This window comes from Bartonella sp. AC535YNZD (assembly GCF_042196625.1).
Classification (GTDB): Bacteria; Pseudomonadota; Alphaproteobacteria; order Rhizobiales; family Rhizobiaceae; genus Bartonella.
Map to the genome: position 1 here is coordinate 1 of NZ_JBHIQP010000005.1, position 57,671 is coordinate 57,671.

Consider the following 57,671-nt stretch of genomic DNA (forward strand, 5'->3'; position numbering starts at 1 on the left):
GGAAGCAGCAATATGGATATCTTTTCCAGAGAGAACAGTGGTCTCTTTTCCAGAACTTAAATGAGAGCCATTGTGCAAGGCAACATGAGATGTTTCACTCCCATTCTGATTGTCCATACTGTTGCGTGTGGCATCAATCGAAACATTCTTCTCAGCTTGCAAGAGAAGTTTATCCGTTGTTTGAACATCAGAGCCTAAGATATTCAAATCTTTTCCAGATACATAAGTGGGATTGATATACTTTGAAAAATATTTCTTTAAAACAAATGTGTGAATACACAACAACAAATGTATTCCGTTGGGGCGTTCTGTTTTGCATGAGGAGTATAATCCCATAAAAAGAATGCAATAAACAAAAACGTAAGATAATGCGTCATCTTCATTTTCATTATTTAAAAGACATTACTCTAAATGCTTTTGAAAATCGTAAAGCTAAATTAAAAGAAGATGATAAAGTTGGAAACTAGTTTTTCTCTTTGTAACTTTATATTCTTCCCCAATGAGGCTGTATTCCCGTTTCAGAACTTACTCCAACAGATGTAGTACGCTCGTTCTAATCTGGTATATAAAAGTAGACTAAAGTTCGTCACTGGTTATGATCTTTTCCTATTTCTGAGATTAATTAAATACTTTCCACTTAGGCGTAAAATGATAGCCGTGATATAAAATTTTATGTAATCAGTAGCTATAAAATCCATATATACCACCAATTCGCCCTCTATAATATAAAACTTTCTTCTTTACAGTCTTATAGCACAAAATGATACAAATAAAAAATAGAAGATTAAGAGAGATTAAAATAGAGGGCTAATAAAATAAAAGCCCCGTTAAACGAGGCCTTCGTATTTTTTTGTGCTTATAATTTTATTTTTAGGAAATTAGAATTTGTAAGCGACGCCTACACGGAAATCATTGGTTTTGTAATTGAATTCACGTGTATCGTTGGCGAATTTCTTTTTACCAAAATCGGAGTAACGGTATTCTGCACGTAAAAGAACGTTGTCTGTCATTGCAAAATCAACTCCACCACCAATAGTAAAACCAACCATTGTCTTCGTTTCATCAGCCCAAGCACCACCCGTCAAATCTACGCTTTGCTTATTCTCTGCATTAACATTTTTATCCCCGCCAGCATTCTGCTCAACTTTAGCTCTCTCTCCTTTTCCTGCAACTGACTGAATGCCCTGTACCTGCGCATAGGCAATACCACCAGCAACATAAGGCATAATACGGTCAACAGCAGCAAAACCGATACGAACGCGTGTAGCACCAGACCATTTTTCTTTATAACTGTGCTTTTCCGTTACCTTGTCACCTATTTCAAACCGTTGCTGATCTTTTAATTCAACCTTAGCTTTTTCAAGGGCATTATTAAAAAATGCCACATCTTCTTTAGTAAGAGTCAATTCACGGGCTGTTTTTGATTCTTCACGGTCTGCCCAAACTGCATCGGTTTCAACACCGAGAATGAGACCATTTCCAAGATCTACGTTAGATCCGGCATAAATCCCACCCATGAAACCTGAAGGACTAGGTGTGTTATCTTTTTTGACAAGTTCTTTATCTTCTCCTGGAATAGTTACTTTAGTTTTACTCGAAAAGTTACCAACTTGACCACCAAGATAAAAGCCTGTCCAAGAAAACGAAGGGGCTGCTGCGATAACTGCTGGGGTTGTTTCACGAGGGATGATAACATCAGCAGCTTGTGCTGCAGAAGCTGAAATTAAAGCAGCAATAGAAGTTGCTATTAAAGATTTTGTATTCATAATTTTGCTCCTAAATTAACTATAAAACGACCTTACAAGATTATAAATAGAAAAGCTGTAGTAAAAATGTCACAATCATACAAATAAAAATCCCAGAAAACAGCGCTTTTGTAAAAGTCAATATCTTTTGGAAATTTAATTTTTTATTAATACTTTGTATTCATAATTGCACTTTTGATGAAATTAGAACTTGTAAGCGACACCTGCACGAAAGTCATTGGTTGTATAGCCTAGTTTATCCTTTGCAAATTGCTTCTTACGCAAGTCTGAGTAATGGTGCTCTGCACGCAACAGAACATTGTCTGTCATTGCAAAGTCAACACCTAAAGTGAAACTAACCAGTATCTTTGTCTTCATCATGCAAATTAGCAGAAGCGATCACTTGACCAGTATTATCAGCCAGCCTCTTTTTTCACTTCAATTGCGGAAATGCCCTACATTTGCGTATAAGCAATACCATCAGCAAAATAAGGTATTATACGATTAGCAACTACAAAACTAATACGGGCCCATGTTAAACTAGACCATTTTTCTTCTTCAGTAAAAATTATAAACCATTGTATCATCATCGTGAAGCTTTTCTGCATCAGCCAAAGTAACGCTAGCATTTATAAGATTTTGGCTAAGTTTTTATATCTCATACGCCTCAAGATCCTCTAAGTACGTTTTTGTGTTTCCACGGTCATGCCCAGACTGCATCTGTTACAACACCTAAGATGAAGACATTTCCAAGATCTACGTTGGAACTGAAATAAATACCACCCATGAAACTGGAAGGCTTAGGCAATCCATATTTGTATGGAGTTTTTTCTTTTATCTCTAAATAAAATAGATCAACTTGACTTGAAAAGTTGCCAACTTAACCACCGATAAAAACCCTGTTCAAAAAAGTAGGAGCAGCAATACCTGTTGGAGCTGCTTCACCAAGGATGATAGCATTAGCAGCTTGTGTAGCAAAGTTGTAGTTATAGTGATAACAGAAATTATGATTAAAGATTTTATATTCGTAAAATTTGTTCCTAACTTATTTAGGAACAAAGTATTATACAACTACAGAAAAACGCTGTAGTCAACATGATACAACCATAGGAAATGAAAGACTAACCCAAAATAAAATCATTCCATAACTTCACTTTTCGCAAGAAATTGACAAGTACGTATAAGTCATTGATTTAGCGCGTAATCATTGCATGTCGTTTATAAAAATCTTTTTAAGGAAATCTGAATAATATCTTTTACACCTCCAACAAATATAGGGTATGCAATAATATAACAACAGAAAATAATAGAGGCTCTGTCTTTGACAGAGCCTCTTGGAAGTTTATTTCGTTTTTTACGAAATTAGAATTTGTATGCAACGCCAACACGGAAATCATTGACTCTGTATTGGAGTTCAGCTGTGTCTTTAAAGTATTTCTTTTTACCGTAGTCTGAGTAACGGTATTCTGCACGTAACAGAACATTGTCTGTCATTGCGAAGTCAACACCAGCACCAAGGGTGAAACCAACAAGGGTCTTTGTTTCATCATATACGTTACCAGAAGCAATAACCTTATTAGCATCCTTACTAGCATGAGCATTTTTTTTCACTTCAATTGCGGAAATGCCCTGCATCTGCGTATAAGCAACACCACCAGCGATATAAGGCATGATACGATCAGCAGCAAAACCAATGCGAACGCGTGTAGCTCCAGACCACTTTTCTTTCATAGTAATACTTTCGATGTATTCATCCGCGCCTGCAACTTCTAGACCATCGTTCCTTTTGATCTTAGCATCATCGAGGAGTTTATTAATTTCCTCAACACTTTTTGCAAATCCAACAACCCTTGTAAGGGAGTTAATTGTGTCTTTTTTACCAATAAAAGAGACATCTGTATCCAAACCGAAGATCACACCATTGCCGAGATCAACATTGTAACCTGTGTATAGGCCACCGAGCATACCGGAAAGCTTAAGATCGTGCCAACCTAAAGTGCTAGAACCTTTGTCAGATTTCATTGAACGACCACCAATCTGAGCACCAAGATAAAAACCTGTCCAAGAATAGGCAGGGGCTGCTGTGATGACTGCTGGGGCTGTTTCACGAGGGATGACAACATCAGCAGCTTGTGCTGCAGAAGCAGCCGCCATAGCGATAATAGAAGTTGTTACTAAAGATCTTATATTCATAAACTTTGCTCCTAATTTATTTATGAGCACAGTGCTACAAGATTAGAGAAAGAAAAGCTGTAGTAAAAATGATACAGTCACAGAAAATTGAGGGCTCATCCAAGACTAAACGATCTCATAGCTTGGTTTTGCACAAGAAACCGTAAGCTGTATAATGTAATAACTTTTTGATTTTAAATGTAATTATTGTTTATTGTTTATGAAAAACTTTTTAAGAAAATCTGAAGAATATCTTTTCATATCCACAATAAATTATGTATTGTGTGATAATATAGCAACAAAAAATAACAGAGGCTCTGTCAAAGACGGAGCCTCTTCATTATTCAACTTACCATCTGTTAAAATTTGTAAGCAACACCTACACGAAAATCATTGGTTTTGTAAGAAGTCTCATATTTATCATTTGAGAATTTCTTTTTACCAAAATCTGAGTAACGATATTCCGCACGTACAATAATATTATTGGTCATTGCTAAATCAACACCAGCGCCAAAAGTGTAACCAACAAGCGTCTTTGTTTCATCAGACAGAGTACCAGAAGCGATTACTTTGTCTGAATCTTTATCTGTTATTGAAATCAACGCACTATCTTGAAGCTGTGTATAAGCTATACCACCAGCAACATAAGGCATAATGCGTTCAGCTGCAAAACCAATACGCACGCGCGTTGCACCAGCCCACTTTTCTTTAAAAGTGAAACTGTGGGTTCGTTTAGCACCAGGTTTAAGCGCATCTTTACCAATATTAATTGCAGCGTCTTTTAATACCTTGTTAATATAATTGATGTGTTCTGGGGCAATGACATATGTTTTTCCTGTCTTCGTGTCATCTTTATTAGACCACATGATATCTGTATCAACACCTAGAATAAGGCCATTACCAAGATCAACGTTGGAACCTGCGTAAAGACCACCCATGAAACCAGAGAGTTTAGGCAAAAGGTCATCAGGCACAGGAATCTTTTTTCCGTTACTGAGAATATCCATTTTCGTTTTACCCGAAAAACCACCAATCTGGCCCCCAACATAAAAACCTGTCCAAGAAAAAGTTGGAGCAACAATAACGGGAGCAACAGGTGTTGGACTTGGGGGAACAATAACATCTGCTGCTTGTGCTGCTGAAGCTGAAACAAAAGCGAAAGCAGAAGCTGTTATTAACCATTTCATATTCATATTTTCTCTCCATAGCTGAATATTTATTTGAACACACCATTTCATATAGAGCTCCATCTTCAGATATCTGTAGCAAAAATGATACACTTATAAAAAAAACAAAAAGCCAATCAAAGCACCCTTAATTGCTTGATCTGTAATAAATAAGAATTAAACTATGCCACTGCATAAATGATTTTCTCTTGTCACATTTGCTCTCCTTTATAAATTTTGCAAAAAACTGCGTCACAGAACCCTCCGTGTAAAGCATGTACTATGGCTATGAAAGATTGTCTTTTATAGCTCACCTGCACTATTGAAGATGCTCTCATTTATATTAAAATAACGAAAACCATTCCCCTGCACATCACAAAAGAGCAAAAGTGTGTGGATAAATAAAACTATTAAAGGCTAAAATGCCACCTATGAATACTCTCAATATCAAAAATAGCGAGAACTGTTAAAATATTGAGAACAGCCAAATGCAACCGTTCTATTTAAATTCATACAAACAACGTTTTTAGCTTCATCGTTCGCATAACAAAATGTGAATAGCTCTTTGATTGTTTTTTCATCATTGTAAAGAATGCTTGTATCGCACAAAACAAGATCTCCACTACCCTATGGACTGCAACAAAATTACATGCAATTTCATCACACATGCTCTTTGTTTTAATTAGGCATTTATTATTTTTTGAAATACTTACGCTTCTGCTTAACTTTCTAGAAAATCTTTTCCAGAGCTTCAGCATTATTTGTAGGCTATCATTTCATACTTCTTTACAAGACTAAATTGAAAAAAATGCCTAAAGACAGACAACCGGTATGATAAACATTAAAACTTATATAGAAATATCCTTAGAGCTGAAAAAATGAGAAATCTTTCTTAAAGTTTTCAAACCACACCTTGCTTTAAAAATCATGAATTTGGCAGAAAAAATATCTGATATTTTGAATCATAGACAAATGAATATTTTATATCTGTAGTCGAAGCATACCATAAAAGATCAAAAATTTAACATTTTTGTTTTTTCACTTGATTTTGATGAAGTATCCTCTCAAATCCTCTCTGCAAACAGCTTAGTTTCTTGTCGAAAGAATTTTTCTTAGCTCCTTCCCCATGTGATTCACTTAACTAAATGCTCCCTCTGAACAAGCCCTACTCTAAAAACACTCTTATCAAGGAGTTTGATATGCACTGTATAGTCACGCTTAAAATGACAGTATTTACAGCATAATAGCGCAACCCAAAATCCGGAGGCTATATTTATCCAAATCCATGAATTTTGTAACGAGCGATTGCCATTATATAGAGTATTCTTGCACCGAAATCCACTTCCCCATATCTTTTCAAAATAGTACTCTTCACCACCTCCGTAGACAGTTATAATACCCTTTGCGAACAACTGCTCCTCCACTTTTCAAATGATAAAAAATATCCCCTCCCTTCAATTCCCGATCATACGTTAGACCTCTTGATGTTGTTTTTTACTTTTTAATAACTCATTGGACCTCGTGCAAATAGGTTTGGTCGTCCTCTTTTCCCTGATCTTTTTTTAGGATAATGACTTCTTTCTTTACCAGAATGTAACACAGGGACTAACTGAGCTGCTGTTATGCATTCGCTGTTATTTCTGCAAGAAGGTTTTCTTTGAAAAACTTCTGATAAGATCTTTCTAGACCGTTCACTAGAAAAAAGATCTCTAGGAGGAACAATCGTAGATATGTCCTGTATTAACTTTTGAGAAAACAAGAAAGAAGCACCCTGAGCTACAGAGATTGAAGCAAACGTAGCAAAAGTTGTCATAAAATATTTTATGTTCATAAATTTAACCTCGTAGAAATATCCATAATGGATTTTACCTAGTGTCTTCATTGCAAATTTCCAGAAAAAATAGCATGTTTATAGATAAAAAGTGAGAATCCTCAAAAAACAAAGCTTTGAAACATTTTAATTTTAAAATAAATGCAAATTGCCCCACTTTACAAACATAGAAATCACTTGTTTGGCAATGCATAAAAGCACAAAATATCGTCTAGGGAGAATAAAATACACAAATGTCATATCAACATATTGATTTATAATTCCCCCCTATCGAATGAGCGCTCTCAGTATCATAAGATTATCTTATTTTAAATTCGCTCATGATACATTAAGCAAAATTATTCGCTTACATGTCATAAATGAGGTTGATATATGGATAAGACTCTTGAAAAAAGAAGTTTTATCTTATGAGGCCATTTAAACGCAAAAGTTATTATAACATTTTAATTTGGTAAAAGCATATTCCTTGCTAATTTGTTTCTAGGTGTCGTTCTTTGCATTGTTCAGTATAATCATGGTTGCCTTTATATATTAATCATATAACATATTTATTTATAATGATAATATATCGTTATCCAGATTAAATTAGAACTCCGAGTACCATAAAAACCCTTTCATTCCAAATCTTCCTCATGTTGAATCAACCAAAACCATTTGTTTGTACATTACAAGTGGGGAAGCCTATGTGGAGTGAAGCTGTACAATAAAGGACTAAAAATGCCTTTTATGAATCGTCTCTAGTGCCAAGGGTTATCGCAAAATTGGGTGTTGGCAAAATGTGTGATAGTAGCAGCTTGTTAACTCTATAAGCGTAAGATGGTAGTGTTCAATAGATTTTATATTGGTATTGGAGGCTTTATCGTTATACCATTCATAAGCGCCCCTGTAAAATGGACTTTGGTGCCGGTTTCTTTAAAAAAGCACATGAATTAGCAACACAAACATATTCCGTTTAGGGCGTTCTGTTTCACACGAAAAACGTAAATCCATTAAAAACATGAGAAACAAAAGCATGAGGCAATGCGTAATCTCTATTATTTAACAGACATTGCTTTAAATACTTTTGAAAGTCGTAAAGCAGAATTAAAAATGATGATAAAGATGAGAGGATAAAATGCCCATAATGTACAAGCATTTTGCCCTCTCACATCAATAATTAACTCCATTTAAAAGCCAATTTTAAAGTTAGCTATGCGCAAAAATATCAACTTCCGCCCATCCTAAAAGATCAAGCCTAGCTCTCATAGGCAAAAATTGAAAGCATGCCTTAGCAACATTTTCTCGCTCTTCACGTCTTAAACGTTCTTCAAATATAACCTTTAAACGATGCAAATATAACACATCCGACGCAGCATATTCAATTTGTGCCTGTGATAACGTTTCTGCTGCCCAATCGGAAGATTGTTGCTGTTTAGAAATATTCACATTCAGCAATTCACTACAAACTTCTTTTAAGCCATGACGATCCGTATAAGTACGCGTGAGTCTAGAAGCAATTTTTGTACAAAAAACAGCTTCTGGCATAACACCAAATGTATGCGCTAAAATAGCAAGATCAAAACGCCCAAAATGAAATATTTTGATAACCGCGTTATCTTCAAGAAGCTTGACCAAATTAGGTGCACTCTTTTGTCCTTTAGCAATTTGTATAATATCAGCAGTACCATCTCCGGAAGAAAGCTGCACAACACATAAACGATCACGATGCGGTTGTAAGCCTAAAGTTTCGGTATCAATCGCAATAGCATCAGTTTTATAATTGTCTAAGTTTGGTAAATCACCTTGATGAACACGAATCTCAGCCATTTACCCTCCTATTTGCTAAAGCTGCAAGAATACGCGCCCAAGACCGCTGCCCCTTATGAAACGATTTTAAATTATACTTTTCATTGGGAGAATGAATACGATCATTATATAATGCAAATCCAACCAGAACAGATTCCATATCAAGAATTGACTGAAAATCTCCCACAACCGGAATTGATCCCCCCATAGCGTCGAGTATAGCAGGATTGCTCCATTCTTGCGACAAAGCTTCTTTTGCGGCCTTGATAAAAGGTGAATCATAAGGAATTTGAATTGCAGAAGAACCACCATGCCCCTTAAATTCAACAGTACAATCAGCAGGAATAAGACCGCACACATAATGACGGAAAGCTTGGCGTATCTTCTCTGGATCTTGCTTATGCACTAAACGAAAAGATACTTTCGCATTCGCTTGAGAAGCAATAACTGTTTTTATTCCTTCTCCTTCATAACCACCACTAATCCCGTTAACTTCTGCTGTAGGACGCGCCCATACAAGTTCTAAAATGCTCCGTCCTTTTTCACCAGCAGGAATGGAAAGTCCTATAGGACCAAGAAAATTTTCAGCAGTACAATTCAGGACATTCCATGATTGCAAAATCTGTGAAGGTGTTTCTTCAACTCCATCATAAAAACCTGGAAGCGTTACACGACCATTGTCATCATGAAGTCCTGCTAAGATTTTTGTTAAAATATGAATAGGGTTAGCAGCTACCCCTCCATAAGCACCAGAGTGCAAATCACGATCGGCTGCTGTAATCGTAACCTCTTCTCCTAAAATACCCCGAAGAGCAATACAAACAGATGGTGTATCGGCATCCCACATTGCTGTATCACAAACCAATGCACAATCAGCCTTAAGTTCATCCCTATTTTCTTTTAAAAAAGGAACAAGAGAAGGAGAACCACTTTCTTCTTCTCCCTCAAATAAAACAGTAACCTTAATGGGAAGTTGCCCCGTTTCTTTCTTAAATGCACGACATGCCTCAACAAAGGTCATGAGCTGACCTTTGTCATCAGAAGCGCCACGAGCACAAATAACTTTTTCTCCATCTTTTTCCTTTAATGAAGGATTAAATGGATCATCTTCCCATAAATTTAATGGATCAACAGGTTGAACATCATAATGTCCATAAAATAACACATGCAGACAATCATCTGAAGGCCCTGGATGATGTCCAACAACCATTGGATGACCTGGTGTATCACGCCGTGAAGCCTCAAAACCTATTGTTTTTAAATCTTCTACCAACCAATCAGCTGCTTTACGACATTCATCCTTATAAGCCAAGTCTGTAGAAATCGATTGGAAACGTAAAAGAGAAAAAAGGCGTTCAAGGCTCTTTCCTATATTCTCATCAAGATGTGTTAATACTTTATTCAACATAAAAAAACCTCTCAAGCCTCGTATATTCGTATAATTGTAAGAACCTGACTTTAAGCCTCTTGTAGGATTTTGCAAGACACCTTATTCATTTTTGACACTGTGAGCAGTAAAAACTTGAACGCCCAGCCTGTAAAATACGTATAATAGGCGTTCCACATTCCAAACATTCCTTGCCTTCTCGTCCATAAACTGAAAAAGCGTGTTGAAAATAACCAAGTGAACCATCTATATGCATATAATCACGTAAAGAAGAGCCACCGGACAAAATGGCTTCAGAAATCACATTGCGTATATTTTGTGCTAAAGAATCTGCAAATTCACGTGCACGTGTCGTTTTTGATGCCAATGTAAATGCACTACGTTGTGGAGATAAACGACTCCGCCAAAGTGCTTCGCAAACATAAATATTCCCAAGACCCGAAACAATAGACTGATCAAGTAAAACGCCCTTGAGAGACATTTTTTTATTAACAAAAGCCTTTTGTAAATAACGACCAGAAAACGAATTACTCATAGGTTCAAGCCCTAGCTTATTTAAAAGCGGATGTTCATAAAGCTTGTCCGTATCGACTAAAAGCATAAACCCAAAGCGACGCACATCATTATAAATAAGGTGATAAAATTCACCATCCCTTGTCTGAATATCCATGATAAAATGGTCATGCTTAACCAATTTATTTCTCGTTGAAAAAGCTTTTCTCAAAATGTCATTCTCTATACGCCATGAACCAGACATTCCTAAATGGCTTAAAATTGTTTCATTATGAGAAAGATGAAATAATAAATATTTCGCACGTCGACCAAGTTCTATAATTTTTCTGCCGATAAGGCGCTCAGAAAACGCCTCAGGAAAAGGAAAACGCAAATCTCTACGATTAAGTTTGACAGATACTATCTTTGCATCAGTTACAACGGACTCAAGTCCACGACGAACTGTCTCTACTTCAGGAAGCTCAGGCATTACTCTTCTTTAATAATTATACACTTTCCAATCGTATGACTGATAAATTGGCTTCTTCCCCCCCTCCTTTAAAAACGAAGACTTCCTCTACATCTACTAAACAAATTCTTGATGAGTGGATTTTACTTGGCTTTCTACTCATGTGAGTCATTTAACTAAAGGCTTTATGGCCAAACCCTGCCTTGAATATATACCACACACTCTAAAATACTTAGCGTATCAATGAGACTTGCATACCACCCCACCTTAAATGACGAAGTTTTACAGCATAACAGAATTAAGTCCATTCACCCTTACGAAATACAGGAACTCTTACACCATCTTGGGTAATGCCATCTATGTCAATTTCACCAGAACCAATCATCCAGTCAATATGAATGACACTTTTATTTCCACCACGTGCTGCAATCTCTTCTGACGTCAATGATGCCCCATCTAAAAAGCATTTGGAATAACACTGCCCTAAAGCAATATGACATGCAGCATTTTCATCAAATAAGGTATTATAAAAAAGGAGGTCACTCTTAGAAATTGGTGAAGAATGGGGCACAAGAGCAACTTCACCTAAGCGACTAGCCCCTTCATCACTTTGCAAAACCTGTTGCAAAACTTCCTGACCTGTTGATGCACGAGCCTCAACAATACGCCCTGCTTCAAAACGCATCTCAATATTATCAATCAGTGCTCCTTGATAAGAAAGAGGCTTGGTCGAACGAACAAAACCCTCAACCTTATGAGCATGAGGCGTGGTGAAAACTTCTTCAGTCGGAATATTAGGATTGCAAACAACACCATTTTGAGCTGCAGATGCACCACCATGCCATTCATGATCATCTGCCAAACCAACTGTTAAATCGGTACCTGGTCCTGTAAAATGCAAAGCAGAGAAACGCTGCTCATTAAGCCAAGATGACCGTTGTTTCAAAGCTGCATTATGGACACTCCATGCATGCACTGGATCTTCTTCTGTAACACGTGAAGCAGAAAAAATTGCATCAGCTAATTTTTTAATCGCCTCATTAAGAGGTAAAGAAGGAAACATTGCCTCAGCCCATCCTGCTGTTGGATATGCAACAATCGACCAATTCATAGCAAAATTTGATATTTTCTTGAGTGCCGGCTGGTAAGCTATTGAAGTGGCTTTATTTAAACGTGAAACCTTATCAAAATCCTGATTGGAAAGGAGCAAAGGATTATCCCCAACAATCGCTAAACGCGCTGCCCCATTTTCAAAAGCCTTTGCCATTCCCTCATAGAGCCAAGAAGGAGCACAATCAAAACTAGCCGTATGAGCATTTTCAAAACGTGTAAGTGATAACATATCATCACTAAAAATTGGTGTAATGACACCAGCACCAATCTTATAAGCATGATATGCGATACGCCGAACAAAAGGGAGGGCTGAAACTGGAGCAGTTAAAACAAGATCCTGCCCCTCTTGTAAATTCAACCCCACTTTCACTGTAATTTCTGCAAGACGATTAAGCATTTCAGGCGAAATTGTCTCATGAATATCAAAGTACATTACCAATACCCTTCTTTAAATAGAATGCGTTCTTTATGTCGTCATATTATAAATTGTTATTCAATATCTTTTGAATTTACTTTCTCCACGTATAATTATGGATATCATGATCGCTAAAGAGTTCACTTAATTCATAAACTGCAATGGATTGTAAAAACACTTCCTTGGTCGTGCAAAAATTATCGGTTTGTGTACCGTTTTTCTAACATTGCAACAATTGCATTTAACTGATCTGATGAAGGTAACGCCATAATCGGTTTATTTTCTTCTTTCCTAGCTGGATGTTGAGGCGCATAGGCGGGAATGGGAACTTTATCAAGCTGTACCATCGCAAAAGACGTAGGATGGTCCGTCTTGGACTGTGCTACCTGTGTAGAAGAAGATATACTCTTTTCTGTTCTTATTCCTCTACTTTCTAAACTTTCATCCACAAAGCTTGGCGTATTACCAGAACGTTCTTGGGCAAACGCATAAGCAACATCATAAGGGCGATTATTTGTAGGAATTTGAAGTGATCCATCACGCGATCGTTTTTCATAAAAAGCATTTCCCCCTGCAACATGAACATAGTGCATGTTTTTATACGGAAAAGACAAACCAGCGGTATGAAAAAACTTAGCGTGTTTAACTTTCTTATCTCGTTCACCCCGTAAAACGGCATCAGCCGCTTCTCTTACACGAGCAACAGATGCTTTCTCCGTCATAGGACGTGTTAAAACACCAGGAGCAAACTGCTTATATTGACCAACAACACCACAAATCGTCTTAGGATAGGCGGTCGAATTAACACGATTCATAACAACCGTCCCAACGGCAATCATTCCTTCACGGCTTGTGCGATTTGATTCAAAATACATCGCTCGCATAAGGCATTGACGCTCTGTCAATGGATACGTAACCGTTTTTGTCTTATTATTTATTTTTCCAGTATCTAAATGATTTGAAGCACATCCCACAACAACTAACGGCGCTACACAACAGGTAACAAAAACATTCCAACGATTTTTTTTCATCTTATGCAACACATTCCTATAATCTCTAAGCTATTCAAATTTTGAAATGAGCTTTAAATGTATCTCTCAATAAAGTACATAGCTAATTGTTACCACTCAGTAAAACTTTAATACAAGAGGTAATCAAAAAGTATCTATGCAAAATAAAAAATAAAAAACTCTTAATTTACAGATCGATATTGTTATTCTTCACGATTCAATATAGGCCATAATAACCCAGACGTTTCAATTACAATAAAATAACACTATCCACTTCTTCTACATACGAAAAAAATAATACAGATATCCCCTTTGAATATAAAATTTTAACAAAATGATCTGAAAGGAAATTCCCCTAGAAAACTCCCCTCCAGCCACAGTGTGAATGATGGTATCATTCAATATACAAATATGTCAAATCAAGAGTTAGAAATCTGCCATGCTTCTCTGAAAAAACTCTTTGTTACTTCTTTGTGCTTTTCCATAAGATGGTTATCTTATTCTTTCTATAGCTGCACTCTAAGAAAATACTCATATATCTACAAACTTATTTTATACATATAAGAAAAATTTTAATCTATTTTCTTCTCACCTACCCCAACTTTATAAGTAAGATCATCGCGAGGACGATCAGAAGACATATGATAACCCGTTATGATATAATGCAACATTTCAGCAATATTGGTAACATGATCACCAATTCGTTCAATGTTTTTTAAACAAAACAGTAAGTGCGTACAAACCGTAATATTGCGCATATCTTCCATCATATACGTCAAAAGTTCACGAAAAAGAGAAGTATACAAAGCATCAATCTTCTCATCACGCTCCCGCACAGCGTCAACACGCTCTAATAGGCGACTCGTATAAGCATTTAACACTTCTTTTAATTGATTGAGCGCTAAAGCTGTAATTGTTTCAAGTCCATGATAAAAGGACGCAGATTGACGTATTTCTGAAAGTGCAACAGTCCTCTTAGCAATGTTTTTGGCCATATCCCCAATCCGCTCAAGATCAGAAGAAATACGAATGGCTCCAATAATTTCACGCAAATCAACAGCCATCGGTTGGCGTTTGCATATAATAGCAACGGCTTTTTCATCAATGTCACGTTCTGCTTTATCTAAAAACACATCATCGGCAATCACTGTCGTTGCAAGTTGAAGATCACTACACACAACCGATGCGACAGAACGTTCAATCATCCTTTCTGCATGGCTCCCCATTTCTGTAATCCTTACTCTTAAATATTTTAGTTCTGCATCATAAGAACGGACAGTATGTTTCATAGACATATCTTACACTCCTCAATTTACCTATCCAAAACGCCCCGTAATATAATCTTGCGTCCGTTGCTCTTTTGGTGAGGTAAAGATCATTTCAGTCGCACCAACTTCTACTAAATGCCCTAAATGAAACATAGCCGTATATTGAGAAACACGTGCGGCCTGTTGCATGGAATGTGTTACAATAACAATTGTATAATTTTGCCGTAACGCATCGATAAGCTCTTCAATCCGTGCTGTCGCAATGGGATCAAGAGCTGAACAAGGCTCATCCATCAAAATAACTTCAGGACTAACCGCAATAGCACGTGCAATACACAAACGCTGTTGTTGTCCCCCTGATAAACTTGTTCCAAGATCATGAAGACGGTCTTTTACTTCTTCAAACAAACCTGCCTGCCTCAAACTCTTTTCAACCACATCATGCAATTCAGAGCGTGTTTTAACCAAACCGTGAATGCGTGGACCATACGCAACATTCTCAAATATAGATTTTGGAAAAGGACTAGGCTTTTGAAAAACCATTCCAACACGAGCACGCAATTCTACAACATCAATCCTCTGATCATAAATATTCTCCCCATCTAAGGTAATAAGACCCGTTATTTTAGCACCTTCAATTGTATCATTCATACGGTTAAAACAACGCAAAAAAGTTGACTTCCCGCATCCTGATGGACCAATCAAAGCAGTCACTTGATGTTCAGGAATATCAAGTGTAATACCATGGAGTGCCTCTTTGTCTCCATAAGAAACCTTCACATCCTGACCACGCATTTTAATCTTCATTACAAAAACTCACCTTACAAAAATCTTATCGAAATTGTTATTTTATTAAAATTATTGGCGGCGTTCAAATCGTCGACGTAAAAAAACCGCAGAAATATTCATGATCGCAAGAAAAATCATTAATACAATAATAGCCCCTGACGTCTTTTCAACAAAAGCGCGCTCTGCTTCACCAGCCCACATAAAAATTTGAACAGGCAACGCTGTTGCTGGATCCATGGGAGTCGTAGGAATATTAACAACAAAAGCAACCATTCCAATCAAAAGCAAAGGCGCAGTTTCACCCAAAGCCTGAGCTACTCCAATAATTGTACCTGTCAAAATACCAGGCGCGGCTAAAGGAATAACATGATGAAAAATCATTTGTGTTTTTGATGCCCCCAACCCTAAAGCTGCTGCACGAATAGAGAGAGGAACAGCACGCAAAGCAGAACGTGTTGCAATAATAATCGTGGGGAGAGTCATGAGCGCTAAAACAAGCCCCCCAACAAAAGAAGCGGAACGTGGTAATCCCAAAAAATTAATAAAAACCGCGAGTCCTAAAAGACCAAAGACAATCGAAGGAACAGCTGCAAGATTATTGATATTAACTTCGATAAAATCTGTAAATTTATTTTTACGTGCATATTCTTCCAAATAAAGAGCCGTTGCTATGCCTATCGGAAGTGAAACCAATAAAACAATGCCTATCATATAAAGAGAACCAATAATCGCAACCCCTAACCCAGCAGTCTCAGGACGACTTGAAGCGCCAAGTGTAAAAAAACCAACATTAAATGTTTTATAAAGCGTACCATCATGCGCTAAACGCTTTATCCATTCTATTTGCCGATTAGAAACTTTACGGTTTTTTTCTGCTACATGCAGATCAATCTGCCCCTTATAAGCAGAATCGATATCCGCAGCTGCCAAAACTTTGATTTTTTGCATTGTGCCAATCAGTCTTGGATTCTTTGTCACCATTTCACGGAGTTGAACACGTACACCACTTGAAAACATACGGCTAACATCCCGCAGGGAGGCTCGATCATTTTGATCGATATCAAGTTTCTTGGCTAACGCATTGCGTACAAGAATTGGATAATTCGCCATTATGAGGACCTGTGGATTTGTTTTATGTTGACCACCTGGATCAATAATCTTTTCATCCAAATAAATCGATAATGTCATTTGACTCTGCAAAAAGGCTGTATAACCTTGACTAATGATAGACCATAAAAGCGCAAATAAAAAAAACAAACCAATAAAAATGGCAATCAAACCATAGGCACGAAAACGACGTTCAGCCCAATACCGACGTTTGAGGCTAATATTGCGACGAGGAAAAAGAATTTTTTCATTCATTCATATTGTTCCCGATATTTACGCACAATATAAAGAGCTAGAATATTCATCAAAAGTGTCATGACAAAGAGTGTCATTCCTAATGCAAAAGCCACCAAAGTTTGTGGAGAGTTAAACTCAAAATCACCAGTCAATTGATTAACAATCTTAACTGTCATCGTCGTCATTGCTTCGAAAGGATTGAGTGTTAAGTTTGCAGCAACACCCGCCGCCAAAACCACAATCATTGTTTCACCAATTGCACGCGATGCTGTCAACAAAATTGCTCCCATAATCCCTGGAAGCGCTGCCGGTATAACGACTTTCTTAATTGTTTCAGATTGTGTTGCTCCTAAACCATAAGAACCTTCACGTAAAATGCGTGGAACAGCTGTTATAACATCATCCGACAAAGAGGAAACAAAAGGAATCAACATAATTCCCATCACAACTCCAGCAGTCAAAACACTTTGCGCCATAATAAAACTAACCCCGTCTGAGAGAGAAGCAGAGAGATCTCGTAAAAATGGTCCTACAACCTTCAAAGCAAAAAAGCCATAAACAATCGTTGGAATGCCAGCAAGAACTTCTAACAATGGCTTCACAATTGCTCGCAATCGCGAAGAAGCATACTCGGCCATATAAAGAGCTGAAAATAATCCTATAGGTACAGCAAAAAGCATGGCAACAAATGCAATATAAAGCGTACCAGCAAGAAGTGGTATTAAACCAAATTGTCCTACTTCACCGCTTGAACCGCTCGCGGAAAAACGCGGATCCCAAACCGTTCCTAAAAAGAAATTTGAAAAAGATACAGACTGAAAAAAGCTTATTGTCTGAAAAAACATAGAAAGTGCAATGGCTATTGTCGTCAAGATAGCAACGATAGAAGCACAAACCAGTCCAATAATAATCAAAGATTCAACCTTATTACGCGCACGCTGATGAGGAGCAATTTGCATTATTCCACAGATAAAACCAAAGAATGCAATAGCAAAAAGGAAACCATAACCAATGAACTGAAGCTTTTCAGAAGAAAATACCCATGACTGTGCCATTGTGTACACATCATCCGATACTTCATCAGGTAAAATAAATCCCTTCGCGAATAATTGTGCCTGCACTGTCTTATAGGAAGCGGTAGAAAGATCCCCTTCAAAGTGATGAAGCATTTTGGCAAGACTTCGAAGAGTCTCCCAAAGTAAATCATGATTTACAGGCTCTGTTATATGCGCACTATATGCCTCAAGCTCTTGAGAGGCATTATATTCTAAATAAATTGTACTCCCAGAATCCCAAAAAATTAAAAAAATAAAAGCTGGAATAACAGTAATCAAAAATGTCCACCAGCCATAATAATACGCACGAGAATGCATTTTATGTCGTCTGTATTCAAGAAAGCGTGCACGCATATAAGAAATACAAAAGCCACAAAATCCAAGAATTAATAACAGCAAAATAATGAAGGAAATGCGCATTTTATCTTTCAGTTTTTATAAAAAAATAGCACCCAAATTTCCTATCCCAGAAATCCAACAAATTTTCCCTGCAAATTATTTCAATGTCATTACTCGACCAGCAGAAAAATCAAAACGCTGTGCTTGACGTTCCTTTTCAGGAGAAACAATCAAACCATATTCAGCCAAAGGACCCTCTGGACCAATCATTTGATCAGAAAGAAAAAAATCAACATACTCTCGCAAACCTGAAATAATACCTAAATGTGCTTTCTTAATATAGAAAAAAAGTGGACGAGAAACTGGATATTGTCCACTAGAAATCGTCTCAACTGTTGGCGCAAAACCGTTAATATCGGCAACCTTTAGCCTATCAGCATTATTTTGATAAAAAGACAAACCAAAAATACCAACCCCTGTTTTATTAGAAGTTAGACGCGCAAATGTTTCAGAATAATCACCATCAATATCAACCGCTTTTCCATCCTTACGTACCGCAATACAAGCAGTGTGTATCTCCTTATCATCCATTCCTAAAGACTTCATCACCTCAACTGCCCCACTCTCTTTACACCCCTCAATAAGTAATTTTTCCTCAAAAACTTCACGTGTCCCATGCTTCTCTCCAGGAATATACGCTGCTATCGTCCAATCAGGAAGAGCACTATTAACTGTACTCCATTTCAAAAAATTATTCGGTTGCAATTTTCCGTCTATAATAATTCGAGCAGCAAGGGCTTTATAAACATCTACTGGCTGTAATTTCCAATCAGGCCCCTTAATATCTGTTGCAAAAACAATGCCATCATACCCAATACGTATTTCCTCAACATCTTTTACACCAGCATCAAAACAAGACTGTAATTCACTCGGTTTCATTGCTCGCGAAGCATTAACAATATCAACAGTGTTCTCCCCAATACCACGGCAGAATTCCTTAATACCAGCTCCTGTTCCACCCGATTCGATAACAGGAACCTTAAAATGGGGATAAATTTCTCCAAATGTCTCAGCAATAATCTTTTGATAAGGTAAAACTGTAGATGAACCAGTAATCTGTATTTGATCGCGTGCATTGCCTCCATTTGCTGACAGCAGTAGCGCAAAAATCAATCCCACTCCAATTGATAATACTCTGCTCATCTATAAACTCCCTAAAAATTGAGGACAAAGCCTCTTAATTCATATCATACGGTCATTGTAGTTCACATTTGCACCATAACAAATATAAAAAACAATATGGATCATTTTTTTAAAACCATGTTTTTATCTTCTGTCAAATAAATTCATTTGAACGCTTGAACTCAATAACATCCCAAAACAAATGAGCAACATCTGTACCGCAGAAGCGTTTAATTTCACGAATTCCCGTAGGAGACGTCACATTGATTTCTGTTATATAATCTCCAATCACATCAATCCCCACAAAAAGAAGACCTCGTTCCTTTAAGGCTGGACCAATGCGTTCACAAATCTCATAATCACGTTTTGTTAACTCAACATTTTCCGCGCGACCTCCAACATGCATATTAGAGCGCACATCTGTTTCTGTCGGAATTCGATTAATAGCTCCAACAGGTGCACCATCAAGCAAAATAATCCTTTTATCTCCTTTTCGTACTACCTCTAAATAGCGCTGAACAATAAAAGGTTCGTGATAAATTTCTGCAAACATTTCCAACAATGATGCTAAATTGCGATCATCTTGTTTTAAATAAAAAACACCAGCGCCCCCATTCCCATAAAGTGGTTTAACAATAATATCGCCAAATGTCTTTCTAAAAGCTGTTATTTCTTCAATATCTTTGGTAATTAGTGTTTCTGGCATCAAATCGGAAAATTCAGTAACAAAAATTTTTTCTGGACTGTTGCGTACCCATGCCGGATCATTCACAACAAGTGTTTTAGGATGAATACGTTCTAACAAATGAGTCGTGGTGATATAATTGAGATCAAAAGGGGGATCTTGGCGTAAAAGAACCACATCCATATCTGTTAATTCTGTGCGAACAGGCTTTTCTAATTGATAGTGGCTTCCCTCTTTATCATGTACAATCAATGGCTCTAGTCGTGCAATCACACAACCATCGCACAGAGATAAACGATCTGGTGTATAATGGAAGAGAGAATGTCCACGTTCTTGTGCTGCTAAAGCGAGTGCAAATGTCGTATCTCCTTGAATCCGAACTGTTGAAATATGATCCATCTGAATGGCAATTTTCATAAATAAATCCTCCCTATCCTAAAAGCAGACTGGTCTATGCATCATAAACTTAGTAAACAATAAAAGAACTATGACAAGAGAAAATTTATGACACAAGAAACAGATACAAAATTAAGCAACGAAGAAATCGAACGCTATGCACGCCACATCATTTTGCCTGAGATTGGTGGTGCAGGGCAACAAAAACTAAAAAAAGCACGTGTCCTTGTTGTGGGCGCTGGTGGTCTCGGTGCTCCTGTCTTAACCTATTTGGCTGCCGCAGGTGTTGGAACCCTTGGAATTATCGATAATGACATTGTTTCACTTTCCAATTTACAACGCCAAGTTATTCATAAAACAAGTGCAATGAACAAAAGCAAAACAGACAGTGCTGAAACCACTATAAAAGCAATAAATCCCCATGTTGTAGTTGAAAAACACACCCTACGCTTAGATAACAGTAATGTGGATAAACTGCTCAATGCTTACCACATCATTGTTGATGGAAGTGATAATTTTACGACACGCTATCTTCTTGCTGATCACGCTGCCCAATGTAAAAAACCTTTAATAAGTGGTGCTGTAGAACGTTTTAATGGCTCATTAACCGTCCTTATGCCATATAAAGACAATAATCCTCACTATCGCGATTTATTTCCCACGCCTCCTGCTCCCGATACTATTCCAACATGCGCTGAAGCTGGAATTATCGGTGTTTTACCCGGTGTTATTGGGACCCTACAAGCAATGGAAGTTATTAAAATGATCACAAACATCGGAGAGCCATTAGTAGGAAAGATTCTTCTCTATAATGGATTATTAGCACAATTTAATATTATTACTTATAAACGCTCAAATTATAAAGAAAATGCCATAGTTATTAAGAAGCTTGGAGAATCTTGATGATGTTCTCTCTTCCACTAACTTTTAGCACTCTCGCAATATGTATTGAAATACTAATATTTTATCGTAAGTCATCGAAACATTGTAACCAATGAAACCTATTAAATTTATCACAAATATGGAAAACCTTTTGTGAAAAAATAATTCTCTATAATGGATTATCATCATAATTTCATGTCATCGTCTATAAATAGACAGAGACTCGTGCAAACTTAGCTCCCATCAGTATTCTTGTGTAAAAAATTTTCAACGTAGATAAAAATACAATCAACGGAACTCTATTCAACTATTTTACTAGTCACACATAAAAATTGTTTCACATGAAAGTGCTCACTTCAAACCATAACCTATAAATAATCTAAGTCATATTTTAGTGATCGGTACTATAAAAGGTCAATGATCTGTCCACACACTTCTAACCTTAAGAGAAAACGTCTATTCATCAAGCATCATAAAATGCAGCTTAGGATTATTGCACGTATAAGAACAATCAATTGTCTCAGTTCATAAGAAAAATACATGGGAATTGATGTGTATAGAAGGATTAAGATAAACCTCATGGAGAGCTTTAATTACATAATTATTACATTCAGAAGCAGAAAGCTGCGGCTCATGAATTGATAATCCTTCAGCAATAATTTCACAGACAAGTATATGTAGAAAAAGTGAAGCACACAAATCTTGAAAACCAATCCACAGACGACAGTGTAAAAAGTGCATTTTTATAAAAGATCTCTTTAAAATAAGCGAGTAAATATGCAATGTTAAATGTGTTCTGTTTTGCGTGAGGGGCGTTCGCCCTAACAAAACATCAATAAGAGCTCTTTTTATAAAACTGCGAAACTAAAATTACAAAAAAATCAGACTTCTTTCTAAAATTAACATCTATGGTATAAGTTAATTTGGCTCGTTCGCTTTATTATTATCCATTGGTAAAGGAACAGGATGATCGGATAAACTGCGTAAATAAAGCAAAAGATCAGCACGATCTTGGTCATTTTTAATTCCACGGAAAGACATAATGGTCCCAGGAAATGCTTCACGTGGAGAACGTAGATAACGATCTAACGTTACAAAATCCCATTTTTGATCAGAGTGCGCACGTAATACCCGTGAATATGCAAAACCTGCTGCTGATGCCAAAGGGCGGTCAACAATTTCCCAAAGAACTGGACCAACACGCCCTGCTTCATTGCGTCCAGAAGTATGGCATATGGCACATTGGCGAAAAATTTTACGGCCATTTTCAAAATCACCTTGTTGAAGGCGGCTATTGAGTGATAGAGAAACATCCATCGCTTTCTGTTTTTCTTTAAATATATCGTTCTTGGTAACTGTATGATAATATTGAACCGATGTAGGATGATCATAAACTATATTGCTGAGTGTGGAAATTCCCACAACAATGATCAACACACATAAACAAGCAAAAACAAAATAGATAACTCTCCAGCGATTCATAAAAATTCAAATGTTCATGGTTTCATTACTATTTTTAGTATAAGCTTTTTCTTTATAACACACAACATCCTAAATGCACCACAGACGACGTTTGGAATCTTGCAATGGCTCTTGAACCAATTATTCTTATTCCTGCCCGTATGGGCTCAACCCGCCTTCCTAAAAAAGCTCTCGCTGAAATCGCTGGAAAGCCGATGATTGTTCATGTCGCAGAACAAGCAAAAAAAGCCGCATTAGGTCGGACCATCGTTGCAACAGATCATCATGATATTGCTGAAGCCGTTACAGCTTATGGACATGAATACATCATGACATCTTGTGATCACAAGTCTGGATCTGATCGTATTTATGAAGCTTTAGTACGCATTGATCCTGAACAACGCTACAACGCCATTTTAAATATACAAGGTGACCTACCAACAATCATGCCTCGTGAAATCATTCGTGCACTACGCCCTTTAGAAAATAGCTTTACTGATATTGCAACCTTGGGTGCTCAAATCATTGAAGAAAATGAAACAAGAGATCCCAATGTTGTCAAGATCATTGGGACACCGCTTTCTCAAAATCGCCTTCGTGCTCTTTATTTTACTCGCGCCACAGCACCCTATGGAGATGGTCCTCTTTATCACCATATTGGAATATACGCCTATAGGCGCGAAGCACTTGAAAAATTTGTATCATTCAAACCCTCACCACTTGAGAAACGTGAAAAACTTGAACAATTACGTGCATTAGAAAACAATATGCGTATTGATGTGGAAATAGTCGATACAATTCCCTTAGGTGTAGACACACAACATGATCTCGATAGAGCTTGTGAGATTTTAGCATGAAAATACTTAAAAAAACCAATAAAATTTCTTTCCAAGGAGAATACGGCGCTAATTCCCATATTGCTTGCTCCAATATGTTCCCCAATATGGATGCTGTTCCCTCTGCTACTTTCGAAGACGCTCTTAATTTAGTGGAAAGCGGGAAAGCTGATCTTGCTATGATCCCTATTGAAAATACTCTTGCAGGGCGCGTTGCAGACATTCATCATCTTTTACCGCAGTCGTCTCTTTATATTATTGATGAATATTTTTTACCTATCCATTTTCAACTCATGGTTTTGCCCGGCGTTACATATGACGAAATTAAAACCGTCCACAGCCATACGCATGCCCTTGCACAATGCCGAAAAATCATACGAAACAACGGTTGGAAACCTGTTGTTTCTGCTGACACCGCTGGAGCTGCAAAATTTATTAAAAAAAATGCTAAACGTTCACAGGCTGCCTTAGCACCTTTAATCGCAGCAGAACTCTATGGACTTGATATTCTTGAAAGAAATGTTGAAGATAACCCTCATAATATTACCCGTTTTGTCATCCTTTCACGCTCCAAACGACATGTCCCCAAACCTCAAAATGGCGAAAAAATCATCACCAGTCTTCTTTTTCGAGTGCGCAATGTCCCCGCTGCTCTCTATAAAGCTATGGGAGGATTTGCAACGAATGGTATCAATATGACAAAATTAGAAAGCTATCAAATTGGTGGAAATTTCAATGCAACACAATTCTTTGTTGATATTGAAGGACATCCTGAAGACCCGATGATGAAACTTGCCTTAGAAGAATTATCTTTCTTTTCTGCAGAACTGCGTATTATCGGTACTTATCCAGCACAAAACGATCGAACATCGTATATATAAAAGCAATTAAGCTGCTATCATTTTTTGTTGATATCAAAAAGCATCGTAAAAATTTCATAATGCAACGCATCTTGAAAGGGCTTGTTTTTTTCTACTCAACACCCTTTATAAACACTGAAGAAGAAAAAACAGCTCGTAACAGAATATATAAATTATTTTCATAATATTTTCTCACAAATTATATCACGATAAACCGCAATTCAACTCGTATAAAAACCAGTGTAAAAAATACAGTAACCAAAAATAAAAACGCTTGTACCATCTATTTCCCTTTATATATTCAAAGAGAGACTCTTGAGAAAAGTCATTATCCTCTGACAATATTCCAATAAAGATAACGAACTTCTAAATTCGCTCTCAAAACAATTAAAATTATTATACATAATAGAGCATTCAAATCTCTTAGATTAATACTATTCTAAACATAGTTTGAAACTAGAAAATGCAACTTAGCCCTGATTTTAGCATTAAGTTTGAGCTTTTATCTTTATAAAAATTGATTTATGATTCACCTCACTTTAGAAAAAGGAGAGGATAATGAAAAAAGTCTTCACGCGAGGATTATTAGCTGCAAATATTCTCGCCTACTCTAGTGTTGCATTTGCTGGCTTTGGTGAAAAAAAATGGAATTTTGCGCGGGATGAAAGTGTTGTGATCACACCATCCTATACATTCCAGCAAGGAGTTGAATACTCTTGTAATATCTTTAAACCGAAGAAAGTATCCTTTACTTTATCATACTCTGCCCCTTCTGATTTAAACAAATTGAGAATTTTTGTTGATGATGAAAAGAAAATAACCCATGATAAAGAAAAGAAAATCTTTACCCTAAAAAATATAAAATCTCTTCATATAAGTTTTCCTTGGTCAGGACGTTATATTTTTAAAAATATTACGAACAAAAAAGTTGTTGGAACAGATTGTGACACAGGAGGTTATGATTAACAATATTTCTATAACATCTAAATTTGAGTAGAGTTATTCTTTTTTTTAGGTGTTTTTTTCAAAATACGGCATAATGAGCCATTAAAACTAATCGCTGAAAAGATTATTTTTATATTAATATGGCAAACCTTAAGATGCTTATAAGGTCAGATATTAAAGAACTTTTGCGAAAACTAGAAGACTAGACTTAAATTGTTCTGTATTTTCTACTATCAGAGCTATTTTTTTAATAAGAATATAACTTCTATCTTCGCAACTGCTTTATTTTAAGTACTATAAAGCACATCGTACCCAAATCACTTAGATAAACAGAAAGTAAAATTTGCATCTGCAGACGCATTCCTCACTGCACTTTAAGTCATACTCATTCAGCTTTTTATAAAAATTTATCTCGCTTTTCTCTTTTCGTTAAAAAATCTAATTATTTAAAGCTATAAAATGTCGTGTATATAAAATACCATTTTTACAGTTATAAAATCATAAATCTGTGCCAGCCACCATTATTATTTTATAGCTTTTAAATTGCATCGTCTCTTGTATGAGTACAGTCCTTAAAAGATATGTGAAATCTTTTCTCCAATAATGGGAACACATATATTGATTTATCTAGTGATGAGCCCAACGTCTTTAATGAAGAAAATCAGCACTCAAGAAAAAAGAGCGATAACATCTACTCAAGATTTACATTCATAGATGTTAAAAGAAAAAATATTACGTATTTGATATTCTCGTTCACAATAGAAATGATGGAGTGGTATTATAAGATAAAACATTAACTCACTATAATTAAGTCTTTGATATTCATACTGAATCAATTAAAATCGTTTTCTTGAAAGTTACAAAGAGGAGTGGTGTGTGAGTAAAATTGATTGAAAAAAGGAATAAAAATGTTCCTTATGAAACCTCTCAAATGCAAAGGATTGCAACATTGGGGAGATGTTAAATAATATAAGGGTTCTGGCTTGTACTTTTATTAAACATAAAGATGGTAGTGCACAATGGACTTATACCTCAGCGGCAGTATGTATACACTTTACAAGTGATGTGATGAAATAGAGTTAAAAATATTTCGTGTAAAAGCATGTAAATGTAAAACTTAAGTGTATTGTGTTTAGAGTGTTCTGTTTTGTATGAAGGGGGAGACGTCATTGAATCAATATTTTATAATTATTCATAAACAATATTCTTCCTCTAAATTTCTCATTATAATTCATTGCACGATCTATATGCTTTATTTTCCTTTTTTGCCGTTGCAAATTTTAATGATTCAACTTCGTAATTTTAGAACAGACGGAGCTATCCTAAAATTCTTACAGGCAAGTTTGAACGAATGATTATAATTATACATTCAGATTATCTTAAACGAAGAAAATATTTTCATCCCCAATAAATATGAAAAACTCCTGCTATGAAAACTGATAAATCCTCAATCTCTTTGTTGTTTATATGTCAATAAATTAAACGCAAAGGAAAATTCTTTGTCGTTCTTAGGATATTTTTCGTTTCCGAGCTTGATTTTTCATTCCAAATCGACAATATGAACTCGGGAGGTTGGTGGTGGACGAACTACTCGCCAACTGGGTCAGGTCTGGAAAGAAGCAGCCCCAACGAGTTCTGGTACGGGTCATTGTTCCAACCTCCTATTTTGCTGAAGAAATTATTTTTTATGCTGTCTTTTAGCGAGGTATTTTTAATCTTCAGAGCGGCATTTGTATGCAGCAAATAAAGGGATTTTGTTGTTTTTAAACAAATTGTCCCATAAATAATTTGATTAAGAAAAAATCCTTTTATATGAGACTACAGTATTGATCTATGCTTTTGTATTATCAAAATGTACGCATAAAGAACTTCGAAGTTGGAAATATTCATGGAAAATTTACCGGTAGAAACAGCCTATCGTGTTCTTGCTCGTAAATATCGACCCCAAAACTTCTCTGACCTCATTGGTCAGGAAGCTATGGTGCGTACTCTCACCAACGCCTTTGAAAAAGGTCGTATTGCACAAGCGTGGATGTTAACAGGGATTCGTGGCGTAGGTAAAACCACAACAGCACGTATTTTGGCACGTGCGCTTAATTATAAAACAAAAGATATTGACCAACCAACAACTGTATTGGACTCTCTTGGTGAACATTGCACACAAATTATCGAAGGACGCCATATTGATGTTATAGAAATGGATGCCGCTTCTCATACGGGCATTGATGATATTCGTGAAATTATTGAACAAATACGCTATCGTCCTGTTTCTGCACGCTATAAGGTTTATATTATAGATGAAGTACATATGCTCTCAACACAAGCCTTTAATGGTTTATTGAAAACCCTTGAAGAACCACCGTCGCATGTAAAATTTATTTTTGCCACAACAGAAATTCGCAAAGTTCCTATTACAATTCTTTCGCGTTGCCAACGTTTTGATTTGCGACGTATTGAATCAAAAGCTTTGAGTGCACATTTGCGCCAAATTGCGAAATATGAAAAGGTAGAAGTAGAAGATCAAGCACTCTCTATTATTGCCCGTGCTGCAGAAGGATCTGCACGTGATGCATTATCCATTTTTGATCAAGCGATTGCCCATAGCAATGGCAATGTTAATGCTATTGCGGTGCGTACAATGTTAGGATTAGCTGATCAAGCACGTATTATTGATCTTTTTGAATTTATCATGAAGGGCGATGTTGTCAATGCGTTACATGAATTACGCAGTCAATATGAAGCAGGTGCTGATCCTCTTACTATATTGACAGAACTAGCCGATTTTAATCATCTGGTCACACGTTTACGTTTTACACCAGAAATAGTGGAAGATTTCTCACTAACTGAAGAACAACGTTTAAAAAGTTTAGACTTTTCAAAAAAACTTTCCGTTCCTGTTTTATCCCGAAACTGGCAAATGTTACTCAAAGGATTACAGGAAGTTAATCAAACTGCACGTCCACTTCAAGCCGCTGAAATGCTTTTAATTCGTCTTGCTCACACAGCTGACCTACCAACTCTTGATGAAGCTTTAAAAAAGCTTACGCAAGAAAAAACACCTCTCACACTCGTTACAAATTCTTCTCATCAAGAATCTACGAATGCAAATAATATAGCAAAAGAAACAACGGTCGATGCCCATACTTTCTCAAGCGTTACCAATACATTATCAGATCTATCAGATTTAAAAACATCTTTGAAAAGCCAATTAGATAATTCCTTACAACCGGAAAATTTAGTTAAAAATCAAACTTCTGAAAAAACCAACGCCCACGAAGTAACAAAAACTCTTGAAACTTTTCAATCTACTGATCTTTCTGAAAAGATTGAAAATTTATCGCATTGTGTCACACAAATAACAGAAGAGATTACTGAACCTAAAACTCTCGTAATTAATTCTTTGCACGATATTGTTCAATTAGCCGAACAGCATAATGACACTCCTTTCAAACTCCTTATTAAAGAATTTGTTCATCCTGTTTCTTTTGAAGCTGGGCATATTACCTTAAGACTTTCTGAAAATACCCCACAATTTCTTGCTCATGATATAGAAAAAAAGATATCTCAATGGACAGAAAAACGCTGGACAATAACTTTTGTTAATGAAGGAGGTGGCCCAACCTTACAGGAGGAAAGTATAGCGATTCAAAAGACTCTTTTTTCCAATGCAGAAACAGATCCTGATATCGCAAAAATCCTCAATCATTTCCCAGAAGCAAAAATTGTCGATATTCGACTCAATAAAGAAGAAAATGATCTTGATTTACTCCCCAATACCTTTAAAAATGCTGATATTTTTAAAAATAAAAATGATATCAATGATGAATAAGGATACCTCTTCCTATGCGTGAAATGATGAGCATGATGAAAAAAGCCAAAGAAATGCAAGAAAAAATGCAGAAGATTCAAGAAGAAATAGCTAATCTGCAAGCTGTGGGCACTGCAGGAGGTGGTCTCGTCAATATCACTTTAAATGGAAAAAATATTATAACAGCAATTCAAATTGATCCTTCATTACTCAAACCTGAGGAAGCTGAAATTCTTGAAGATCTCATTATGGCGGCTTATAATGAAGCAAGAACAAAAATCGAAGTCGCAATAGAAGAAAAAACCAAAAGTATGACCGCAGGGCTACCACTCCCATCAGGTTTCAAGCTTCCATTTTAATGAAACGGATTTTTTCCGTGGGACAAAAATATGTCTAAATACATTGCAGGACCTGAGATTGAACGTCTCATTCAGATTTTATCACGGTTACCAGGTCTTGGTCCACGTTCAGCACGTCGTGCTGCGCTTCATCTTATCAAAAAAAAAGAGACATTGCTGGAGCCTTTGGGAGCGGCTATACAAGCAGCTATAGAAAAAGTCGGCATTTGTTCTGTTTGTGGAAATGTCGATACCATTGATCCTTGTTCAATTTGCACAGATTTACGCCGCGATGATACAACAATCATTGTTGTTGAGGATATTGCTGATCTGTGGGCTCTTGAGCGCGCAAAAACTTTAGCCGCACGTTACCATGTGTTGGGTGGACGACTCTCTCCCTTAGATGGAATAGGCCCTGATGAACTCAATATTGCCACCTTAATACAACGTGTTGTACAAAACCCTATTACGGAGATTATTCTTGCTGTCAATGCGACTGTCGAAGGTCAAACAACTGCTCACTATATCACCGATCAGCTTTCCAATTTTCCAGTTAAAATTACGCGACTTGCTCATGGTGTCCCTGTAGGAGGCGAGCTTGATTATCTTGATGACGGAACTTTAGCAGCAGCTGTACAAGCAAGAACAAATCTTTAAAACTTTTTCTTCTTAACCTTTAGCTTTTTAATGACGGGGGAATATTCAAGTGATCAAGAAAAAACTCTCACTTTTAAACGACTTTGGTCCTGGTATTTTAGTATGTTTACTCATATCAGCCTTAGCTTATGGTTTAGAAGTTGTAGAAAAACAGCTTTTTGCAGAAGCGTGGCTTGAAAGCCTTGTTTTGGCAATTCTTTTAGGCTCTATTACCCGTAGTTGTTTTACTTTGCCAACATATTTTCAAAAAGGTATCACCTTTTGTGCAAAAACACTTCTCGAAATTGCTATTGTTCTTCTAGGTGCAAGCATTAGTATTAATGCAGTCCTTTCAGCTGGTTGGAATTTACTTGCTAGCATCGTATTCGTTATATTCATAACAATTATCCTTAGCTTTGTCATTGGTCGACTTTTCGGGCTTTCTACACATTTAGCAATGTTAGTTGCTTGCGGGAATGCTATTTGTGGCAATTCAGCTATTGTCGCTGTTGCACCTGTCATAAAAGCAAAACATGACGATGTAGCCGCGTCAATTGCCTTCACTGCTCTTTTAGGAATTCTTATTATTTTATTTTTACCCTTTTTACATCCATCTCTGAATTTGTCATTTAGCCAATATGGTGTGCTTGCTGGCATGGTTGTTTATGCTGTACCACAGGTTTTAGCAGCAACAGCATCTGTCTCTTTTCTGAGTGTTCAAATTGCAACAATTGTTAAATTGGTACGCGTTCTCATGTTAGGTCCTGTTATTTTTATTCTATCAATTATCTATCATCGCTCAGCACAAACACGTTTTCGTCTACATACTCTTGTGCCATGGTTTATAATCGGCTTTATTATCATGATGCTTATCCGCTCAAGCGGACTTATTCCTGAAACGGCTATAAATCCGATCAAACTTACTGCTCAGGTGTTCACTATCATTTCAATGGCAGCATTAGGTTTAGGTGTTGATATACGATCATTAAAAAAAGCAGGATGGCGCGTTATTTTAGCTTCAACCTGCTCCATAATTATTCTCGGTATTTGTAGCCTTATCATGATACAATTGAATGATTTAAATCATATAATACTTTGAAATATGCATTAATTGTTTCTTTTTTTAAGGGAGTATGCAATCAACCCAAAGTCCTCATTATTATTGAAATCAGTTCTTTCATAAACCAGAAAAAGTTCTAAAATACTGCTCATTATTCTATACAAAAAATTGAAAATGCTACGATATGAAGTGAAAACTATCGAATTTGCTTTTTCAATAAGCTTTTCAGTCTATAGTGATTTGCAACGGTATAGTATTCAATATGGAACGCATACAAAATAATGCTCTTTATTTCAGATCTGATTAAGTTAATTTTTTTTATAGAAGACAGAATATATTTATGTTGCTCATTCACGTACTTGTAAAAAAATACCTCTCAAGGCACATGAACTCCCTTTCAAGGCTGTGCCTGTGAATAATATAATTAAAATCCCCATGAAGTGTCCAAAATACATTGTTCATCCCCCTCTTCGCTTTATGAAGTAACAAGCCCTAGCATCATACTATTATTAACTCCCAATGTTGCAATAGCTCTTGCATTTAAATGGTTTATGAGAGAAATTTTACTCTTTTCTTCAATAGTTTTATCCACACGCCAACTCTCTTTCATGCCGTGTAAGAAAAAGATTTTAATTTATGAGTTTGAAATGAAAAAATCTTACAATATCCAAGGATATTATTGAACATGGCAATAATAAACTATTATTATAAAATCAATTCATTGATAACAAAAACCAATAAGAATCACATCAACATCTCGTTCTATCCCATAAAAAGATATTGTTGCTTATTGGCACTAGTAACTTTCTTACAAATGAAATATACGATAATGAAAAGATTAAAAATGCAGCAGGACTTTTATTTATCGTTTTATTCAACTAAAATATTTTTATGCTTATCCTTGCTATAGATACTGCTTCGATTTATTGTGCTGTTGCGCTTATTCGTCATAAATCTGTTATTGCGCGTATCAATGAGCGCATGAACAAAGGACATGCTGAAAAACTTATTGAGCAGATTACACAAATAATGACACAAGCCAATATGACGCTTGATCAAGTTGAGCGTATTGCTGTCAATATTGGACCTGGGTCATTTACTGGTGTACGTGTCGGTGTTGCAACAGCACGCGCTTTGGCATTAGCACTTGAAATACAAGCTGTTGGAGTGAGTGCTCTTGAAGCGTTAGCAGCACAAGTCATAAACAATAAAAGTACAGCATCGGCAATTACTGTTGTCATTGAAGCAGGGAGAGGGATGTTCTATCATCAAAATTTTCATAATAATCTCACACCTTTGGGAGAACCGGGATTAAAAACAATGGAAAATATCCTCGAAGATTTGCCAAAAAAAACCCGACTGACTGGCCCAGCTGCTGATGTCGTTGTGGAGCATGTTAAAAACCATAAAATATACGAAAAAATTGTCCTAGAAAAAATCCCCTGCGAAGCGGCTGATATTGTAAACTATGCTTATCTTGCTGCAAACAAACAACCACAAAATTCACCTCGCCCACTCTATCTACGCAGTGCTGATGCAAAACAACAAACCGATTTTGCTTTACCACGAAAAAAATAATGTCCAAATTTTCATTGACAAAAAAGAATTTTGGAATTGCTCCGCTACAAGTTCATGATAGTGCTGCTCTTCATCAAATTCATCAGCATTGTTTTACCCCTTCTTGGGAAAAACAAGCTTTTGATAATTTCTTAACAGATCACTCTATCTTCGGATACAAAGTTTTTCTCATTGATCGCTCTGATCAAATTTTAGGCTTTTGCCTATGCCGTCTCATCCTTGATGAAGCAGAAATCATCACAATTGCTGTTCATCCTCATTATCGTCAAAAAGGAATTGGTACCTTTCTTATCGAAAGCACAGTTCACTATCTTCACGACAAGGGCGCCATAAAATTATTCTTGGAAGTAGAAGCCATAAATCTTTCTGCTTTGAACCTTTATCAACGCTTTGAATTTCAAAAAATTTCTGAACGTCTTGCCTATTACGCGTCAAAAAATGGTCGTGGTGATGCAATTATCATGCAAAAAACTTTTAAGCAAATAGATTGAGATTTGTGTAAAAAACATTTAGACAAGCACTATGAATAAAGTAAATCCTAAAAATACATCTCCTGTTGCTCCTAAAAAGGTTTTTATCAAAACTTATGGATGTCAAATGAATGTTTATGATAGCCAACGGATGACTGATAGTCTCAGTTCGCAAGGCTATGTGACAACACAAATTCCCAATGATGCCGATCTTATTCTTGTTAATACCTGTCATATTCGCGAAAAAGCAGCAGAAAAACTTTATTCTGATCTCGGTCGTTTGCGCGTTATGCGTCAAGAGCGCACACCTGATAAACCCCTTATGGTTGGTGTAACAGGTTGTGTTGCACAAGCTGAGGGAAGTGAAATCTTGCGCCGTGCTCCAACAGTGGATCTTGTTATTGGTCCACAAATGTATCATCGCCTGCCAGAATTGTTAGAAAAAGCCAAACAAGGGAAAAAAATTATCGAAACAGACTATGCTGTTGAAGATAAATTTGCTCATTTGCCGCCCCATAATAAACATGCAGTAAGAAAACGAGGTGTGAGCGCATTTTTAACAGTACAAGAAGGGTGCGACAAATTTTGCACTTTTTGTGTTGTTCCGTACACACGCGGTGCTGAAATATCACGGTCTGTCGAGCAAATTACTGAAGAAGCCCGCCAGCTTATTGAAGCAGGTGTTAAAGAGATTACGCTGCTTGGACAAAATGTCAATGGTTGGCATGGACAAAGTGCTGATGGCAAAACTTGGCGTCTTGGCGATCTTCTTTATCATCTTGCAAAACTCGATGGTTTAAAGCGTTTGCGTTACACAACCAGCCACCCGCGTGATATGGATGATAGCCTTATTGCCGCACATCGAGATCTTGATATGTTAATGCCTTACCTCCATCTGCCTGTTCAATCAGGTTCAGATCGCATCTTAAAAGCCATGAATCGCCAACACAAAAGTTCTCATTATCTTCATCTTATTGAAAAAATTCGGACTGCACGACCCGATATTGCCTTTTCAGGTGATTTTATTGTAGGATTTCCAGGCGAAACAGATGAAGATTTTGAAGAAACCATTAAACTTATTCAACAAGTGCAATACAGTTCAGCTTATTCTTTTAAATATTCCCCCCGTCCTGGAACAGTGGGAGCCACAATGAAAAATCATGTTGATGAATCTGTAAAAGATGCCCGACTTCAACATTTACAAATCCTTCTCCTTGAGCAACAAAATGCGTTTTTGCGTTCTAAAATTGGTCAAAAAACGAACGTTCTCATCGAAAAACCTGGACGTCACTCAGGGCAAATGGTAGGACGTTCCCCTTGGCTTTTACCTGTTGTCGTCGATACAGAAGCCTCTACAGGTAGCGTGATAGAAATTCATATTAAAAATGCAAGCTCAAACAGTTTTGTTGGTGAAGTGACAAATAGATAAACATGCCTCTAACACCTTGTTCACAATAAATATTTTGGAAAACTCTTTTATTTTAAAAGAAAACGATTACATCTAAAGCGTGCACTTTTTGTAAAAAATTGTCTTTATAAAGTTTACTTAACAAAATGTGCAATATTTATGTAGATATGGAGAATAGACTGAAAACTTCAACCGAAAAAATAAAGCGTATTAAAGAAAAAGTAAATACGTCCCTTGAAAAGGCTGATACCTTGAAACAAACAAGCGCTTCAGATCTGAGCCAAGTTGTTTTGATTTTCGAAAATAATAAATATGCAAAAGCAGTTTTTGGTAAATTTGACGAAAATCTCGCTTATATCGAAAAAAAACTCGAACTTAGTATTCATCCGCGTGGTAATGAAGTCTTAATCCGTGGAAATATTTCTGTTATAAAACGTGCGCAATATGTATTGCAGCAGCTTTATGAACGAGCCAAAACACATCAAGAGCTCACTTTATCAGATATAAAAGGAGCGATTTCTATGGCAAATATACCAAAGAAGCAGAAAGAAGACACAATAGCACACAAATCTGCAACGAAACGTATACCAGCAAGGTTGAGTACCCATAAAAAAATAATTCATGCAAGAACTCCAACACAAGACGCTTACATAAGCGCTATGGAGCATACTGAACTTGTGTTTGGTATAGGACCAGCAGGAACAGGAAAAACGTATCTTGCTGTTGCTCATGCTGCAATGCTTCTAGAACGCGGTATCATTGAGCGAATTATTCTCTCACGTCCGGCTGTTGAAGCTGGAGAACATCTTGGTTTTCTTCCCGGTGATCTCAAAGAAAAAGTCGACCCATATTTACGACCACTTTATGATGCTCTTTATGATATGATGCCCGCTGAAAAAATAGAACGCATTTTAGCCTCTGGTGTCATAGAAATTGCTCCTCTCGCCTTTATGCGCGGACGAACACTTGCCCATGCCGCTGTTATTCTTGATGAGGCACAAAATACTACACCCATGCAAATGAAGATGTTTCTCACACGTCTTGGAGAAGGAACGCGTATGATTGTTACCGGTGACGTAAGCCAAATTGATTTGCCTATAGGGCAAAAATCAGGTCTCATTGAAGCAATTCGCATTCTTTCAAATGTAGAAAGTATCGCAATTGTGCATTTTGATGAAAAAGATGTTGTACGCCATCCACTTGTTGCTGCTATCGTTGGTGCTTATGATCGTGATTCAGAAATACAAAATAAAAAAAATCATTCGCATGCGATGCATTAAAAAATGAATTTGATTCATCATGATTATTATTGATATAATGATTAAAAGCGCAGGGTGGAATGATGAGAAAATGCTCTATAATATCACTGAAAAAGCATTAATGACAACTATGCATCATGTTTCATTGGCAAATGTTGTAAGCGAGATTAGCTTGCTTTTTACGAATGATGAACATATGGCACAAATCAATGCACAATGGCGCAACAAAAACAAATCTACTAATGTATTATCCTTTCCTGCTTTTCCACTTAAGGCTGGAAATCGACCTGGTCCCATGCTCGGTGATATTATTATTGCCCGAGAAACTGTTGTTTTCGAAGCAGAGAAAGAAGGAAAAACATTTCAAGACCATTTAACACATATGATTGTTCATGGTATCTTGCATCTGCTTGGTTATGATCATGAAACTGATGATGAAGCATATAAAATGGAAAAGCTCGAAAGAGAAATTCTTCAAAAGCTTTCCATAAGAGATCCTTACGCATAATTGTCTATCAATGATAAAATTTAACTTTTAAAATTAATATTACAAGCATACCATTTAAAGCCTCTTATTTATCTATTATAAGAAAGAAAGTTTAGAAGATTTCAAAACCATGGACAACAAAATAAATACACAAAATAATAGTCAAACATCTTCTAACAATGAAAAAAAATCTTCTCAACAGACGAATCATACAGAAAAATATTCTCTGATGAATCATTTATTTTCATTCTTACGTGGTCGTAATTGTGCACCTACGTCACTGCGCGATGATCTTACCGTTGCCCTCACGACTAACAATGAAAAAGATACCGCCCCCTTCTCGCCTGAAGAACGTACTATGCTGCATAACATTTTACGTTTACGTGAAGCACGCGTGGATGATGTTATGATACCTCGTTCTGAAATCGAAGCATTAGAAATAAACACTTCACTTGGAGAAACCCTTAAATGTTTTGCAAAAATTGGTCATTCTCGCATACCCGTTTATGCTGAAACTTTAGATGATCCGCGCGGCATGATCCATATCCGCGATATTCTTAACTATATGATTCGCTTTATTATCAATCCAACAAAAACCGAACAAAAATCCGATTTTCTTCAATTAAACCATACAGACTTACATACTCCAATCGGTGAATTGGACTTGATCCGAACAGTTCTCTTTGTTCCCAGTTCTATGCTTGCAAGCAAATTATTAACACGGATGCAAACTACACGAACTCAAATGGCTTTAGTTATTGATGAACATGGAGGAACAGATGGTCTCGTTTCAATGGAAGATATTGTTGAGTTAGTCGTTGGGGATATCGAAGATGAACATGATAATGTCGACAATGCTATCGTACGTGAACCCAATAATAAATGGCTCGTTGATGCAAGAACTGAACTAGAAGATGTGGAGAAAGCTCTTGGTCCTGATTTTATCGTAGGGGAATATGGTGATGAAGTTGATACTATTGGTGGTTTGATCGTCTCCATTCTTGATCGCATTCCTGCCAAAGGTGAAATTGTTGAAGCTGTACCTGGCTATAGATTTCGTATTTTAGAAGCTGATAAACGCCGGATTAAACGGTTGCGCATTTTTCGCATTCCAAAAAATGAGAATCTTGAAAACAATGCCATCCCTAAAGAATAGTTCAGCGTTTTTACACAATTTCATTGTTTTTTTATTCTCTGTTACAGGCTGGAAACGCCAAGCATGGATATTTCTGTGTGGTGCTCTTACTTCTTTTGCACTTCCACCCTTTTATTTAACACCTCTTTGCTTTTTAACTTTCCCTCTCTTTATTGTTTTACTGGACTCAATACAAGCCACCAAAAATAATAAAAAACATTTTTTTACTTACGCTCTAAGCTGTGGAACCTTTGGTTTTAGTTATTTTATTTGCGGCCTTTGGTGGCTATGCAATGCTTTGTTAACAGATCCAGATTCTTTTGGTTGGGCCGTCCCATTAGCCATTTTAGTCCCTCCACTCTACCTTTCTCTTTATTGGTTTTTTTCTGGTTTCATTGTCGGTTTATTATGGACAAAAGGAATAGCACGCTTTTTTGTTTTAGCCTTTGCATTAGGATTGTCCGAGTGGTTGCGTGCGTTTTTATTCACAGGATTTCCATGGAACTCTCTTGGCTATACAGCCATGCCAACCCCAATGTTCATGCAATCTGATGCAATCGTGGGACTTTACGGAATGAATATTCTTGCTGTCTTAGCCTACAGTTTGCCAACTGTTTTACTCACAGATGAAAAAAAGAAAGTGGCACTTTCTCTTTGCTTATCACTTATCTTCATTCACTGTGGTTTTGGGTTTTATCGTCTTCATACTATAGAAGACACAGCTGAAGATCAAAAAAGTGCTTATTGGGTGCGCATTGTTCAACCGTCCATCCAACAAAATATAAAATTGCGTGATAATACACGAGAAGCTATGTTGGAAGCGCATATGAAGCTAAGTGCAACACCAACAACCGATCAAAATTCAGAACCCGATTTTATCGTATGGCCTGAAGCTTCCGTTCCTTACCTTCTCTATGATCAATCATCTATCACAATGCACATCGCCTCTCTTTTAAAACCTAAACAATGGGCTATTGTTGGAGCAATACGCGCCAGCAATGATCTACCTTATTCCCAAACACAATATTTTAATACAATTGCAGTCATTAATGCTCAAGGTAATATTTTAAATACTTCCGATAAACTTCATTTGGTTCCTTTTGGTGAGTATCTTCCTTATCAGAATTTATTGAAAAAAATTGGATTGCGCACCCTTGCCGATAATATTGGTGGATATAGTGCTGCAAGTGTGCGCAAAATTGTTACAATGCCAAACGGATTTTCTTATCTACCCTTGATTTGTTATGAAGCAATATTTCCCCATGAAATGACTTTCAAAGGCTCCCCGCCTCAAGCAATTATTAATATTACAAATGATGCATGGTTTGGTGTAACACCTGGACCCTATCAACATCTTCAACAAGCACAGCTTCGTGCCGTTGAACTGGGAATTCCCCTCATACGGGCAGCCAATAATGGCATATCAGCTGTTATTGATTCTTATGGACGAATCGTTGTAGCTCTTCGACAAAATGCTGTGGGCATTATTGATTCACGAATTCCATCATCCATTACCCCTATAGGAAGCAATGAATACAGAACTTTCTCTACTTTTACCTTATTCATCCTTATGCTATTGTGTCGTATTGGTTTTGGTTTTACAAAACAGCTTAAATGATTCAAGTGCCCTTTGTACGGTATTATGTTGCGTGTACCAGTAATATTGGGAAAAAATATTACATATTGTTTTAATTATATGATAAATCAACTGCGCATAAATATGATGTTGGTTTAGAAGAAAAATGCTGGAAATAAAGAGTTGCATTATGACCGAAACTAGAAAAAAACCTGACCCTATAGATATCTATGTTGGAACTCGTATCCGTTTACGTCGTAATATTTTAGGACTCACTCAAGAGAAACTAGGTGAAAAATTAGGAATTACTTTTCAGCAAATCCAAAAATATGAAAAAGGAACAAACCGTATTGGTGCCAGCCGTCTTCAAGCGATAGCGGAAATTATGGATGTTCCTGTTTCTTACTTTTTTGATAAAGGACTTACCTCCCAACAAGTAGAAGGTTTTGCTGAAAGTGAACACAATTTTATAGACTTTTGTTCTAGCAGCGAAGGGATTCAGCTCATGCGCGCTTTTACAAATATATCTGATGCTAAAGTGCGTCGAAAAATTATTGACTTGGCAAAAGCACTTTCTGAGGAAGATTTGACAAATAAGTTATAAATTAAAATTATATCTTTTCTCTTTTATTCATATACATTTGCATTGACTATTTGCTGTAGAATTAGCAAATGGTGACGACTTTAGTAAGCAATTGATTAAATCGTTGGTTTTTTTTTGAAGGAGTTCCTATGCCGCATCAAGATTATCTTTTTACGAGCGAATCGGTATCGGAAGGACATCCTGATAAAATTTGTGATCGTATTTCCGATGAAATCGTTGATATGATCTATAAAGAAGCTGAAAAGACTGGTACTGATCCATGGTTAGTACGCGTTGCATGTGAAACTCTCGTCAGTGTCAACCGTGTTGTTATCGCTGGTGAAGTGCGTGTTCCCGATACGCTATTAAAAAAAGATAAAAATAAAGAATTCATCTATGATAAGACTGGCTTTCCACTCATTAATCCTACACGTTTTCGTACAGCAGCGCGCCGTGCTATTCGTACCATTGGCTATGAACAAGCAGGATTCCATTGGAAAACTGTTAAAATTGATGTTCTTTTGCGCCCACAATCAGCTGATATAGCAAGAGGGGTTGATAATGCTACGGATCGGCATGGTGAAGAAGGAGCAGGTGATCAAGGCATCATGTTTGGATATGCTTGCCGTGAAACACCTGATCTCATGCCTGCGCCAATTTATTATGCGCATAAAATTCTCAAACTTCTTGCCGCAGCCCGTCATAAAGGAGAGGGAGAAACTGGAAAATTAGGACCAGATGCTAAAAGCCAAATAACCATACGTTATAAAAATGGAAAACCGATAGAGGTCACATCCATTGTTCTTTCAACGCAGCACCTTGATGAAAGTTGGGATTCCAATAAAGTGCGTACAGTGGTTGAACCTTACATTCGCCAAGCTTTACATGACATTCCCATTTCAGCTCAATGTAGTTGGTATATAAACCCAACAGGAAAATTTGTCATTGGTGGTCCTCAAAGTGATGCCGGATTAACGGGACGCAAAATTATTGTGGATACTTACGGAGGTGCAGCACCCCATGGAGGCGGTGCTTTTTCAGGAAAAGATACAACAAAAGTTGATCGTTCTGCTGCCTATGCGGCACGCTATCTGGCTAAAAATATTGTTGCTGCTCATTTAGCAGAAAGATGCACCATTCAACTCTCCTATGCAATTGGTATTGCACAACCTTTATCTATTTATCTTAATCTTCATGGAACAGGAAAAGTCGATGAAAAGGTTATTGAAGAAGCCATCCGCAAAATAATGGACCTTTCACCTACCGGCATTCGAAAACATCTTGACCTCAATAAACCTATTTATGCAAAAACAGCTGCCTATGGTCACTTTGGTCGTAAACCAAAACACGATGGTTCGTTTTCATGGGAAAAAACTGATCTCGTGAAAACGCTTCAAACAATGATCCAAATCCCATGATTAAACATAATATACGTAAGAGTGAAGCATTTTTTGGACGCCGACAAGGAAAACAACTTCGAAACAGTCAGCTTACACGTATACAAATGCTTCTCCCCAGTTTGAATATTGATTTAAATGTCCCTCCTCCCTTAAACCTTACATCTTTATTTTCAAGCAAAGTAAGAGAAATTCGACTTGAAATCGGTTTTGGTGGAGGTGAACATTTACTTCATGAAATGGCATATTTTCCAACAACCGGTTTTATCGGTGTCGAGCCCTTTATCAATGGCATGGCAAAAATATTGTCGTCTCTTGAACAGCATCAAAACCATCAAAATCGTCTTCGCCTCTATAATGATGATGCTACACGCCTTCTGGATTGGCTCCCTGATAACTCGCTTGATGGAATAGACCTCTTCTATCCTGATCCTTGGCCGAAAAAGAAACACTGGAAACGACGCTTCATCAATATAAAAAATCTTAACCGTTTTTCTCGTGTTCTTAAAATAGGGAAATTTTTTCGCTTTGCTAGCGATATAGACAGTTATGTAAACTGGACTTTGTACCATTGTGCACAACATGATCACTTTGAATGGAAAGCAGAAAGCCCTCAAGACTGGAAACTCCCTTATCCACTATGGAGCGAAACCCGCTATGAAGCAAAAGCTCTCCGCGAAGGACGAACGCCTGCCTATCTTACCTTTATCAAGAAATAAATGATCAAGCGCTTTTCTCATAAACAACTTGAAAAATTTTGAATTTAAGAGTATCAATAGTTAAATTCTTGGTCTTATGATGAAGAGTGGGCCGTTGGACCCGCTCTTTTTTAATATCATAAAACTGATGAAACCAACTTGGATAAAATTTATGAATGAAGTTGAAAAAATAAGCAATCTTGACGAACCGCGCCTGTTTGAAGAAGATGGTATCGAAGCACAGGTTGCTGCTCTTGTCATACCACTACTTAAACCTTTAGGTTTTCGTTTGGTTCGCGTGAAACTTCTTGGTCAAAATGGTTTAACACTTCAAATTATGGTTGAACGTGCCGATGGTTCTATGACCATAGAAGATTGTGAAACGGTTAGTCGAACTGTTTCTCCCCTCCTTGATGTACAAAATGTTATTGAACGCAAATATCATTTAGAAATCTCATCCCCTGGAATTGATCGTCCATTGGTAAGAAAATCTGATTTTTTTCATTGGCAAGGGCATCTTGCAAAAATTGAAACCAAAATAACAATTGATGGGCGCCGAAAATTTCGCGGGACACTTACAAATATCACGCAAGATGGATTTATTTTAAACACTGATAAAGCTGCTTATGGAGAAGCCATGTATACCCCTATTTCCTTTTGTGATATTATAAATGCGCATTTAGTGCTTACCGATGAGCTTATTCGCGATGCATTGAAACAAAATAAAGATTTAAGTCAACAATTCATTGCCGAAGAGAACGCTAACGACTCTATACAGACGCTCAATTTCAAAAAATAATATCACTGGGAAATACCCATCGTGTGGCACAAAGAAGGAGAAAATTGATGGCTACAAGCGCTAACAGGCTTGAGATTCTGCAAATTGCAGATGCTGTTGCACGTGAAAAGTCAATCGACCGTGAAATTGTCATTTCTGCGATGGCTGATGCTATTCAAAAAGCAGCACGTTCTCGTTATGGTCAAGAAACCAATATTCGTGCTGAAATCAATTCTAAAACAGGTGAAATTAAATTACAGCGCCTGCTTAAAATCGTTGATGTCGTTGAAGACTATACAACGGAAATTACTTTGTCTGATGCTCTCAAACGTCAAGCAGAAGCAAAAATTGGTGATTTTTTTGCTGATCTTTTACCTCCTATGGATTTTGGACGTATCGCAGCACAATCTGCTAAACAGGTTATTGTACAAAAAGTACGCGATGCAGAGCGTGATCAGCAATATGAAGAATTCAAAAATAAAGTTGGTGAAATTATTTCTGGTACAGTTAAGCGTGTGGAATATGGTAACGTCATCGTTGATCTAGGGCGCGGTGAAGCTATTGTGCGCCGTGATGAATTAATTCCTCGTGAATCATTCCGCTATGGAGATCGCATTCGTGCTTTTGTCAATGATGTACACCGTGAAACGCGTGGGCCGCAAATTTTCCTTTCACGCACCCATCCCCAATTTATGGTAAAACTTTTCACTATGGAAGTACCTGAAATTTATGATGGTATTATAGAAATCAAATCTGTTGCTCGTGATCCAGGCTCACGGGCTAAAATCGCCGTTGTTTCACGCGATGGTTCCATTGATCCTGTTGGAGCATGCGTTGGAATGCGAGGAAGTCGTGTACAAGCTGTTGTTGCTGAATTACAAGGCGAAAAAATTGATATTATTCCTTGGTCGCCTGATGCGGCAACATTTGTCGTTAATGCACTGCAACCTGCTGAAGTTTCTAAAATCATCCTTGATGAAGATGCTGAACGGATTGAAGTTATTGTGCCAGATGATCAACTTAGCCTTGCTATTGGACGACGTGGGCAAAATGTTCGCTTGGCTTCGCAACTAACAGGATGGAACATTGATATTTTAACGGAAAAAGAAGAATCTGAGAATCGTCAAAAAGAATTTACTGAACGGAGTAAATTGTTTATGGAGGCCTTAGAGGTTGACGAAATGATCGGACAGGTTATGGCATCAGAGGGTTTCTCTTCTATTGAAGAAATCGCCTATATTGATCTTGAAGAAATTGCTTCTATTGATGGTTTTGACCATGAAACTGCTAATGAAATCCAAAGTCGTGCCCGCGAATATCTTGATCGGCAAGAAAAAGAGCTCGACGAAAAACGTAAAAAACTCGGAGTTTCTGACGAATTGCGAACACTTCCTGGAATGACAAGTGCTATGTTGGTTGCTGTAGGTGAGGATGGTGTAAAAACGATAGAAGACTTTGCTGGCTATGCCGTTGATGATTTAGCTGGTTGGAGAGAACGTAAAGAAGGTCAAACACAGAATTTTTCTGGTATTTTAACCCCTTTTGACATTACACGCGCAGATGCAGAAGCTATGGTTTTAGCCGCACGTGTACAAGCAGGCTGGATAGACCAAGCTGATCTTGTTACAGAAAGTCCTGTAGAAGATGAAAATTCTGCAGAAAATGAAAAAACAGATGATTTGGATGTGGATACACTTTAAATGAATGAACGGACTTGCATTGTAACCAGAAAAAATGCTTCAGTACAAACACTGATCCGTTTTGTTATTGGTCCCAATAACCAAATTGTTCCTGATCTTAAAGCGAATTTACCAGGGCGTGGCGTTTGGATTTCTGCCCATCACGCTGTTATTGAGAAAGCAATCAAACAAAAAGCTTTTCATAGAAATTTTAAAACAGATGTTGAAGTTGCACCAAATCTTGTGCATGTTGTTGATACGCTTTTACTAAAAGCCGCTCTTTCAAGCCTTTCCATGGCGCGAAAAGCGGGAGCAATTGTTATGGGAGCAACAAAGGTTGACGCTGCTATCCGCTCTGGTAAAGTTATTCTTGTACTTCATGCTAAAGAAACAACAGAAGATGGGAAACGAAAAATTGCACAGGCCATCCATTCAATACAACAACAAACAAATCGGACTATAAAAACCATATCTTTATTTACAAGTGATGAAATGCGAGTGGCTTTTGGCTCTAATCCTGTAATGCACGCGGCCTTACTGGACACAAAAGCTGCTGGAGGATTTCTCAAAACAACATGTAAATTGATCAGCTATCGTGACGACAAGCATAGTAAGTCTAGTGAGATGACGGCACAAGCCGTGAAGGAAGTACAATGAGTGAAAATAACAACGACAAAACAACCGTCAAGAAGACACTAACTCTCAAGAGGTCTGTCTTGGAAACGAGTACGGTTAAACAAAATTTTAGTCATGGCCGTACGAAGGCTGTCGTTGTCGAAACCAAGCGGCGTAAAATTACGCGACCTGATGAAAAATCTGAAACCCTACAGCCCATTACAAAGCCGCATGTGGCTTCTCAGCGCTCTAAACCACGTTTTGAGGAAAAAAAGCCTCAAGAATCTGTAGCCAAAAGCAATCTTTCATCGGCTGAAATGGAAGCAAGACTTCGCGCATTAGAAGAAGCACATATCCAAGAAAGAATAACGCGAGAACAAGCCGAAGAAGAAGCAAGGCGCGCTAAAGAGCGTGAAGAAATTTTACAGCAAGAAATTAAAGAAAAAGAAATACATCTCCAACAAGAAGAAGAAATATCGCCAGTACAGATTCCACCTGTTCCCCCTCTCATTGAACAGACAGATATTCCTATTGCGCCTAAACATACAACCGTGGTTGAAAAACGCAAAATAGATGACAATAAAGAGGAAGAACGGCATAGTCGACGTGCTAATCCTGCTAAGTCAGACATACGTATACCCAAAGTTGTCAAAGGAGCTGATGAGCGGAGACGCGGAAAGCTAACTCTGAATAGTGCACTGGATGAAGAAGGAAGCGCACGTGGGCGCTCAATGGCTGCAATGCGGCGTAGACAGGAAAAGTTTAAGCGTGCACAAAATCAAGAACCAAGAGAAAAAATTTCTCGCGAAGTTGTTCTTCCTGAAACGATTACCATTCAAGAGCTCGCACAACGTATGACTGAGCGTTCTGTTGATGTGATTAAATTCTTGATGAAACAAGGACAAATGATGAAACCGGGCGATGTTATTGATGCAGATGTTGCCGAACTCATCGCTGTTGAATTTGGCCATACTGTTAAACGTGTTTTAGAATCTGACGTAGAAGAAGGTATCTTTAATATAACAGATAATCCTCAAAACATGCAGCAACGCCCCCCTGTTGTAACCATTATGGGCCATGTTGACCACGGAAAAACTTCTCTTTTGGATGCTATTCGTAAAGCAAATGTTGTTTCTGGCGAAGCAGGAGGTATTACGCAGCATATTGGTGCCTATCAAGTAGAACAAAACGGTCAAAAAATTACCTTTATTGATACACCAGGGCATGCTGCATTTACGGCTATGCGTGCACGCGGAGCGCGTGTTACTGATATTGCTGTTCTCGTTGTAGCCGCTGATGATAGTGTTATGCCTCAAACGATTGAATCAATCAATCATGCGAAAGCTGCTGGTGTCCCTATCATTGTTGCTATCAACAAAATTGATAAACCAGCTGCGAATGCACAAAAAGTGCGTACAGAACTTCTACAACATGAAGTGTTTGTTGAAACTATGGGTGGAGAAACTTTGGACGTTGAAGTTTCTGCTAAAACTGGTCAAAATCTTGATAAACTTCTCGAAGCTATCCTTCTTCAGGCTGAAATGCTTGATCTGAAAGCAGATCCTCAACGAACTGCAGAGGGCGTTATCATTGAAGCCAAATTGGATCGCGGACGTGGGTCTGTTGCAACAGTTCTTGTTCAAAAAGGTACATTACACCCTTCTGATATTATCGTTGCCGGAAATGAATGGGGTCGTGTGCGTGCTTTGATTGACGACCATGGCCGCCATGTCAAAGAAGCCGTTCCTTCTACACCAATTGAAATTTTAGGCATGCAAGGAACACCACAAGCCGGAGACCGTTTTGCTGTTGTCACACATGAAGCAAAAGCACGTGAAATTTCTGAATATCGTCAACGATTAGCACGTGATAAAGCTGTTGCGCGGCAAACTGGTTCACGTGGTTCTCTTGAACAAATGATGACAAAATTGCAAACGACTGGTGTTAAGGAATTTTCTCTTATTATAAAAGGGGATGTGCAAGGATCAATTGAAGCAATCGCTTCAGCATTGGAAAAACTCGGAAATGACGAAGTTCGTGCGCGTATTGTACATTCTGGTGCTGGAGGAATTACCGAAAGTGATATTTCTCTTGCGGAAGCTTCTAACTCTGCTGTAATTGGCTTTAATGTTCGAGCCAATAAGCAAGCACGTGATTTTGCTAAAACACAAGGAATTGAAATTCGTTATTATAACATCATTTACGATCTTGTTGATGATATCAAGGCTGCTATGTCTGGATTACTCTCACCAGAACAGCGTGAAACATTCCTTGGTAATGCTGAAATTCTAGAAGTCTTTAACATTACAAAAATTGGAAAAGTTGCAGGCTGTCGCGTTACAGAAGGTAAAATAGAACGAGGAGCCGGTGTTCGCCTTATCCGCGATAATATCGTTATTCACGAAGGAAAGCTGAAAACACTCAAACGCTTTAAGGATGAAGTCAATGAAGTGCAAAGTGGTCAAGAATGTGGAATAGCCTTTGAAAATTATGAAGACATGCGTGCAGGAGACATCATTGAGACCTTCCGTATCGAACATATTAATCGCACATTATAAAATAATCCAATAACTTTACTCTGTTGTGAAATGAGAAAAGTTATTAGGTTTTATACGCAATATCTCTTTTTCCTTATCTAAATGGTCAAAAAAGAGATCTTGTAGCAAGGATAAAACTTTGATGAAAAATGCAGGGCCATCACAACGGCAACTTAGAGTAGCAGAGCAAGTACGTCATGCAATAGCGCATATATTACAGCGTGATATTTTGCTTGATGATATCTTAAAAGATATTGTTATTTCTGTCTCTGAAGTACGCATGTCACCAGATTTAAAAATTGCTACTTGCTTTGTATCACCTCTCAGCACTCTTAAAAATGCTTCTCATACCGATGTTGTTGATACCCTCAATAAACGTAGTCGTTTTCTCCGTGGAGAAATCAGTCATGCGTTGCGACAAATGAAATATATGCCAGAACTGCGTTTCCGACTTGATAATAGTTTTGATAATTTTTCAAAAATTGATGCCCTCCTTCGCTCGCCTGAGGTTGCACGCGATCTTCACCATAGTGATACAGATGAGGATTAAAGATATGGCGCGGCAACATAAGAAAAAAGGGCGTCCTGTTTCTGGCTGGGTCATATTTGATAAACCAAAAGGAATGAAATCAACAGAAGCTGTTTCACAAATCAAATGGCTCTTCCATGCTCAAAAGGCAGGACATGCGGGTACACTTGATCCTCTTGCTTCTGGTCTCCTTCCCATTGCATTGGGCGAAGCAACCAAAACCGTCCCTTACGTGATGCAAGGCAAAAAAACTTACCGTTTTCATATTGCTTGGGGGCAAGAGCGCTCAACAGATGATCTAGAAGGAGAAATAACCAAAACATCTCTCAAACGTCCAACTCGAGAAGAAATACTTGCTCTTCTTCCTCAATATACAGGTATTATTTTGCAAACACCTCCACAGTTTTCAGCAATCAAAATTGCCGGAAATCGTGCCTATGATTTAGCGCGTGAAGGGGAAGTTGTTGAAATTCCGCCCCGTGAAGTGGAAATAGAAACTTTCAAGTTATTAGAAATGCCTACCAAAGAGCATTCTGCCTTTGAAATAACCTGCGGAAAAGGAACTTATGTGCGCTCTTTAGCACGCGATATGGGACGTGATCTCGGTTGCTATGGGCATATTGCTGATTTAAGACGTATTGCCGTCGCACCTTTTGATGAAGAAGATCTCATTACATGGGAGGAACTAAAAGCAGCCATTCCGCCAAATAAAAACACTACAGAGGAAAATAATCGTTCTTTTGAAAAAAAATTCACAACACTTGATGGGCTCTTAATTGAAACGAGCGCTGCATTGGATTGCCTCTTTCATTATACCCTTAATGAAACCCAAGCACAAAGAGTTATGAAGGGGCATTCTATACCCTTGTGTCATCACAAAGTACCTCTTGATGAAGATGAAATTTGTGTCCTCTATAAGGAACAACTTCTTGCTATCGGCACCCTCGACAAAGGTCTATTTAAAGCAAAGCGGATTTTTACAATTTAATCGATTCTTTCCCCCTTTTGCGGAAAAATCATTTTTCTCTCTCAAATAAAGAAAATGTTTTGCTTTTCATTGTCTCCATTTTTCTTATTCACATCAAAAATTAAGTTAACGATACAAGCCAACACCATCATACACTTTGTCCCCCCTAATGTCACAACAGTCCTTGCATTTAAAAAGATTCATAAGCGGCATGTTATATCCCTTTTTCAATCTCTTTTTACTTACACATTAACCTCCGTTTGTAATGAATCAGCGAATGATTTGGATGGATTCAACCTAAACACATTTAAAATGAAATAATCCTAAGATATCTAGACTTTTACATTCAATATAAAAAACAGTTATTTATTCTTATAATCAATGTGTTGGAATCATATGCATTGCATCCAACCTTAAAAACTCAAGAATCTATATCATGTTAAATCACTCATTTGATCATTACAGTACACACCTACATAATCTCTTTTTGGCGAAAAGAATTGTTTCGAATAGAAAAACTCAAACCTTAGGATTTAAACACATTGTAAGGATAATCCCTTCCAACTATCTATCCAATAAAAATTGATCGTTGACCACCTAAAAATGACATCATTATGCTTACAATCGATTATTCTAATCATAACGAAAGCACGCAAAGGTTTTGTAAAAATATCTGTAAAGAATAAGAAATTGTCAAGCTAGGGACTAGCTTATCGTTGTTTTTTGTATCGAATAAAAAGCTGGTATATCTCTTCATTCCATGGTTGGTATATTTTTTATTTCATGACTTTATTTATCTGATAATACTATATTTCTTCTCTTGCTTATAAAGCAATATTCAACCCTAATACTGTAACATTTTTGAAAGAAAGATTAAAATGGTTGGTATTTTGTAAACAGTTTCAACCTTCTATTCCAGATATGAGTAAAGATATATCTGGTTGAGTAATATTTAAAAGGATAAAATAGCTTCATTTTGAAAAAATATGCAAGCAAAAACAAGCTATTTTTCATCTTACTATTATCCCTTTCATTCGACTCTAATTTTTAAATAATAGGGATTACGCTTTGTCTTACGTTTTTATTTTTCTCGCTCTTTTAATATGATTATTTCTCACTCAAAATAGGACGCCTAAAATAAAAATTGTTGTGCTGCTTATTCACATGCTTTTTTAAGAAACATTTCTCAATGCATTCGAACCTATTTCACAACAACGCTCGTAAAATATATAAAATTCATTGCGCATGGCCCCATCTTTACGCTTAATAAAAATATAAGCCGGTATTATCATTCTATTTTCTAATTTAAAGTGTCGTAATAAACCTTGGTACTCGAAATAGTTTATTAGAAATCCTCCTTTTTCTATCATACCCACTCTTACTTGTGACGTACAAGAAAATGGTTTTGATTGATGCAATATAAAGTGAGATAAACAGATTTGAAATGAGAAAAACTTAAATTTTTCAAGACTATTATTTACCATAAAAAATGATAATTAGTCATTTATTAAGTCAATATATTAACTATTGTAATACCCGTTTTTTTGTTGTTGCACTTATGCAAAAAAATTGATCAAAATAATATTAACATAATTTAATATTTTACAAAAAAACTGTTTTAACCCTAAGGGAGATGATCAGAGGAGACTTTTAAAAGCATCTCATTGGCTTGGGGTATTGTTTGGCGTTCAATCATGCGGTGCACTCTTATACCGTTAGGAGCACAATTTAAATGACGCAGACGCTTATTGACTTCGGCATCCGCTTTTGTGCGACGATGATTATGGCGTAAATAATCTACCCATGTTGGCATATGATAAGCCTCTGTCCAATATTCAGGTCTTTCCAGATCTCGTAAAAGGACCCATTGACGCGCACCATCGCGTAACCGAATATGGCGTCGACGCGTCATCACTTTAAGAAACTCTTCGAGATCATTTTCATGAATTTGATAATCAATCATTATCATGATCGGGCCACTTCTTGCTTTGAGGTCGAGTAATAATTCCGGCTCTCTAAAATGATCAAGAGGATTTAAATCTATCTGAGGAATTTCTTGAATTCTAAACTTTACCCCCGCAAGAGCACCTAAAATCAAGAATAGAGAACAAATGCTCAAAGCAATTGTTGGAGAATAACCATCAGCCAAAACTCCCCAGATTGCACTTCCAATAGCCATCCCCCCATAAGATGCCGTTTGATAAAGTGCTAAAGAACGAGCTACAACCCAGCGTGGTGTGGAGAGTTGTACAGATGTATTAAACAACGATAATGCCAAAACCCAACATAAACCTGCAGGAAATAAAGCAATATGGCTTATAATCAGTGAACGGCTTATTCCCAATAAAAAGCAAGAAAAGGCAAAACCAATAAATGCACTTGCAATAATTGTTTCTGAACGAAAATGATGCCGTACAAATTCATTAATAATACCTGCTGTCATGGCTCCTAACCCAAAACAACCCAGCAACGTACCATAAAGAAGGGCATTTCCTCCGAGAACTTTATGCGCAACAATTGGCAAAAGTGCTAAAATCGAAATTGCTCCTATACCAAAAAGGAACGCTCGAACCATAATACTTAAGAGATTAGGCGACATCGCAACATAACGCAAACCATCTGAGACAGCTCCTAACAGTCTTTCTCGTGGCAATGGGTTGTTTTTATAATTCGATTTCCAGAAAAATAACGCACCAATAAGAGGAATATAGCTTATAGCATTAAACAAAAAAGCAGCAGATGCACCCAAAGTTGCAATAATGGCACCACCAATCGCAGGGCCAACACTCCGCATCAAATTAAAGCCGACACTATTCAAACTAACAGCAGCAGGAATATTTTCCCTGCTCACAATATCTCCTATCGTTGCTTGCCAAGAAGGATTATAAAAAGCTGTACCACATCCAATCAAAAACGTAAAACATAACAAAAGCCAAGGTGTGAGAAATCCCAGATAGGCTAAGACAGCTAAACTCATGGATATGACCATCATCATAATTTGCGCGCACAACATAATTTGACGCCGATTAAAATTATCAGCTAAGGCCCCTGCCATCAAAGAAAACATAACAAGTGGTAACGTTGTCGCACTTTGAACAAGCCCAACCATGGAATGCGAAGAACTAATCAACGCCATTAACCACCCTGCTCCAACAGCCTGTATCAGCCCCCCTAAATTAGAAATAAGAGTAGATGACCATAAATTTCGAAATACCGAATTACGAAAAAGTTTTAATGTTGAAATGCTCTGCATCTTTTTCCTCCAAATCGGTATTTATCACTTTTGTTACCACATACACGCTCATAATCTTTGTATCAAAAGGATGCATAATTCTTTAAAAAACTTCTCATAAAACTCTATTTAAATCAATATTTCAAAACAAAAGCTTTTATTTAAAGAAAGACTTCAAAATGCTGTTAAGGACTAGTATTTTAACCTTCTTTCCTATATAAGAACGAAAATAGGTAAGAGTCTTCGACTTTTCCTGTTTTCTCACAGACCCTTGCTGAACGACATCTCGGCTATGGGTGACTTTATGTTTCTTCGTTTTTGGAAAGGATAATACGATGTCGATTACAGCTGAACGTAAACAAGCTCTTGTCGCAGAATACGCAAATAAAGTTGGTGATACAGGATCACCAGAAGTACAAATTGCTGTACTTTCTGAACGTATTTCTAATTTAACAAACCACTTTAAATCTCATAAAAAAGATAATCATTCTCGTCGTGGTCTTTTGAAGATGGTGTCTCAACGCCGGCGCCTTCTTGATTATCTTAAAGGAGTTGACCAAAATCGTTATCAGACACTTATAAAGAAGTTAGGTTTGCGTCGCTAAAAGAAAAATGGAAGTGGTATTTAAAAAACATCCATTTTTTCAACGTGTTGCTTTTAATTAAAAATTTTAAAAACTGATAAGTTATTATGGGATAGAACTGCTCATCGTTTCGCATTTAAGCAGTTTACTTCTTTTTTCTTGCAACAAAGATAAAAAGTATGTTGTCCATCCCAGATCTTGGAAGTATGCTACGCGAAACCAGAATGTGAGCAATCAAAGATTTAAACACTGGTCATTAAGGATAAAAAATGTTTAAAACGCACAAGATAGAAATTGAATGGGCCGGGCGTCCGCTCACCCTTGAAACAGGGAAAATAGCGCGTCAAGCTGATGGTGCAGTGATTGCCACCTATGGAGAAACGATTGTCTTAGCTACCGTTGTATCAGCCAAAATCCCAAAACCAGACCAGGACTTTTTTCCACTCACCGTTAATTATCAAGAAAAATCCTATGCTGTTGGTCGAATACCTGGGGGCTATTTAAAACGTGAAAGTCGACCAAGTGAAAATGAAACTTTGGTTTCACGTTTGATTGATCGCCCAATTCGTCCCCTTTTCGTTGAGGGATATAAAAATGATACACAAGTTATTGTTTCCGTTATACAGCATGATCTCGAAAACAATCCCGATATCCTTGCAATGATTGCATCTTCTGCCGCATTGACCCTGTCAGGTGTTCCTTTCATGGGGCCTATAGCCGGTGCCCGCGTTGGCTATTGTAATGGACAATATGTTCTTAATCCTCATATCGATGAAATGCCTGAATCAAAACTTGATCTTGTTGTTGCTGGAACAGAAAGTGCTGTTTTGATGGTTGAATCAGAAGCACAAGAATTACCGGAAGATATCATGTTGGGAGCTGTGATGTTTGGTCACAAAGGCCTTCAACCTGTCCTTGATGCCATCATCAAGCTTGCTGAAGTTGCTGCAAAAGATCCTCGTGATTTTGTTCCTGAAGATCTTTCTGAACTTGAAAAAGCGGTGCAGAAAATGGCAGAACAGGATATACGAAAGGCTTACACAATTACTGATAAGCAAGAACGTTATGCTGCAATTGATGCTCTAAAAACAGAAATTATCAGTAAATTTATGCCAGAAACAGAAGACGACTGTCAATTCAGTGCAGATCAAATTGCAACCGTCTTTAAACAATTGCAAGCAAAAATTGTTCGTGGAAACATTCTTGATACCCAAAAGCGTATTGATGGACGCAATCTTTCTACCGTGCGCCCTATCCAATCAGAAGTAAGTATTTTACCCCGTACACATGGATCCGCACTCTTTACCCGCGGAGAAACACAAGCTATTGTCGTTGCAACATTGGGAACTGGTGAAGATGAACAATATGTTGATTCTTTAACGGGTATGTATAAGGAAACATTCCTCCTCCATTATAATTTTCCACCATTTTCCGTGGGTGAAACAGGACGCCTTGGTTCTCCTGGTCGTCGTGAAATTGGACATGGCAAATTGGCATGGAGAGCAATTCATCCCATGTTGCCAAATAAAGAATCTTTTCCTTATACCATTCGTGCTGTCTCAGAAATTACTGAATCCAATGGATCTTCTTCTATGGCAACGGTTTGTGGAACGTCACTTGCTCTCATGGATGCTGGTGTTCCTCTAGCACGCCCTGTTGCTGGTATTGCTATGGGCTTGATTAAAGAAGGAGAACGCTTTGCTGTTCTTTCTGATATTTTAGGAGATGAAGATCATCTTGGAGATATGGATTTTAAAGTCGCAGGAACAGAAAATGGTATTACTGCCTTGCAAATGGATATCAAAATTGATGGTATTACCGAAGAGATTATGAAAATTGCGCTTGAACAAGCCAAAGGTGGCCGAATCCATATCCTTAATGAGATGGCGAAAGCTTTAACCAGTGCACGTGCTGAGCTGAGTGAATTTTCTCCGAGAATCGAAGTTATGAATATTTCTGTCGATAAAATCCGTGATGTTATCGGCTCTGGTGGTAAAGTTATTCGGGAAATCGTGGAACAAACAGGAGCAAAAATTAATATTGAAGATGATGGTACCATTAAAATTGCTTCTGCTGATGCTAAAACCATTGAAGCGGCAAAACGCTGGATCCATTCTATTGTTGATGAACCTGAAGTTGGTGCTATCTACCAAGGAACAGTTGTAAAAACTGCAGAATTTGGTGCATTTATAAACTTCTTTGGTTCTCGTGATGGACTCGTTCATATCTCTCAACTTGCATCGGAACGTGTCGCCAAAACAACCGATATTATTAAGGAAGGCGACAAAGTTTGGGTTAAGTTAATGGGCTTTGATGAGCGTGGAAAAGTTCGGTTATCAATGAAGGTCGTTGATCAAACAACCGGAAAGGAAATCACCGGTGATAAAGCGATGAATGAAGAAAAGTGCGTGGATGAAAAAAAACAACCTGAAAATAAGCGCCGCCGTAAGAAAAAAGAAGAGTAAGCCTTTCTTCTTATCAATCATGAAATGCCATCCCAATATTGGAATGGCATTTTTCTTTGAAAGAGCCCTATGTGTTATTATTTTTGCCTTTTGAAAATCATGAACTCCCGTATCCAGATCCAAGCCAATGTTGGCTGAGTTTCGGTTTAACAGAAGTTCCGGCTCAAAAATGGGCGCAAAATTTAAAAATTATTACGCCTTGGCGACCAGATTTTTTAAAATTTGTCGATACTCAATTTCACTGCTCTCCTCAAATAGATAAAACTTTCAACTATGATGGTGCATTTTTACATTTGAGCAAATATCGTGGTTTTAATCAAAATTGTTTTCTTGATTTATTAGAATGCGTTAAACCCAATGGATGGGTTGTGATCAGTGGGAATAAAACTGCTGGTGCTGCTTCAATGATGAAATGGGTCAAAAATATTGTCCCCATCACCAATAAACTGTCTAAAAATCATGGTCTGGTATTTTGGCTGCAAGTTCCTCCACAAATAGAGAAACAGAATATTGTACAATTGCGCTCACCACCGCTTACTTTTGGTAAATTTCAAACTACTTCTGGTATGTTCTCACACGGTCGTATTGATCCAGGATCTGCTGCGCTTGCTTCTTATATGCTCAAAGTTATTTCTGGAAAAACAGCTGATTTTGGTGCTGGATGGGGTTATCTTTCTCACGTTGCGCTTGAAAGAAGTGAAAAACTCACTGCTCTCGACCTTTATGAAGCAGACTACAATGCTTTGAGAGCAGCAAAACAGCACCTTAAATCCATAACAACTCCTTTTCCAATTCATTTTTATTGGCACGACCTTGTACATGAACCTATCACAAATCTATATGACACAATCATTTCAAATCCACCGTTTCACACACAACAAACAACAGATGTTTCATTAGGAAAAAATTTTATTATAAATGCTGCAAAGTGCTTAAAGCCAAGCGGCAGTCTGCTTTTTGTTGCAAACCGCCACCTGCCTTATGAAACATTATTAAAAAATATTTTCCGCACAGTGTTGATACACGAACAACCCCATGGTTTCAAAATTATCGAAGCACGCAGATAAACAGAACAAGCAATAACTTTCAAAGAATAAAACGTGAAAGATCGATATCAGCAGCAAGCTCGCCAATAGATTTTCTCACGTAAGCAGCATCAATTGTAAATGTTGTTCCAGCTTTATCAGGCGCGGTGAAAGAAATTTCATCCAAAACGCGCTCCATCACTGTTTGCAAACGACGTGCCCCTATATTTTCAATCCTTGCATTTAAATCTACAGCAATATCTGCTAAAGCATCAATAGCATCATCTGTAATTTCCAAATGAACCTCTTCCGTTGCCATAAGAGCGATATATTGTTTAATCAAACTAGCTTCTGGTTCCGTTAGAATGCGTCGTAAATCTTCCCTTGTTAAAGGGTTGAGCTCCACACGGATGGGCAAACGTCCTTGAAGTTCCGGTAATAAATCAGATGGCTTGGAAACATGAAATGCACCTGAGGCAATAAAAAGAATATGATCGGTTTTTATTTGCCCATATTTTGTAGAAATTGTTGTTCCTTCAACCAAAGGCAAAAGATCCCGTTGAACGCCCTCACGCGAAACCGCAACACTTGCTCCACCATCCCTGGTTGCAATTTTATCAATCTCGTCGATAAAAACAATACCGTCATTTTCAGCAACACGAAGCGCCTCTTGAATAATTTGCTCCTGATCAAGGAGTTTTTCAGATTCATCATCAATGAGCGGCTTAAAAGCATCTCTTACTGTCGTCTTACGGACTTTTGTACGACTGCCCATTTTTCCCAAAATATCTGATAAATTCATAATACCCATTTGCGCCCCAGGCATACCAGGAATATCAAAGGTTGAAGCACTACTGCTATTATTATCGGCGACTTCAATTTCAATCTCTTTTTCATCTAATTCACCTTCACGCAATTTTTTACGAAAACTATCACGAGTAGTAGGACTTGCTGTTTTACCAACAAGGGCGTCTAAAACACGCTCTTCAGCATTCACGTGGGCCTTTTCTTTTATTTCATCCCGTTTCTTTTCACGCACAAGAGAAATGGCAATTTCAACAAGATCTCGAATAATTTGCTCAACATCACGTCCCACATAACCAACTTCAGTAAATTTAGTCGCTTCTACTTTAACGAAGGGTGCTCCAGAAAGTTTTGCTAATCGACGTGCAATACCAGTTTTACCAACACCTGTTGGCC

46 protein-coding genes, 1 other RNA gene and 1 pseudogene (1 of these 48 running past the window's edge) are annotated in these 57,671 nt (G+C 37.4%); 28 read left to right on the forward strand and 20 right to left on the reverse strand.

Features of this window, described 5'->3' with window-relative positions; all coding sequences use genetic code 11:
* From ACFIM8_RS04305 to gshB, 17 genes and pseudogenes are all read right to left on the reverse strand, one after another.
* Positions 1-228: pseudogene (locus ACFIM8_RS04305) on the reverse strand (hemagglutinin repeat-containing protein); the annotation flags it as partial.
* A gap of 650 nt (positions 229-878) precedes the next feature.
* On the reverse strand, positions 879-1,766 hold the full coding sequence (locus ACFIM8_RS04310; RefSeq protein ID WP_375610524.1) for an outer membrane protein: 888 nt from the start codon (positions 1,764-1,766) through the stop codon (positions 879-881).
* A gap of 183 nt (positions 1,767-1,949) precedes the next feature.
* Positions 1,950-2,075 (reverse strand): hypothetical protein, encoded by a 126-nt coding sequence (locus ACFIM8_RS04315; protein WP_375614561.1) that lies wholly within the window; start codon positions 2,073-2,075, stop codon positions 1,950-1,952.
* Positions 2,076-2,200: 125 nt separating this feature from the next.
* Positions 2,201-2,335, reverse strand: a complete 135-nt coding sequence (locus ACFIM8_RS04320; protein ID WP_375614562.1) for a hypothetical protein — start codon at positions 2,333-2,335, stop codon at positions 2,201-2,203.
* A 772-nt stretch (positions 2,336-3,107) separates the two neighbouring features.
* Positions 3,108-3,938 (reverse strand): outer membrane protein, encoded by an 831-nt coding sequence (locus ACFIM8_RS04325; protein WP_375614563.1) that lies wholly within the window; start codon positions 3,936-3,938, stop codon positions 3,108-3,110.
* Between the two features lie 338 nt (positions 3,939-4,276).
* Positions 4,277-5,110, reverse strand: a complete 834-nt coding sequence (locus tag ACFIM8_RS04330; RefSeq protein ID WP_375614564.1) for an outer membrane protein — start codon at positions 5,108-5,110, stop codon at positions 4,277-4,279.
* A gap of 2,989 nt (positions 5,111-8,099) precedes the next feature.
* A complete protein-coding gene (locus ACFIM8_RS04335; RefSeq protein ID WP_375614565.1) occupies positions 8,100-8,720 on the reverse strand; it encodes a ribonuclease D in 621 nt (206 codons plus the stop codon).
* Positions 8,713-10,107, reverse strand: a complete 1,395-nt coding sequence (locus ACFIM8_RS04340) for a M20/M25/M40 family metallo-hydrolase (RefSeq protein ID WP_375614566.1) — start codon at positions 10,105-10,107, stop codon at positions 8,713-8,715. The genes ACFIM8_RS04335 and ACFIM8_RS04340 overlap by 8 nt, the downstream gene beginning before the upstream one ends.
* Before the next feature lie 85 nt (positions 10,108-10,192).
* Complete coding sequence (mutM, locus tag ACFIM8_RS04345) at positions 10,193-11,068, reverse strand: bifunctional DNA-formamidopyrimidine glycosylase/DNA-(apurinic or apyrimidinic site) lyase (protein ID WP_375606811.1); 876 nt, start codon at positions 11,066-11,068, stop codon at positions 10,193-10,195.
* Positions 11,069-11,345: 277 nt separating this feature from the next.
* Entirely contained in the window at positions 11,346-12,593 is a 1,248-nt protein-coding gene (locus ACFIM8_RS04350) for an aminopeptidase (RefSeq protein ID WP_375608047.1), read from the reverse strand.
* Positions 12,594-12,772: 179 nt separating this feature from the next.
* Entirely contained in the window at positions 12,773-13,606 is an 834-nt protein-coding gene (locus ACFIM8_RS04355) for a cell wall hydrolase (protein WP_375614567.1), read from the reverse strand.
* 551 nt (positions 13,607-14,157) lie between these two features.
* Complete coding sequence (phoU, locus tag ACFIM8_RS04360) at positions 14,158-14,880, reverse strand: phosphate signaling complex protein PhoU (RefSeq protein WP_375614568.1); 723 nt, start codon at positions 14,878-14,880, stop codon at positions 14,158-14,160.
* A 21-nt stretch (positions 14,881-14,901) separates the two neighbouring features.
* On the reverse strand, positions 14,902-15,660 hold the full coding sequence (gene pstB / locus ACFIM8_RS04365; RefSeq protein WP_139412809.1) for a phosphate ABC transporter ATP-binding protein PstB: 759 nt from the start codon (positions 15,658-15,660) through the stop codon (positions 14,902-14,904).
* Positions 15,661-15,711: 51 nt separating this feature from the next.
* Positions 15,712-17,004, reverse strand: coding sequence for a phosphate ABC transporter permease PstA (gene pstA, locus ACFIM8_RS04370; RefSeq protein ID WP_375606807.1), 1,293 nt, complete (start codon positions 17,002-17,004; stop codon positions 15,712-15,714).
* Positions 17,001-18,461 (reverse strand): phosphate ABC transporter permease subunit PstC, encoded by a 1,461-nt coding sequence (gene pstC / locus ACFIM8_RS04375; RefSeq protein ID WP_375606806.1) that lies wholly within the window; start codon positions 18,459-18,461, stop codon positions 17,001-17,003. Before pstC ends, pstA begins: the two co-directional genes overlap by 4 nt.
* Positions 18,462-18,536: 75 nt before the next feature.
* Positions 18,537-19,583, reverse strand: coding sequence for a substrate-binding domain-containing protein (locus ACFIM8_RS04380; protein ID WP_375614569.1), 1,047 nt, complete (start codon positions 19,581-19,583; stop codon positions 18,537-18,539).
* Positions 19,584-19,716: 133 nt separating this feature from the next.
* Positions 19,717-20,664, reverse strand: a complete 948-nt coding sequence (gshB, locus tag ACFIM8_RS04385) for a glutathione synthase (protein WP_375608046.1) — start codon at positions 20,662-20,664, stop codon at positions 19,717-19,719.
* An 87-nt stretch (positions 20,665-20,751) separates the two neighbouring features.
* Between gshB and ACFIM8_RS04390 the strand changes: the two genes are divergently transcribed.
* Positions 20,752-21,546, forward strand: coding sequence for a molybdopterin-synthase adenylyltransferase MoeB (locus tag ACFIM8_RS04390; RefSeq protein ID WP_375608045.1), 795 nt, complete (start codon positions 20,752-20,754; stop codon positions 21,544-21,546).
* A gap of 897 nt (positions 21,547-22,443) precedes the next feature.
* On the opposite strand, the gene ACFIM8_RS04395 is transcribed toward ACFIM8_RS04390, so the two are convergent.
* Positions 22,444-23,007: a c-type cytochrome gene (locus tag ACFIM8_RS04395; protein ID WP_375608044.1), complete on the reverse strand. Its 564-nt coding sequence runs from the start codon at positions 23,005-23,007 to the stop codon at positions 22,444-22,446.
* Positions 23,008-23,111: 104 nt separating this feature from the next.
* On the opposite strand from ACFIM8_RS04395, the gene ACFIM8_RS04400 reads away from it, so the two are divergent.
* The 24 genes from ACFIM8_RS04400 to truB all read left to right on the forward strand — a co-directional run bounded on the left by ACFIM8_RS04400 (position 23,112) and on the right by truB (position 49,186).
* Entirely contained in the window at positions 23,112-23,843 is a 732-nt protein-coding gene (locus tag ACFIM8_RS04400) for a 3-deoxy-manno-octulosonate cytidylyltransferase (protein WP_375608043.1), read from the forward strand.
* The gene (locus tag ACFIM8_RS04405) at positions 23,840-24,703 is read left to right on the forward strand and encodes a prephenate dehydratase (RefSeq protein ID WP_375606800.1); all 864 of its coding nucleotides are present in this window, start codon (positions 23,840-23,842) and stop codon (positions 24,701-24,703) included. The genes ACFIM8_RS04400 and ACFIM8_RS04405 overlap by 4 nt, the downstream gene beginning before the upstream one ends.
* A gap of 537 nt (positions 24,704-25,240) precedes the next feature.
* The gene (locus tag ACFIM8_RS04410) at positions 25,241-25,648 is read left to right on the forward strand and encodes a hypothetical protein (protein ID WP_375606799.1); all 408 of its coding nucleotides are present in this window, start codon (positions 25,241-25,243) and stop codon (positions 25,646-25,648) included.
* A gap of 1,546 nt (positions 25,649-27,194) precedes the next feature.
* Positions 27,195-27,292: signal recognition particle sRNA small type (ffs, locus tag ACFIM8_RS04415), an RNA gene on the forward strand.
* Positions 27,293-27,515: 223 nt separating this feature from the next.
* The gene (locus tag ACFIM8_RS04420) at positions 27,516-29,456 is read left to right on the forward strand and encodes a DNA polymerase III subunit gamma/tau (RefSeq protein ID WP_375614570.1); all 1,941 of its coding nucleotides are present in this window, start codon (positions 27,516-27,518) and stop codon (positions 29,454-29,456) included.
* A 14-nt stretch (positions 29,457-29,470) separates the two neighbouring features.
* Positions 29,471-29,794, forward strand: coding sequence for a YbaB/EbfC family nucleoid-associated protein (locus tag ACFIM8_RS04425; protein WP_375606797.1), 324 nt, complete (start codon positions 29,471-29,473; stop codon positions 29,792-29,794).
* A gap of 30 nt (positions 29,795-29,824) precedes the next feature.
* Positions 29,825-30,430 carry a recombination mediator RecR gene (recR, locus tag ACFIM8_RS04430; RefSeq protein WP_273790577.1) on the forward strand — a complete coding sequence of 202 codons (606 nt, stop codon included), beginning with the start codon at positions 29,825-29,827 and terminating at the stop codon, positions 30,428-30,430.
* Positions 30,431-30,479: 49 nt separating this feature from the next.
* Positions 30,480-31,508, forward strand: coding sequence for a YeiH family protein (locus ACFIM8_RS04435; RefSeq protein ID WP_375606796.1), 1,029 nt, complete (start codon positions 30,480-30,482; stop codon positions 31,506-31,508).
* Positions 31,509-32,360: 852 nt separating this feature from the next.
* Positions 32,361-33,047, forward strand: coding sequence for a tRNA (adenosine(37)-N6)-threonylcarbamoyltransferase complex dimerization subunit type 1 TsaB (tsaB, locus tag ACFIM8_RS04440; protein WP_375614571.1), 687 nt, complete (start codon positions 32,361-32,363; stop codon positions 33,045-33,047).
* Positions 33,047-33,538, forward strand: coding sequence for a ribosomal protein S18-alanine N-acetyltransferase (gene rimI / locus ACFIM8_RS04445; protein WP_375614572.1), 492 nt, complete (start codon positions 33,047-33,049; stop codon positions 33,536-33,538). The genes tsaB and rimI overlap by 1 nt, the downstream gene beginning before the upstream one ends.
* Before the next feature lie 31 nt (positions 33,539-33,569).
* Positions 33,570-34,946 (forward strand): tRNA (N6-isopentenyl adenosine(37)-C2)-methylthiotransferase MiaB, encoded by a 1,377-nt coding sequence (gene miaB, locus ACFIM8_RS04450; protein WP_375606793.1) that lies wholly within the window; start codon positions 33,570-33,572, stop codon positions 34,944-34,946.
* A 158-nt stretch (positions 34,947-35,104) separates the two neighbouring features.
* The gene (locus ACFIM8_RS04455; RefSeq protein ID WP_375610576.1) at positions 35,105-36,205 is read left to right on the forward strand and encodes a PhoH family protein; all 1,101 of its coding nucleotides are present in this window, start codon (positions 35,105-35,107) and stop codon (positions 36,203-36,205) included.
* A 19-nt stretch (positions 36,206-36,224) separates the two neighbouring features.
* A complete protein-coding gene (ybeY, locus tag ACFIM8_RS04460; RefSeq protein ID WP_375606792.1) occupies positions 36,225-36,692 on the forward strand; it encodes an rRNA maturation RNase YbeY in 468 nt (155 codons plus the stop codon).
* Positions 36,693-36,801: 109 nt separating this feature from the next.
* A complete protein-coding gene (locus ACFIM8_RS04465) occupies positions 36,802-37,827 on the forward strand; it encodes a hemolysin family protein (RefSeq protein ID WP_375606791.1) in 1,026 nt (341 codons plus the stop codon).
* A complete protein-coding gene (gene lnt / locus ACFIM8_RS04470) occupies positions 37,790-39,424 on the forward strand; it encodes an apolipoprotein N-acyltransferase (protein ID WP_375606790.1) in 1,635 nt (544 codons plus the stop codon). The genes ACFIM8_RS04465 and lnt overlap by 38 nt, the downstream gene beginning before the upstream one ends.
* Before the next feature lie 148 nt (positions 39,425-39,572).
* Positions 39,573-39,986, forward strand: coding sequence for a helix-turn-helix domain-containing protein (locus tag ACFIM8_RS04475; protein WP_375606789.1), 414 nt, complete (start codon positions 39,573-39,575; stop codon positions 39,984-39,986).
* A 128-nt stretch (positions 39,987-40,114) separates the two neighbouring features.
* Positions 40,115-41,383 carry a methionine adenosyltransferase gene (gene metK, locus ACFIM8_RS04480; protein ID WP_375606788.1) on the forward strand — a complete coding sequence of 423 codons (1,269 nt, stop codon included), beginning with the start codon at positions 40,115-40,117 and terminating at the stop codon, positions 41,381-41,383.
* Entirely contained in the window at positions 41,380-42,081 is a 702-nt protein-coding gene (locus ACFIM8_RS04485; RefSeq protein ID WP_375614573.1) for a tRNA (guanine(46)-N(7))-methyltransferase TrmB, read from the forward strand. Before metK ends, ACFIM8_RS04485 begins: the two co-directional genes overlap by 4 nt.
* A 151-nt stretch (positions 42,082-42,232) precedes the next feature.
* Entirely contained in the window at positions 42,233-42,859 is a 627-nt protein-coding gene (rimP, locus tag ACFIM8_RS04490) for a ribosome maturation factor RimP (RefSeq protein WP_375606786.1), read from the forward strand.
* A gap of 47 nt (positions 42,860-42,906) precedes the next feature.
* Positions 42,907-44,538, forward strand: a complete 1,632-nt coding sequence (nusA, locus tag ACFIM8_RS04495) for a transcription termination factor NusA (RefSeq protein ID WP_375606785.1) — start codon at positions 42,907-42,909, stop codon at positions 44,536-44,538.
* The gene (locus ACFIM8_RS04500) at positions 44,539-45,174 is read left to right on the forward strand and encodes an RNA-binding protein (protein WP_375606784.1); all 636 of its coding nucleotides are present in this window, start codon (positions 44,539-44,541) and stop codon (positions 45,172-45,174) included.
* Complete coding sequence (gene infB / locus ACFIM8_RS04505) at positions 45,171-47,690, forward strand: translation initiation factor IF-2 (RefSeq protein ID WP_375606783.1); 2,520 nt, start codon at positions 45,171-45,173, stop codon at positions 47,688-47,690. Before ACFIM8_RS04500 ends, infB begins: the two co-directional genes overlap by 4 nt.
* Positions 47,691-47,811: 121 nt before the next feature.
* Positions 47,812-48,219 (forward strand): 30S ribosome-binding factor RbfA, encoded by a 408-nt coding sequence (rbfA, locus tag ACFIM8_RS04510; protein ID WP_375606782.1) that lies wholly within the window; start codon positions 47,812-47,814, stop codon positions 48,217-48,219.
* A gap of 4 nt (positions 48,220-48,223) precedes the next feature.
* Positions 48,224-49,186, forward strand: a complete 963-nt coding sequence (truB, locus tag ACFIM8_RS04515; RefSeq protein WP_375606823.1) for a tRNA pseudouridine(55) synthase TruB — start codon at positions 48,224-48,226, stop codon at positions 49,184-49,186.
* A 1,603-nt stretch (positions 49,187-50,789) separates the two neighbouring features.
* Here truB and ACFIM8_RS04520 read toward each other — a convergent pair.
* On the reverse strand, positions 50,790-52,418 hold the full coding sequence (locus tag ACFIM8_RS04520) for an MFS transporter (protein WP_375614574.1): 1,629 nt from the start codon (positions 52,416-52,418) through the stop codon (positions 50,790-50,792).
* 314 nt (positions 52,419-52,732) lie between these two features.
* On the opposite strand from ACFIM8_RS04520, the gene rpsO reads away from it, so the two are divergent.
* The 3 genes from rpsO (at position 52,733) to ACFIM8_RS04535 (ending at position 56,513) form a co-directional block, all read left to right on the forward strand.
* Positions 52,733-53,002: a 30S ribosomal protein S15 gene (gene rpsO, locus ACFIM8_RS04525; RefSeq protein ID WP_005774142.1), complete on the forward strand. Its 270-nt coding sequence runs from the start codon at positions 52,733-52,735 to the stop codon at positions 53,000-53,002.
* A 248-nt stretch (positions 53,003-53,250) separates the two neighbouring features.
* The gene (gene pnp / locus ACFIM8_RS04530) at positions 53,251-55,446 is read left to right on the forward strand and encodes a polyribonucleotide nucleotidyltransferase (RefSeq protein WP_375608024.1); all 2,196 of its coding nucleotides are present in this window, start codon (positions 53,251-53,253) and stop codon (positions 55,444-55,446) included.
* A gap of 71 nt (positions 55,447-55,517) precedes the next feature.
* On the forward strand, positions 55,518-56,513 hold the full coding sequence (locus ACFIM8_RS04535) for a class I SAM-dependent methyltransferase (RefSeq protein WP_375610548.1): 996 nt from the start codon (positions 55,518-55,520) through the stop codon (positions 56,511-56,513).
* 19 nt (positions 56,514-56,532) lie between these two features.
* On the opposite strand, the gene hslU is transcribed toward ACFIM8_RS04535, so the two are convergent.
* Positions 56,533-57,671, reverse strand: the 3' portion of a protein-coding gene (gene hslU, locus ACFIM8_RS04540) for an ATP-dependent protease ATPase subunit HslU (protein WP_375606778.1). 172 nt of this gene lie beyond the right edge of the window; 1,139 of the gene's 1,311 nt are visible here — the last part of the coding sequence; its start codon lies beyond the right edge, outside the window; it ends in the stop codon at positions 56,533-56,535.

Bases quoted from the DNA above. Each gene is read 5' to 3' on its own strand.
- ACFIM8_RS04475 (WP_375606789.1), top strand. From the start codon at position 39,573: ATGACCGAAACTAGAAAAAAACCTGACCCTATAGATATCTATGTTGGA.
- phoU (WP_375614568.1), bottom strand. From the start codon at position 14,880: ATGTCTATGAAACATACTGTCCGTTCTTATGATGCAGAACTAAAATAT.
- ACFIM8_RS04425 (WP_375606797.1), top strand. From the start codon at position 29,471: ATGCGTGAAATGATGAGCATGATGAAAAAAGCCAAAGAAATGCAAGAA.
- recR (WP_273790577.1), top strand. From the start codon at position 29,825: ATGTCTAAATACATTGCAGGACCTGAGATTGAACGTCTCATTCAGATT.
- ACFIM8_RS04340 (WP_375614566.1), bottom strand. From the start codon at position 10,107: ATGTTGAATAAAGTATTAACACATCTTGATGAGAATATAGGAAAGAGC.
- metK (WP_375606788.1), top strand. From the start codon at position 40,115: ATGCCGCATCAAGATTATCTTTTTACGAGCGAATCGGTATCGGAAGGA.
- ACFIM8_RS04355 (WP_375614567.1), bottom strand. From the start codon at position 13,606: ATGAAAAAAAATCGTTGGAATGTTTTTGTTACCTGTTGTGTAGCGCCG.
- ACFIM8_RS04330 (WP_375614564.1), bottom strand. From the start codon at position 5,110: ATGAATATGAAATGGTTAATAACAGCTTCTGCTTTCGCTTTTGTTTCA.
- ACFIM8_RS04325 (WP_375614563.1), bottom strand. From the start codon at position 3,938: ATGAATATAAGATCTTTAGTAACAACTTCTATTATCGCTATGGCGGCT.
- ACFIM8_RS04350 (WP_375608047.1), bottom strand. From the start codon at position 12,593: ATGTACTTTGATATTCATGAGACAATTTCGCCTGAAATGCTTAATCGT.
- infB (WP_375606783.1), top strand. From the start codon at position 45,171: ATGAGTGAAAATAACAACGACAAAACAACCGTCAAGAAGACACTAACT.
- ACFIM8_RS04395 (WP_375608044.1), bottom strand. From the start codon at position 23,007: ATGAATCGCTGGAGAGTTATCTATTTTGTTTTTGCTTGTTTATGTGTG.
- rimP (WP_375606786.1), top strand. From the start codon at position 42,233: ATGAATGAAGTTGAAAAAATAAGCAATCTTGACGAACCGCGCCTGTTT.
- lnt (WP_375606790.1), top strand. From the start codon at position 37,790: ATGAGAATCTTGAAAACAATGCCATCCCTAAAGAATAGTTCAGCGTTT.
- rpsO (WP_005774142.1), top strand. From the start codon at position 52,733: ATGTCGATTACAGCTGAACGTAAACAAGCTCTTGTCGCAGAATACGCA.
- pstC (WP_375606806.1), bottom strand. From the start codon at position 18,461: ATGCGCATTTCCTTCATTATTTTGCTGTTATTAATTCTTGGATTTTGT.
- ACFIM8_RS04310 (WP_375610524.1), bottom strand. From the start codon at position 1,766: ATGAATACAAAATCTTTAATAGCAACTTCTATTGCTGCTTTAATTTCA.
- ACFIM8_RS04500 (WP_375606784.1), top strand. From the start codon at position 44,539: ATGAATGAACGGACTTGCATTGTAACCAGAAAAAATGCTTCAGTACAA.
- tsaB (WP_375614571.1), top strand. From the start codon at position 32,361: ATGCTTATCCTTGCTATAGATACTGCTTCGATTTATTGTGCTGTTGCG.
- ACFIM8_RS04465 (WP_375606791.1), top strand. From the start codon at position 36,802: ATGGACAACAAAATAAATACACAAAATAATAGTCAAACATCTTCTAAC.
- gshB (WP_375608046.1), bottom strand. From the start codon at position 20,664: ATGAAAATTGCCATTCAGATGGATCATATTTCAACAGTTCGGATTCAA.
- mutM (WP_375606811.1), bottom strand. From the start codon at position 11,068: ATGCCTGAGCTTCCTGAAGTAGAGACAGTTCGTCGTGGACTTGAGTCC.
- truB (WP_375606823.1), top strand. From the start codon at position 48,224: ATGGCGCGGCAACATAAGAAAAAAGGGCGTCCTGTTTCTGGCTGGGTC.
- pstB (WP_139412809.1), bottom strand. From the start codon at position 15,660: ATGAAGATTAAAATGCGTGGTCAGGATGTGAAGGTTTCTTATGGAGAC.
- ACFIM8_RS04315 (WP_375614561.1), bottom strand. From the start codon at position 2,075: ATGACAGACAATGTTCTGTTGCGTGCAGAGCACCATTACTCAGACTTG.
- ACFIM8_RS04320 (WP_375614562.1), bottom strand. From the start codon at position 2,335: ATGATGATACAATGGTTTATAATTTTTACTGAAGAAGAAAAATGGTCT.
- ACFIM8_RS04400 (WP_375608043.1), top strand. From the start codon at position 23,112: ATGGCTCTTGAACCAATTATTCTTATTCCTGCCCGTATGGGCTCAACC.
- ACFIM8_RS04405 (WP_375606800.1), top strand. From the start codon at position 23,840: ATGAAAATACTTAAAAAAACCAATAAAATTTCTTTCCAAGGAGAATAC.
- miaB (WP_375606793.1), top strand. From the start codon at position 33,570: ATGAATAAAGTAAATCCTAAAAATACATCTCCTGTTGCTCCTAAAAAG.
- pnp (WP_375608024.1), top strand. From the start codon at position 53,251: ATGTTTAAAACGCACAAGATAGAAATTGAATGGGCCGGGCGTCCGCTC.
- rimI (WP_375614572.1), top strand. From the start codon at position 33,047: ATGTCCAAATTTTCATTGACAAAAAAGAATTTTGGAATTGCTCCGCTA.
- nusA (WP_375606785.1), top strand. From the start codon at position 42,907: ATGGCTACAAGCGCTAACAGGCTTGAGATTCTGCAAATTGCAGATGCT.
- ACFIM8_RS04390 (WP_375608045.1), top strand. From the start codon at position 20,752: ATGACACAAGAAACAGATACAAAATTAAGCAACGAAGAAATCGAACGC.
- ACFIM8_RS04380 (WP_375614569.1), bottom strand. From the start codon at position 19,583: ATGAGCAGAGTATTATCAATTGGAGTGGGATTGATTTTTGCGCTACTG.
- rbfA (WP_375606782.1), top strand. From the start codon at position 47,812: ATGAAAAATGCAGGGCCATCACAACGGCAACTTAGAGTAGCAGAGCAA.
- ACFIM8_RS04420 (WP_375614570.1), top strand. From the start codon at position 27,516: ATGGAAAATTTACCGGTAGAAACAGCCTATCGTGTTCTTGCTCGTAAA.
- ACFIM8_RS04335 (WP_375614565.1), bottom strand. From the start codon at position 8,720: ATGGCTGAGATTCGTGTTCATCAAGGTGATTTACCAAACTTAGACAAT.
- ybeY (WP_375606792.1), top strand. From the start codon at position 36,225: ATGATTATTATTGATATAATGATTAAAAGCGCAGGGTGGAATGATGAG.
- ACFIM8_RS04520 (WP_375614574.1), bottom strand. From the start codon at position 52,418: ATGCAGAGCATTTCAACATTAAAACTTTTTCGTAATTCGGTATTTCGA.
- ACFIM8_RS04485 (WP_375614573.1), top strand. From the start codon at position 41,380: ATGATTAAACATAATATACGTAAGAGTGAAGCATTTTTTGGACGCCGA.
- ACFIM8_RS04410 (WP_375606799.1), top strand. From the start codon at position 25,241: ATGAAAAAAGTCTTCACGCGAGGATTATTAGCTGCAAATATTCTCGCC.
- pstA (WP_375606807.1), bottom strand. From the start codon at position 17,004: ATGAATGAAAAAATTCTTTTTCCTCGTCGCAATATTAGCCTCAAACGT.